Consider the following 50,135-nt stretch of genomic DNA (forward strand, 5'->3'; position numbering starts at 1 on the left):
GAAAAAAAGCTTTTAGAGATCGTAGTTGCATCACTTGTTGTTCTTAATATTCCACGAAATAAACCAAAAGGCTGGGATGCTGCTGATTGTGTGTTAGAAGGAATAAGAGCTTCTGAGTTTATTGAAAGGAGGTTAAAGAAAAATGATAAACTCAATATTTTAGATTGGAATCTCAGCCGTTATTTAGGTGAAGTACCAACACAAAAGTTCCTAGTTGAAGGGTTATTTCCTTTAGGCGTTACTTCAATAGTAGCTGCTATGGGAGATACAGGCAAAGGAATGCTACTACTTGATTTAGCTCTCAAAGTTGCAAGTGATACAGATCAGATCTGTGGTTTTGGTTCGCTTGTAAAAGAGCACGGATCAGTGGTAATTTTTTCAGCAGAAGATGATGCAGATGAGATACATCGTCGCTTAGAACGTCTTGATCCTGAAGGTAATAGAGCAAAGTACCAGGATCGTGTATTTATTGTACCTATGCCAAACACAGGAGGACCATTTTCTATAATAAAAACCAATACGCGTGGTAAATGTCCTGAAACTTCAGAAAAATTTGAAGGTATTAGTGAACAATTAAATGCGATTGAAAATTTAAAATTGATTATTTTTGATCCATTAGTATCGTTTGTTCATGCTGATATAAATTCAGATCCAGAACTTGGGTGGTATTCAACAGGATTGCTTGCAAGTTTAGCAACTGAAACAGGAGCTACTGTAATTGCTGCACATCATATGAGAAAACCTAAATGTGGATCAATTACAACCGTAGAACAAGCAAGAGATGCAATAAGAGGTACAACTGCACTTGTTGATGGAGTTAGATGCTCTTTTGCATTATGGCCTGCACCAGTAGAACATCAAAATTCAGTGTGTAATACACTAAAGCTTGAAAGAACTCATAGTAAAATTTATCAGGGAGCAGTGGTTAAGTCCAATGGGGCAGCAGACAGAAGTGTAAGAACTTATTTGCGTTCATCAACAGGCTTGCTAGAAGATATATCTGAACAAATTAATGCTATTAAGTCCTCTGATGAAGAGTTAAAAAATATACTTATTCACTACATTAAACTTTCAGCCCACGAAGGCCATCCATTTACGCATACAGGTGGTCCTGGAGTTTTCAAGCAACGGCATAAATTACCACCCATGTTTCATAATGCTAGCAGACATAAACTTGAACGTTTAGTACAGAGTTTGCTAAATGAAAATAAGATAGTAAAAGGTATGGCTGCAGATTCAAAAGAAGATAAGTGGCTTGATGTTCCAACTGGTCCTTTTGCAAGAGGTGAAGGTAAATTTAAGCTGGGTGCAGGGAAATTCAAAGTTGCTAATAGTCTTTAAAAACAGTTTACAGCCATCAGCATAAATCTGCTATAATAAAAGGTTAATTACAAACTTGAAAAAACTTTTATTAAAAAAATGGGTCATACAAAAAGCATTTAAGCCAAACTGGGAATACAAATTTCGCAACTATAGGCAAGCTTGATGTATTTCATTACTTTGGCTAGGCCGATCTGAGTTTTATAGTTTCCGTGATTTCCGGCAAAATTTCAAAATAAGGAAACAGAAATATAATACACCTAAACCATTGAAATTCAGTATTTTTATCCATTTAATATCTATAAGACTTTATCTTTCCATTTCCAAAAGACTTAATGAATCAGATCGCCCTAAAACCCGCTACAGTAGCTAGCTTTCCACTTTCCGAAAATCTTATATATTATTATAATATGTAAATAACACTATACATATATATATACTAATAACAAATAATAATAAACAATATGAAAATATAATGAGGTTAACTAGAATTAAAGTAATGCTTAGGGAGTGAAGAAAAAAGAAGTTAGGGGAACTGGAAAGGTCTTAAAATATTCATAAATACAAGAAATAGCTTTTAATGCGGATTTAAAACGATTCTATGACTTTGGGGTAAATTATACCACCAAGACCTAAGTTGCTTACGTAGAATAGCTTAAAACTCAATTACAAGGGACTTCTAAATTATTTTCTACTTTAAATTTTTACTTGTTATAAAAAAACTTCATTTTAGTTTATCACGTCTTTTATTCGTTGTAAAATATTTTTTCAAACAGGCAAAGTAGTCGTCAACTGATGTTTGAATTACGTATGCTATTCCATCAAAATATAAATCAATAACTGCTGGCATATCAGAGGCTTATAAATATGGTCATAAGTTAGATGCAGAACGTTCTCGTAGACATTTTTACACTTGTGTTGAAGGTATGGAAGAGAAAGTTACAAACCAACTAAATAAGGATATTACAGTGTATGAAAAGATTTTACCAACCGATTACAAATCGCCAGAATATGGAAGTATTGTGCCAGTTGAAGATTCAAACATTTGGCTTTACTATAATTAGATCTCAGCTACAATACCAGACTCCAGAGTCTTGGCAGAATCTGGTGCAGTTTATGAGATCTGGTACTTTCTGCTAGCAAAAAAATGATGTATTTTCAATAGTTTAAGGGTTGACAGATTTCTGAGCTGCAATCTGGTTTAGGTGGCAAAAAACTTAGGAATATTGAGGGGTTTTGACCAGTTTTCAGTCTCTAAAGTTTTCTATTATTATATAATAATAAGTAGTATGAATTAACATATACTACTTTCATCTTACTACTCAGAAAACTTAACTTCTGCAAAAAGGTAAAAGCCACTACAATTAAGTTTCAAAGCGATTATACAACCCACCAACAAGATAGCTTAAAACTCAATTAAAAGGCATTTCTAAATTGTTTTTTACTTTTATGAAATTTAGCTCTAAGTTTTTACACTTTTTTGATCAAGACTTTTCTTTTCTTCCACCAATTTATCAAAGTCTGACTTATATGACTTATCCTGTGTTTTTCTAAATACCTCATATTCTTTTGTAGCTAGGGCAATTGCTACTTCATGAGAGGTTTTGCCATAATTCTGTAATATATCTTGCTCATTAAATCTTAAAAATGCATCGAGTTTCTCTTTCCAATCCTTCATATACATTACTTTACCCCTGGCAGCTTGAAACTCTGCGTAATCTATATACATATTTACTATTCTGTTTAGCTGAGCAATTTCATTTTTATCTAAATAGTTTTTTGCTACTTGCGTGTCAGAAAGAAAGATTTTTCCCTTAGGCCCCTTACGCCAATTTGTTAATCCCATATTAGGTTTACTTCTATCCACTCTGTTAGCAATAATTTCTGCTGCTGTATTTCCAGTAATAGCAAAATGCAATTTATTCTGCACTATAGCAAAGAAATTTTTTGTTTCAGTTGAACAGCTTGCATAGTCTACTGAAGTTGCATAAATGTCTGTGATTTTCTGATAAGCCATACGCTCACTTGCACGAATTTCTCTAATTTCTTCAAGCAACTCATCAAAAAACCGAGTGTCAAATCTAGAGCCATTTTTAAATCTATTGCTATCAATCACGAAACCTTTGAAAATATACTTCTTTAGCTTATCAGTTGCCCATGTACGAAAAGCAGCACCACGCTCTGAATTGACACGATAACCAACTGATATCACAGCCTCTAAATTGTAGAAAACCACATCACGTTTTACTTCTCTTTCTCCCTCTTTTTGAACTATCGAGGATTCCTCGGTAGTTGAGTTTTTATCTAGTTCTTTACATAGATAAATGTTCTTCAGGTGCAATGAAATATTATCAGTTGAACAGCCAAATAACTCAGCCATATGTTTCTGAGTAAGCCATAGATTTTCATTTTCAAATCTAACTTCAATACATACCTTTCCATCATCTGTTTCATAGAATAAAATTTCATTATGATTCCTGTTCATACACTTCCTTTAACACCCTTTGAAAAGCAAATAAAAAGTACTACTAATGATTAGATTGATATAAGTAAACTTACATGTAAGTTTAACATTTTTTTTATTCATTGTAAAGAAAAAATTTATATGAAGGAGAAAACTCACTTTGCAACAGCTTTCATAAGTTCCTTGTATCTCTCATCTTTTTTTATTGAGTGTTCCCAGAAAACCTTTAAATTAGCTGATAGCAAGAGAAACAAAGTGTTTGCTAAGTTGCGTAATTGAGAAGAAATAACTTAACTCAAACAAAAAAAATTTAGTGCAAATCAAATTTCCAACCTCATTTCTAGTATATATCTGTTAAGAGGTAGTTGAAAGAGCTACTATAACGTAGACAACCTTAATCCATATACTTCTTAGGAGTAGCACATGATTCTCGAATTTCCGTTGTTGGCCAACAAAAAAACTATAAACCGCTTTTTGATAGTACGTTCGAGGAACCAGACGATATTTTGGAATCAGTGCTACTTATAGTTTTAAATAATGTCAATCCTAACACTGGACCTCGGTAAACAGACAGGCTGGGCAATTCTAACAGATGGAGTAATTGAAAGTGGGAGCAAAAGTTTTCATGGTAGCCGTTTTAGCGGAGGTGGCATGTGCTTCTTGAATTTTCGTAATTGGCTCAATTCTTTGAAAGACATTTCTGCAGTGTATTTTGAGGAAGTGAGAAGACATCTAGGAACTGATGCAGCGCATTGCTATGGCGGTTTTCTCGCAGTTCTGTCTGCTTGGTGTGAAGAGAACAATATTCCCTACCAAGGTGTTAATGTTAAAACTATCAAACGCTTTATAGCAGGCAAAGGCAATGCAAGTAAGAGTGAAGTTATTGAAGCGATACGTGAAAAAAGTTTTTCACCTAGAGATGATAATGAGGCCGATGCTTTGGCATTAATGTTCTATATTAGTAAAGATATTAATAAGACGAAAAATCCATAAAAAGTGGGTCCTTTCGGCCATACTGGCTGGTTTGGTGGGTCAGACCCCAGGCCTTCTTTAGCGTCAGAGATATTTTGAATATTAACTTTTTAATTATTAAGATATGAATTTAGCAATCCACTACTATCCTGTTGAAAACCTCGTCGAATATAAGCGTAATCCTCGTAAAAATGATGACGTAGTAAATAGAATGTGTGCTTCAATCAGGGAATTCGGCTTTCGTATACCAATAGTTGCAAAAAGCGATGGAACTGTGGTTGATGGTCATTTAAGACTTAAAGCAGCAAGAAAACTTGGTATGGAGAGTATTCCAGTGGTCTTAAGTGATAATTTAAATGAACCACAAACTAAAGCTTTTCGGTTACTGGCAAATCAATCAGCTAATTGGGCAAAGTGGGATGATGAGCTTTTAAAAGTGGAAATTCAAGAGCTAGAAGATTTGCAGTTTGACCTTAAAATGACAGGATTTGAATTGGAAAAAGTTCAACGGTTTCTCGATGATTTTGATGGTGAAAAAGAAGACCTTTCTGACTTAGTTGTTGATGACAAAAAGGTAGAAATAACAAAACCAGGTGATCTATGGATTTTAGGTGATCATCGAATCTATTGTGGTGATAGCTCTGTAGTTGAATCATATAAAGCGCTGTTAGATGATAAAATGGCAGACATTACTGTTTGTGATCCTCCATATAACGTTGATTATGGTAATAGCCAAGACAAAAAGATATTAAATGATAATCAAGGTGAAAAGTACGAACTTTTTCTCTATGACATCTGTTCCCATATTTTAGCATATACGAAAGGTGCAATTTACATCTGCATATCATCATCAGAGTTTTCAACGTTGCAAAAAGCATTTGAGGAGGCAGGAGGAAAATGGTCAACATTTATCATTTGGGCAAAGAATCACTTTACGCTAGGAAGATCAGATTATCAAAGACAATACGAAGCAATGCTCTATGGATGGAAAAGCGGCAATAAACGTGAGTGGCATGGAGGTAGAAATCAAAGTGATCTGTGGTTTTATGATAAGCCAACACATAATACACTACATCCAACGATGAAGCCAGTAGAGCTAATGGAGAAAGCAATAGTTAATAGCAGCAGACCTGGGGATACTGTACTTGATCCATTTAGTGGTTCTGGCAGCACACTGATTGCATGTGAGAGAACAGGAAGAATTTGCAGAACAATAGAGCTAGATTCAAAATTTGTAGATGTAACGATAAAACGTTGGCAAGTATACACAGGTAGGGAGGCAATTTTAGCCAGTACTGGTAAAACTTTTGCGGAAATTCAAGAAGAAAATTCGTAAAAAGGAGCGAAAAGAGAGGAGGAAAAGAGTGGAAAAAATCACACAAACAGAATGGGCAAGAGAGATAGGAGTATCAAAGCAATATGTCTGTTATTTAGTAAAAAAAGGAATAGTTGAGCTGGAGGATGGACTCATTGACCGAGAACAAGCAAACAGGGCTATAGAAACAATAAGAGATCCAAGTCAACCACTGAGAAGAAAAAACTATTCAGAAAGCGGAGAAAAACTTTCCACGATGTTGCTAAAAACTAGAATAAAAAATGAAATGGAACGTGGTAAACTGCTTGAGGCGAAAGCTAAGGCTGAGATAGGAGAACTTATAGCAGTAGAGGAAGTAAGAAATGAAGCATTTAACGTAGCAAGAGTTGTACGTAATAATTTGCTTAATATTCCAAATAGAGTTTCAGCACTGCTTGCATCACTGAGTGACACTGAAAAGATTCATAAGACGCTCACTGAAGAGATTACAAACTCACTCCAAGAATTATCTAACGCTAAATTTTAAATATAAAAAGATTTTGAATATAAAATGGCTGATAACTTAAGTTTAGAGTTAATAAAGTGCCTCATTAATCAACCTGGATTAGATGTTAATGTTAGAGGGTTAAACGGAAAAACTCCACTGCATTGCGCTATAGAGTTTGATGAATTAAGCATGGTAGATTTGTTACTCACGAAGAAGAACATTAATCCTTTTGTGGAAGATAATGAAGGTAAAACATCTCTTGATTACGCCAAAGAAGGGAAAAAAGCAGAAATATTACAAGCGCTAATTAATAACAAGTACGGGTCAGAACAAGATAGCTTACTTCATTTAGCTGCAATGATAGGTGAAGTTAATGCAGTTAGATATTTGATCAGAAAAGGTATTGACGTTAATGTACGAAATGCTTTGCATCATACTCCATTACATCTAGCAGCAGGAATAGGACATGCAGAAGTTGTAAAGATTTTGATAAGAGAAGGAAAAGCTGAAATCGAGGTTTTTGATGCACGAAATCAGACACCGATGCACTATGCAGTTAACAACAAAAAATTGGAGATAGTAAAGTTATTACTGGAGCTAGGAGCAGATGTAAATAGCGCACGTGTAGGACAAAACTCGATGAAATTATCACCTGTTCATATAGCTGTAAGTAATACTAATTACGATGAAAGAGACTTATGTCTTGATATCCTCAAATGCTTAATAAAGGAGCCTAATGCTCAAGTAAATTTGCAGGACTACGAAAATAAAACACCACTACATTATGCTGAAAGACTGAAAACAATAGAAGTTTTACTAACGCGAGAAGATATAGACCCTCTGGTAAAAGACGATAGCGGCAAGACACCATTTGATTACGCTAAACCTGAGATAAAGAAGGCTTTGATGAGTAATAAATACGGTTCTGAAAAGAATAGTCTACTCCATTTAGCTGCACAAAGAGGAGAAATTGAGCTTGTAGAGTCTATCTTAAAAGAAGAAATCGATATTGATATTGTAAATAATAAAGGTTTATCACCGGTTTACCTTGCTGCGGAAAAAGGGCATTTACATGTAGTAAAGTTATTGCTGAAAAAAGGAGCAAATTATAAACCTGTTTTGCATTTAGCAATCAAGTCAAATAATTTAGAATTGCTAAAAACTTTATTTAAAGAAAAGAGCATCAAATTACCAGATGAGATAGGCAGATCTGTACCAATTTATTATAGGTGTATAGAGCATAGAGATGCAAAAGTAAGAAAATACAATAGTGTGATCTGTGTTTTTACCTCAGTAAGTGCAGTAGCAATGGCAGCATATATAGGTTTAACAGCAACAACAATAAGCAATGCAATCATTTTTGCAACAATAACAGGAATACTTGCGCTTATTATAGCAATAATGATAAGTGAGATGAGCAAAAGATATATAGAAAATGAATTTCAGAAAAAGATATTTATGGAATTGGAGGAGTGTGGAGGAATAAACTCTACTGTTAACAATATTGAGATAGAACCAATTATGAGTAGATGCAGACAATGATATACGCTAGAGCTTTTTCTGAAGGTTTAAGACCAGATCCCCAGCTTAAAGTATCAGAGTGGGCGAATGAGTATCGAGTTTTAGCTCCAACTGCAGCATCAGAGCCAGGTAAATGGAGAACAGAAAGAACTCCTTATTTAAAAGAAATCATGGATTCACTTTCTCCGTCCTCACCAGTAGAAAAAGTGGTATTCATGAAAGGAGCACAAATTGGAGGAACAGAAGCAGGTAACAATTGGATAGGCTATATCATCGATCAAACACCAGGTCCAATGCTAGTTGTGCAGCCTACAGTTGAAATGGGAAAACGCTGGTCAAAAGGAAGATTTGCGCCGCTTATCGAAAGTACACCATGTTTAAAAAATAAAGTAAAAGATCCAAGGTCAAGAGATTCAGGTAACACTGTACAAAGTAAGGAATTTCCAGGTGGAATAGTAGTAATAACCGGAGCAAATAGCAGTGTAGGTCTCAGGTCCATGCCAGTAAAATATCTCTTTCTTGATGAAATAGATGCCTATCCAGGAGATTCAGGTGGTGAAGGAGATCCAGTGCTGCTCAGTATTGCTCGAACTAATACATTTGCACGGCGAAAGATTTTTTTAGTATCAACGCCAACGATTCATGGAATAAGCAGAATTGAGAAAGAATTTGAAGCAACAGATAAGAGATATTTTTTTGTACCATGTCCGCATTGTAATTATTACCAAATATTAAAATGGTCACAAATAAAATGGGAAGATAAAAATCCAAATACAGCACACTATATATGTATAGAATGTGGTGAAAAGATAGAAAATCATCAAAAGACAGAGATGCTTGAGCGTGGAGAATGGAGGCCTACTAATAGAGTAAAAGGTGAGAAAAAAGGATTTCATCTTTCAAGTCTTTATAGTCCAGTAGGCTGGTATAGCTGGACTCAAGCAGTAGAAGATTTTCTTCATGCAAAAGAAAGTGAACAATTACTGAAAGTTTGGATAAATACAACACTTGGAGAAACCTGGGTAGATAAGGGAGAAGTACCAGACTGGAAGCAATTATTCAACAGAAGAGAATTTTTTCCCGTAGGCACAGTACCTAAGAGAGAAGTGGTACTTACTGCAGGTGTTGATGTTCAAAAAGATCGTTTAGAAGTAGAAGTTGTAGCCTGGGGAAAAAGCCGTGAAAGTTGGTCAATAGACTACCAAGTATTTGAAGGTGATACTGGAGGAGGAGAAGTATGGGGAAAACTTTCGGAGCTCCTCAATCATCATTTTATCGGTGAAAATGGTCTTGAATACATGATAAGTATGATGGCGGTTGATGCTGGGTATGCGACACAAGAAGTATACAATTGGGTAAGAGGTCATCAAGGCTCTGGAAGAGTAATGGCAGTAAAAGGTGTAAATAAAGCATTAGTACCACTTAGCAGCCCAAGTAGAGTTGATATAACAGTTGGTGGTCAAAAGCTAAAAAGAGGAATAAAGCTCTGGCCAGTAGGAGTATCGATATTAAAGTCAGAGCTTTTTCAATTACTTAATATTTTGAAAGAAGAAGAGAAAGTGCCAGCAGGATATTGTCATTTTCCGGAGTATGCACCTGAATATTTTAAGCAGCTAACGGCAGAGCAATTAGTCAGCAAAGTAGTAAAAGGTTATACCAAACAAGAGTGGCAAAAGGTAAGAGAAAGAAATGAAGTACTAGATTGCCGAATTTACGCAAGAGCAGCATCAATAGCACTTGGGATTGATCGTTGGCCAGAGAGTAAATGGAATAGTTTAAGTGGAAAAATAGAAAGTAAAAAACCTAAGAAAGTAAGACAGAGTAAGTGGCTGGAAAATGTATAACGAAGAGTATTTAGTTCAAGTCGAAGAAGCGATAAAGAAGCTGCAAAACGGAGAGCGAGTAGTATCAATTGCATATGGTGACCATGTAGTGAGATATGCTGAAGTTCAGATAAATGATTTACTAAACTTAAGACAACGTATTAAAGCTGAGCTAAAGATTGTTGGAATGAAACCGAAGAGAAAGATTGTTTTTTCAACGAGTAAAGGGATCATATAATGATAAAAATCGTTAAAAGGAACCGTATGACAAAAATTATAGCAAAAGAATATACAGAATTTTTAGAGCAGCTCAAAGAACAGATTGCTACTAGTCGTTATAAAGCAGCACTAGCAGTAAATAGCAAACTCATTGTGCTTTATCACTATATTGGTACAGAGATCTTAAGGCGCCAAAAAGAACATGGTTGGGGTGCTAAAATCATAGATCAGCTAAGTAAGGATTTGAGAAGCGCATTTCCAGAAATGAAGGGATTTAGTGCTAGGAATCTTACTTATATGCGTCAATTTGCTGCAGAATATCAAGATACTGAATTTACGCAGCAGGTTGCTGCACAATTGCCTTGGTTTCATATTGTAGTTATTTTAGATAAAGTAAAAGATCCAAAAGAAAGACTATTTTATTTTCAAAAAGCTATAGAGCACGGTTGGTCACGTAGTATAATGGTGATGCAAATCGAACGTGAATTGCACAAACGTCAAGGAAAAGCTGTTACTAACTTCAAAGATAAGTTACCTTCTCCCCAGTCAGATTTAGCACATTATACATTAAAAGATCCATATATTTTTGATTTTTTGAGTATAGGAGATGACGCTCATGAAAGAGAAGTGGAAAAAGGTCTTGTAGGCCATGTAGAGAAGTTTTTGCTTGAGCTAGGGGAAGGATTTGCATTTGTAGGTAGGCAATTTCACTTAGATGTTGGAAATAAAGACTTCTATATTGATTTATTGTTTTACCATTTAAAGTTACGTTGCTTTGTAGTAATTGAGCTAAAAGACAAAGATTTCAAGCCAGAATATGCAGGTAAAATGAATTTTTATCTTTCAGCCGTTGATGATTTACTAAAGCACGAGACAGATCAACCATCTATAGGATTAATTTTATGCAAGTCAAAGGATAACGTGCTAGCTAAGTATACACTGAAAGACATAAATAAACCGATAGGGTTGGCAGAATATAAAATTACTGAAAATCTACCAGAGAATGTAAAGACAGCCTTGCCAACAATAGAAGAGCTAGAGGCTGAGTTATCCAAAGTTTCAGATAAGGAAAAGTAATGCTGTTAAAATCGTTCAAGCAATTATTTAGCAAACCAAAGATAAAAAGTTTAGCATGGGATGCAGCGGGCTCAGGAAGAAGGGTAATGTATTGGCAAGGAGAAGCGGGAAGCATAAATAATTTGCTTTCTCAAAGCCTTGAGCACCTGCGTAGTAGATCACGTGATATGGTGAGAAAAAATCCATATGCAGCAAATATAATTGATACGATAGTAAGTAACTCTATTGGAACAGGAATAAAACCACAATCAAAAGCAAGAGATGGAGAATTTCGCAAAAAAGTACAAGAATTATGGCTAAAATGGACAGATGAAGCAGATAGCTGTGGAATAAGTGATTTTTATGGATTACAAGCTCTAGTATGCAGAAGTATGATAGAGGGAGGAGAATGTTTTGTACGTCTGCGGATCCGAAAACCTGAAGATGGTCTGTGTGTACCTCTGCAATTACAAGTACTTGAATCTGAACATTTAGATAATAAAACAAATCAAACTTTAGCAAATGGTAACATAATCCGTAATGGCATTGAGTTTAACAGGCTTGGGCAAAGAGAGGCATATTACTTATTTAGAGAACATCCAGGAGAAAGCTCGTTTGGAGAATCAGTTAGAGTACCAGCAAATGATGTTTTACATATCTATAAACCTTTAAGACCTGGACAAATTAGAGGGGAACCTTGGCTTTCTAATATACTGCTGAAGCTTTATGAGCTTGATCAATACGATGATGCAGAGCTGGTAAGAAAGAAAACTGCAGCAATGTTTGCGGGATTTATTACGAGACTCGATCCTGAAGCAAATATTATGGGAGAAGGTGAAAGCAATGAGCAAGGAGTAGCACTATCTGGCCTAGAACCTGGAACAATGCAGCTTTTAGACCCAGGTGAGGACATAAAATTTTCAGAGCCGTCAGATGTTGGAGGAAGTTATGAAGCGTTTATGAGACAGCAGCTAAGGGCAATAGCAATAGGTACAGGGATAACATATGAACAGCTAACAGGAGATTTAACCGGTGTTAATTATTCATCAATCAGAGCAGGATTAATAGAGTTTCGTCGTAGATGCGCTATGCTGCAACATAACATTATGGTATTTCAATTTTGCAGACCAGTATGGAGTAGATGGCTAGAACTTGCCACTTTATCTGGAGAGCTTTCTACAACAAATAATCAAATATTTAAAGATGTAAAATGGATACCACAGGGGTTTGATTGGGTGGATCCTTTAAAAGATCAACAAGCACAGCAAATGGCAGTAAGAAATGGATTTAAGAGTCGAGCAGAGGTAGTATCAGAAATGGGTTACGATGTAGAAGAAATTGATCAAGAAATAGCAGAAGATAAAAAGCGTGCTGATTCTTTTGGACTTTGTTTCGATTCTGACGTTAATCATCAAAGGGAAGGAAGGTGATGTGGATAAATAAACCAGTAATGGTAGAGAGAAGAAGCTTTGAACTATTATCATTATATAATAGCAAACAACCTATCTTTAAGAACTTAAAGCATTTTCATATAAACCCAAAAGGAATAGCAATAATACGTATTTATGGAGTGTTGACAAAAAAAACAGAAGCTTTTGATCATATTTTAGATATGACTTCGTATGAAAATATTCATGAAGAGATAGAGAGCGCTTTAGAAGATAAAAGCATAGAAACGATTCTACTTGACATAGACAGTCCAGGAGGAGAAGTAAACGGTGTCTTTGACCTAGCTGATTTTATCTATAGTGCAAGAGGAAAAAAGAGGATAATAGCAATAGCAAATGATGATGCATATTCTGCTGCGTACGCTATAGCCTCTAGCGCTGAAAAGGTATTTGTGAGTAGAACTTCAGGGGTAGGAAGTATAGGAGTAATAGCAAGTCACATAGATCAAAGTAGGTTTGATGAAAGGCAAGGTATTAAGTACACCACAATCTTTGCTGGTAGTCGAAAGAATGATTTAAATCCACATGAGCCAATGACGTCAGAAAGTCTGGAAAGCTTACAAAAAGAAGTAGGCCGACTATATGAAATGTTTTTGCAGCTAATAGCAAGAAACAGAGGTCTTTCAATTGAAAAGATTCGATCGACAGAAGCAGGGCTGTATTTTGGCGAGAAAGCAGTAGAAATAGGTCTTGCAGATGGAGTTACAACATTTTTTGAATTTATCAACAATCATAAAAGTAGGAGTGTTAGTATGACAACTATTGAGGAGAACTGTCGTAGAGAAATTTTAGAGATAATAAGATTATGTAATATATCAAAGATGCCAGAAAAGATAGGAGAATTTATAGAGCAAGGCTCAAGTGTTGAGCAAGCCAGGGAAGTTTTAATGGAGTTACTTGCAGAGCGAACGAAAAAAACAGAGATACTGAGTGCAATACCACAGAATGCAGGAGAAGAATTGATGATGCAGGTAGCGAAAAGTCGGTGCATTTGATGGTCTTAACCGTGGTATATAATCGCCGCGGTAAATAAGTGTTCAAAACGCGCCACAATTATAACCGCTGCATATAACAACTACAAATATGGCGATAAAAAAATAAAAAAAGGAGAAAAGGAGAAAAGGAAATATGACATGTATAACCGAACAAAATAATCTAGGTGACTTATTAAAGTATGAGGCATCAAGTCTATATTCAAGAGATCAGATAACAGTAGCCAAGGGGCAAAATCTGAAGCTAGGAACAGTAGTTGGTTATGATACTAAAGATAATTTAATTAAAGCTTTAAATCCAACTGCCACAGATGGGACACAAACGGCGATAGGAGTGATAACAAGCGATGTAAACGCAAAGGAAAATAGTAAAGGAGTAATTATTGCTCGCGGTGCAATGCTAGCAGATTATGCAGTTGTGTGGCCAGTAAATATCACTGAAGAGCAAAAAACAGCAGCAATAAAACAACTAGAAACACGTGGAATTATCATTCGCAAAACAGTCTAATTTAAGGAGAAATTCAATGCAAAATCCATTTACAAATACAGCATTTAGTATGACGGCACTAACAAATGCGATGAATATATTGCCGATAAATTATGGACGAGTTGAAAATTTAAATTTGTTTCCAAGTAGGTCAGTAAGATTTAGACATATTACGATAGAAGAACACAACGGAGTGTTAAGTTTACTACCAACGCAAGTACCCGGAGCACCAGCAACAGTAGGAAAAAGAGGAAAAAGAAAGATAAGAACATTTACGATTCCGCACATTCCGCATGATGATGTAGTGCTGCCAGAAGAAGTACAAGGAATAAGGGCATTTGGATCAGAGAGTGAACTTAAAGCGCTGGCAGATGTAATAACCGATCATTTGCAATTGATGAGAAACAAACATGCAATAACATTAGAGCATTTGCGAATGGGAGCGCTGAAAGGAATAATTTTAGATGCTGACGGGTCAGAATTATTAAATCTGTACAACGAATTTGAAATAACACCAAAAGTAGTAAATTTTGCCCTTGGAACAGCAACAACTGATGTAAAACGTAAGTGTCTGGAAGTATTGCGGCATATAGAAGATAACCTAAGTGGTGAATATATGACCGGAATTCATGCTTTAGTAAGCCCTGAGTTTTTTGATGCACTTACTTCTCATACTAAAGTAAAAGAAGCATACGAGAGATGGCAAGAAGGAGCAGCATTAAGGAACGATATGAGATCAGGATTTACGTTCTGTGGAATAACGTTTGAGGAATATAGAGGGCAAGCAACTGATCCTGAAGGAACCGTAAGAAGATTTATAGAAAGAGATACAGGACACTGTTTTCCACTAGGAACAGCAAGTACGTTTACGACATATTTTGCACCAGCAGACTTTAATGAGACGGTGAATACGCTTGGTCAGCCATTATATGCAAAACAAGAGCCAAGAAGATTTGATAGAGGAACAGATTTACATACGCAGTCAAATCCATTGCCAATGTGCCATCGTCCGGCAGTTTTGGTAAAAATTAGTTCTAGTTGATGAATATAGGAAAATTATTGGAAGATTGTTTTGAGCATCTAGGAGTGGAAGCCATATATTGTAATAAAAATAAGGAGAGTATTCGTAAAATGAAAGTGCTAATTAAACGTCCCGATACTACGTATTCTTTAGGTGCAGATGGAGCATTAACTCAGCAAATTGCTTCTATAGAAATACGTGATCAGGACGTTACTTCCTTTAGCATAGGTAATTATATCAAGATTGAAAAAAGGTTCTACAAGATTTTTGAACCACCATTGAAAGATTCTTCAGGTAAAATATGGAAAATTGAGGCAATAGAAAGTGTTTAATATTAAAACTAGTAACAATATTAATGAAATAATCTCCAATATTGACGGAAAAGAGCAGAAAGTAAAACTGGCAGCTATAAAAGCACTAAATAGAACAGCACTATGGTTAAAAGCAAAAGCAGCTAAGGAAATCAGTGAGGAAAAGAAGATAAAATTAAGTTTAATAAGAAAGAGATTAAGAATTTTTAAGGCTAAGACAAGTAGGTTAGACGTATTAATGAGAGCAAATTTATATGATATTAGAGCATCAGAAGTTGGCAAAATGAAACAAACAAGAAAAGGAGCGAAAGTAGGAAAACATGAGTTTATAGGAGCGTTTACAGCAAAAATGCCAAGAGGAAATAGTGGTGTTTTTAGGCGTGAAGGAAGAAAAGCTTTGCCGATACAAGAGGTAAAATTAGGACTGGAGCCAGAAGCATCAAAAATAATAAAGGAGCTAGTTAATTATGAAACAGAAGGGATATTTGAGAAATATTTTGAGCGTGAATTGAACTATATTACAAGAAATGTATGAATTTTAAAGATTTGCATAATGCAATCTGCACTACGCTGAAGAGAGAAATATCGTCTATACAGACATGTGAAATTTATCCAGCAATAAGGAAAGAATTAGTAGCGCCAGCGTTATTTGTAGAGCTTGTGAGTTTAGAATCGGGAAAAGATCCTGGAACAGAGGAATTAGCGCTGAAAGCAAGATTTGAAGCGAGAATTGTAGTTGATGGAACAGTCGAGGATTCCTCGTTAGTTGTAAGGTCATTAGCAGCAGAAGTAGCAAGAGTAGTGAACAAGAATACCTGGGAAAAGAATGTATCTCCGGCTGAATTTCTTTCTGCAGAGCCTGATGGATTTAGACCCGAATTAGATGCATATTTGGTGTGGATGGTTGATTGGAGTCATCAGCTTCATTTAGGTAAATCAGTATGGGAAGAGGGGAAAATTAAACCACATACAATAAACGTAGGAAATATAAATGTTGGATCATAGTTTTGCGATTTCAGAGCTGAATAGGAAGCTAGCAAACGTTATTCGTATAGGAATTGTAAAATAAATAGATTATGAAAAAGCAAAAGTAAGAGTGAAAATAGGCGAATTTTTAACAGATTATTTACCGTGGATAACAAGTAAAGCAGGAAAAGATAGAGATTGGTCTCCACCAGATATCGGTGAACAGGTTATGATATTTTCTCCTCTTGGCGAATTATCGTTAGGAGTGGTGTTAGGAGGGATATACCAGGAAAAATACCCTGCATCAGAGAATAAAAAAGAGGTGAGTAGCTTAACATTTCAAGATGGAACAAAGTTGTCATACGATAAAGATAAACATCATTTAGAGATTGAAGTAGTAGATAAAATAACACTGAAAGCTGGAGAATCGAGTATAGAAATGACAAAAGAAAGAATAAAACTTAAGGGAAGGAGAATAGATCTAAACTAGCATATGGGTAAAGCAATCGTTTGTGTAGGGGATAATTGTACAGGAATACCGGTTCATGTTTGTATGAGTGGAAGTGAAGACGTATTTGTAAATAGTAGATCTGTGTGTCGTAGGGGTGATATCTTGACTATAGGGGAGACACTAACGCAAGGGTCAAACAGCGTATTTGTGAACGGTATGGGAGTAACAAGAACAGGAGACTTGGTATCGTGTAGTTTTAAAGTGATAGGTGTTAGCAAAAATGTATTTGCAGAATGAGAGGCATGAATGCTAGCACGGGAAAGGAATTGGAAGGAATAGAACATTTAAAACAATCAATTACTAATATTTTAACCACTCCTATTGGATCACGTATTATGAGAAGAGAGTATGGTTCTCGATTATTTGAATTAGTAGATAAGCCAATAAATAGAGATTTAACTTTGGAAATCTATGCAGCAACAGCAGAAGCACTGGGGAAATTTGAGAAGAGATTTAAGTTAGAAAAAGTAAAGATTGCTGAAGCTAAAGAAGGAAAAATGACTCTTGTACTTGAAGGTATGTATCTTTCAGAAGGCAAATTCATAGGTATTAGTGGAATAGTTGTTTAGAAATGCAGACATCTAATATTATTGAAAAACTAAGCTATGAGGAAATCTTTTCCAGAATGAAGGAGGAGTTAGTGTGTAGAGATGAAACCTTTTCAGCGTTAGTAGAATCCGATCCAGCGATAAAGATTCTGGAGGTAGCAGCCTGGCGAGAACTTTTGCTCAGACAAAGGATGAACGAAGCAGTAAAGAGTAATTTACTGAAATTTGCAAGGGGAGAAGATCTTGATAATTTGGCTGAATTTTATGGAGTAGAGAGGCAGAAAGAAGAAGATGATGAACGATTTAGAAAAAGAATTAAAGCAAAAATAGTGGGCTCAAGCACGTGTGGAAGCAAAGAACACTATCGATATCATGCACTGTCAGCAGATAGTAGAGTAAAAGATGCACTAGTGGAATCAACTATACCAGGGAAAGTACAAATTTCAATCTTATCAACACAATTATCCACAACTGGCATAGTGTCAGAAGAGCTACTAGAAATTGTAAAAAAGCAGGTTACTAGAGATGATATAAGGGTTTTAACCGATACAGTAACAGTGATAGGTTGCAATATTACGGAAATAGATATTCACAGCAGAATGAGCATAAGTCCTATAATATCAGAGGAAGAAATCAAGAAGCAATTTATTAAGAAGTTTGAAGAAAGTAGAAGGCTGGGATGGAGTGTAACAAGATCGTGGATAATAGCGAATCTATTTGTAGAGGGTGTAGAAAACGTAGAATTAATAGAACCAAAAGAGGATGTTGTGGTATTGGGGAATGAGTGTGCAGTGCTTGGCCACGTCAAGTTAGATAGGATTTAAAACGTATTTTTTTTGTTTTGTGCCAGTGAGGGGATTGCGTGCAATAAGTGGTTTAAGGTTTACTGGATCCAATGTTAGGGAGACGAAAGTATTGATTCTCTTCCAGGAGTTGTAACTTGTTTTTTAAAGTATGGATAATATGGTCAAATATTATGGAAAGTGTTTTCGATATTAAGCACATCTTTATTTTTCTGCAATGATCTCTTGGTTACTCATAAGCTACCTAAATAAAGGAAATTAAAGCAACTTGAAAGAAAAGACAAATGAAAAATTTATTACCACCAAACGCAACAAAGCAAGAGCGAGCACTGGTTGATGCAACAGATTATAGGGTTGATCCAAACTGTATAAGAGGGTTTAAATTTAGATTAGAAGAAAGAATATTACCTTGGCTAATTGAGGAATATGAATTGGGGGAAATACTACGCTGGGTCAAAGATAGAAGAAAAGCCATAGTAGAAGGAGTAAAATTTCAGCGTTTAAGAGGAACCCCAGCATCACTCAAAATAGCACTAAAGTGGGCGAATATAGAAGATATTACAATTATCGAAGAACCACCTGGTAAACATTTTTTTGAACTGCAGATAGGGATAAGGGATGTTCCAAATAACTTTTTTGTAGATGTGGTTGTAGAGCTTGCAAAACTATCATTACCAGCAAGATCAAGACTAATGAGGATGTTTAATGATTACTACAACGTTGATAGGTTTATTTTAGATGAAAGTTTTTTTGGAAATTTGTTATCGGATTACTCAGGTATAAAGGTTGAAAAAGATGGACCAGTACTGTCATTTGGTAGAAAGAACACATTTGAGCTAAAAGTCTTGAATTCAAGTTTCAAGTTTAGTACTTTTCGTGTTCATTATGAGCAAGCATTTAGTAATGACATATATCGCTTAGATGTAGCAGTACTTGGAGAAACAGAGCCTCACACAAAGGATTACAAAGGCATCTATGGAAGGAGTCATCAGTGGTACAACTTAAAAGCACTATATCCATTACCACAAAGTTTATTACCAGCAATTAAGTTTGTCAAAGCACAGATTGTACTGTCAGATAGCTGGAAATTAGGAGAAATAAATAGCTGTTTTCCAGTTGGTAGAATAGAAGAAGAAGGAAATGAATTTGTATTGGGAAGCGATAAACTTTCAGGGCAATATTGGAATTTAAAACACAAGCCAATTTTAGAAAGATTTAGCGTTACTCACAACTATAAAGTAGAAAATTATACAGATCAGAAGGTCAGAAAATATGTTTTAGCAGAACACAACGTTTACTATAAAAATGATTCAGAGCAAAAAGACTCAATACACGAATTAGAAAAGCACATTTTAGTATTTTACCCGGGAGTACTGAAGTGGCACGAACATCGACACTTGCACAGAAGTTGGAAAAATAGTCAAGTAGTATGTGTAATAAGTTAAATACTTATATTTAGATACTCATATATTATATTAATAATAGGTAAAAGTGTATGAAATAAAAAGAAAAAGACTTGCTTTCTTATGCTAAAACGGACATGACTTGAATAGCAGCAGGTAAATATAAGAAATTTGTCTGGCGCTAGAAAAGCTAATTTTGTGAGGTAAGTATGAAGTTTAGCAAGAGTAAGTTTTTTAAAGAAGTATCAAGTAACGATATTAATAAAAGAAATGAAGAAGGAGAGACGATATTACACCAAGCAGTAGAAATCTCTGATTACAAAACAGTGAAGTTATTAATAAAAAAAGGGGCAGAGGTAAATGCAAGAGATAAAAATGGTTATACACCACTACACTGTGCAGTATTTGCGAAAAGCTTAGAAAATGTAAAAGTGCTGCTAAGGTCGGGAGCAGAAGTAAATGCCACTCAATATGTCAGTGGATGTACGCCACTCCACTCTGCATGCAAAATAGGAGGAGTTGAAATAATAAAAGAGCTAGTAAAAGCGGGAGCTGAAGTTAATCAACTGAATAAATATGGTGCAACACCAATGTATTACATTTGGGAAAGTGAAAAGTATTGTTTATGTGATAGCGAAGAAAGTGAAAAGGCAAGTAAATTTTTGAGAGAAAAAGGAGGAATAACAAAAAGTAGAGAACTGACGTGTTATGGAATAGAGGGGCTAGTGGGAGAAATAGCAGACATGTTGAATGGAAGCTACATGCCGGAGCTAAAAATAATAGAGATAGGAGAAATAAGGAAGAGAGACAAATCGCTAATAAAGAAAGAATGTCAAAATTTAGCAAGCAAGATAATCAGCCAAGTGAATGAAATGATAGATGAGGTAGAAAATGTAGTAGGAAGAAAGGCTTAAAAAGGGGACTTGATTTTAAAGAAAAGGTGAGGTGGATTATGTTAAAGCTTGGCAAATTTAATAAATCAGCAAAAGAATTATCAGAGAACTCATATAAAAATATTTATGCAAGAGACGAGAATGGAAGAACAGCTCTGCATTATGCAATAGACGCAAAAACAGTGAGTTTATTAGTTGAAAAAGGAGTGAATGTGAATGCAGCAGATGTGAAAGGATACACAGCACTGCACCTAGCGGTAACGGAGAAACGTCTAGAAATCGTGAGAGAATTGATAAAATCAGGAGCAGACGTAAATGCTGAGGAATATGGAAATAAATGCATACCTCTACACCTTGCGTGCATGGTAGGAGAAAAAGAAATAGTGGAGGAGCTAGTAAAAGCAGGAGCAGAAATAGAGCAAGCAGATAAATTTGGAATGACAGGGATGGATTATGCGAAAACCAGTAAAGAAGTAACTGAAGTATTGAAGAAAGAAATAGACAGAATTGAAAAGCTATTTATGAAGGGCTAAAAATATGGAGAAAGAAGTAGAAAAGAAAGTAATGAATTTAGAGAGAAAACCTTTGGATGAACTGAGAAAAATATGGAAGAAGGTATATGGGGAAGAGGCGCCTAGATACTCAAAGAAATATCTGATACCGAGACTAGCATATAGAATACAGGAGGAAGCGTATGGAGAAATGTCAAGAAAAGGAACAAAAAGACTAGAGTATCTAGCAGATCGGCTAGAGAAGGGAAAAAGAATAAGTAGTGACAAACTGCCAGTAGCAGGAACAGAGCTAATATTAGAGAGAGGGGAAGAAACGCATGCGGTAATGGTAACAGACAAGGGTTTAATCTACAAAGAAGAGTTTTATACATCATTGTCAGCAGTGGCAGGAAAAATAATGGGAATGAGTTACAACGGACCTTTATTATTTGGAATGCGTGATAAAAGTGGAAATTGAGGAGAGAGAATGCTAAAAGAGGTAAGGTGTGCGATATATACAAGAAAATCAAATGAAGATGGTCTAGAGCAAAAGTTTAATAGCCTTGATGCGCAGCGAGTAGCATGTGAAAAGTACATAAAGAGCAAAGAAGGCTGGGTAGCATTGGCCAAAAGGTACGATGATGGAGGTTTCTCAGGAAAGAATTTAGAAAGACCAGCAATAAAGGAATTGTTTAAAGATGTAAAAAAAGGAGAGGTAGATTGTGTAGTAGTGTACACACTAGACAGACTATCAAGAGAAACAAAAGACAGCATTGAAGTAACATCATTTTTTAGAAGGCACCGAGTAAATTTTGTAGCAGTAACGCAGATATTTGACAATAATACGCCAATGGGAAAGTTTGTACAAACAGTGTTATCAGGAGCAGCACAACTAGAAAGAGAGATGATTGTAGAGAGAGTAAAAAATAAAATAGCAACATCAAAAGAGCAAGGATTATGGATGGGAGGAACTTTGCCATTTGGGTATGATGTAAAAGATAAAGAGTTAATAATAAATGAGAAAGAAGCAAAAACAGTAAAGCATATATTTGAAAGATATTTGGAGCTGAAGTCAATGGCAGAGTTGGCAAGAGAGTTAAACAGAGAAGGATACCGAACAAAATCAGATATCTTTAAAAAGGCAACGGTGAGGAGAATAATAACAAATCCAATATATGTGGGAAAGATAAGACATTATGAGAAAGAGTATGAAGGAAAGCATGAAGCAATAATAGAGGAAGAAAAATGGCAAAAAGCACAAGAATTAATAAGGAATCAGCCATATAGAAAAGCAAAATATGAGGAAGCGCTGCTTAGAGGAATAATTAAGTGCAAGAACTGCGGTGTAAATATGACGCTGACATACTCAAAAAAGGAGAATAAAAGGTACCGATATTATGTGTGCAATAACCATTTAAGGGGGAAGGATTGTGGATCAGTGAACCGAACAATAGTAGCAGGAGAAGTAGAAAAAGAAGTAATGAAGAGAGCGGAGCAGCTATATGAAAATTGGAAAGAAAAGACCGAAGAAAAATGGAAAAATTTAAGTTTTAGAAGACAGAAAGAAGTAGTGAAAAAGTTAATAAAGGGAGTGATGGTAAAAGAAGATGAAATAGAAGTGTGTTTAGAGGATAAGGTGGAATTTATACCAATGTGGTTAAAAAAGAAAGGAAAGAAATGCACAGTAATAGAACCAGAAGGCAAAACAAACAATGCGCTACTGAAAGGAGTGGTAAGAGCCCACCTATGGAAACGGCAACTAGAAGAAGGGAAATATGCAAGTGTAGGAGAACTGAGTGCCAAAATTAATATAGGTACAAGACGTATACAGCAAATTTTAAGGTTAAATTATTTAGCACCAAAGATTAAGGAAGACATAGTGAATGGGAGACAGCCAAGAGATTTGAAGTTGGTTGACTTGAGAGAAATACCAATGCTATGGAGTGAGCAGATGGATAAGTTTTACAAATTGGTGCCTTAATTAAGCAATTAATAAGTTATTAATGTAATTAATTTATAAAATTAAATGTTGTAGAGAAAGAAATATGATGCCAAAGTTCAAAAAGACCAAGAACGAAAAAAATATAACCTATAAGCTGGCAGGTGATCAGGATAATTTTACAAATGAAGATAAAAAAAAGCTTTTCAAGCTATTAAAGAAGATAGAAAACGGTGAAAATATTAGTGAAAAATTTAATAAATCTAATTACAACACACAGAAACTTCTTACAAAAAAAATAATTTACAAGGATGAGGAAAAGGAAGGGACTCTGACGCTACTGTGCCAATCTATGTTCTATAAAAATAATCAAGCTTTTGAGGAGCTTTTACAAGAAGCAATAAATCAAGGAATTTTACAGGATGTTCTTAGTGAGGAATTGACCCAAAAATTGCCAAATGGTCTAACAATAACTTACACGGCACTGGTATCCTGCATGGAAAATAGTAAAGCTATTAGAACAGTTCTAGAAGCTTCTAAAAAGAATGGTATTTTAGAAGAAATTCTCAACCAGAAAGTGAAAGTGGAGAAAGCAGAAAACCAAGAAATAAGCTATACACTACTTGACTATGCTAATAAACACAATTGCAAAGAAAGTGCAAAGATCCTCAAGGAATTTGAAGAAATTCTAAATATAGAAGTTAAAAATGATATGCCTGTAAGTGATAATGCTGAAACTAGATGTGAAGATGTCAATAAAGACTATGAAATACATGAATCTAGGATTGTAAGCAGTGAAGAAGCTCGAAATATTTTAATAGAAAGTGAAAATCCTCTCATGTGTGAAAGCAACAAAGAAGCTGAGAACTCTTTCGATGAGCAAGAGCTAAACGCTTCTGACAACCTATTTCCCAAACTATGTTGTGACATCGATGCTGCAGGCAAAGAGAAAGAACCATTAACGATTGCAAAACAGCAAAAAGAGGCAATTACAATTGATTTAGAATCAAAAGAGAAACTTATGCGTGACTTAGTATATGAGGAAGAATGTAAAGATAATCTGAATACATCGACTATAGAGCATAAAAGTGCTGTTGACTTTGTACCTTTAATAGGAGATTATGAAGATGACAATCAATTAATATACGAAAAAAGTACCACTGCTTCAACAGAAACTGTTGCACAAGGTCTAAATGCCTCTGATAGCCTTTCTTCTTCCAAACCATATTTTTATAGTGAATTTGGCAAAGGAAATACTGCAGATGAAAAAGAAAAACTGCTAATACAACAAAGACAGGCAATCGTGGTCGGTAGTGCTGGTGTAGTGTTACTGGTAAGCAGCATTGCATTGTATATCATGAAAATGCCTGTAGTAGTAGCAGTTGTGGGAATAGCTGGATTGGCGTGTATAGGTTTCGCGCTGTATAATGCCATAAAGCCCGGCACAAAGCTAGAAAAAGTGGAAGATATAGAACAACCAATTGTTAAGTTTTCTTTAAACCAGATATAAATTCAAAAGAGTGGTAGAATATTCATGATCACCAAGCAAAAACTTTAAAAAACGAAATAAGATAATCTATTTAGAAGAATCTCTGAATTATTATGGAATCACTGAATATTTAAGTAACATCTCTCGCTATTTTTTCTTGAACATTGCTATTTTCAAGGGAACTTGAAGGCCTGCTATGGCAATATACAATTGCAGCGGCAACCAGACAACAAGCTCCAACTGCTATTCCCACTGCTAACATTTCTAAATAAACTGCAATAGCTATTCCTGTAGCAACTCCGGTTATTGCTAACATAGAAGCAGCTATCACAGGCAACTTACTTTTTGCATCTTGTGGAGCAGGGTTGTTTTTGTTTGGATAACTAGGTTGTTTGCTGTTGCCTTGAGCATTTTTTGACACAGGTTCAGTAGGCTGAACAAGAGCTTGTTTTTTCTCATCACCCTCAACACCTGTATTGCTAGGCTTGCTGTCAACAACTAAAGTTTTTGGTTGCGTGTTTTGCATAGCAGCATCATCTTGGTGCTCTTCAGGCATGACTTTATCATGTTCACCATCATTTTGGCTGCCTTGTGTAATTACTACAGACTCTTTTCCATCACTTCTAGATGTCGAAACATCCTCACTTACAGAACTTGATACTGTAGGTACTGTTAAATTTTGCTGATCATCTTGCTCGTCATTTAGGTTATCAGGCTCGGATTTAGATTCTTCAGTGGCCATTGAAGGCATTTTTGACGCTATTGCAGTAGCTACAGACCCTATTGTTTCAATTACAGATATTCCTACTTCATTAATTTCTTCAAATGGATAATTAATACTAGAACCTGAAGAATCCCCAGCAGACTTATCACTTTCAAGCTTAGAATAACCATCATCCTCAGAATTCGGTGAATCTGATTCACTTTCTTTAAGCTCTACCACAGGGACTTCTTGGCTACCTGCAGCAGCACCAATACTTTTACTTTCTACTGTAAGAAATTCTCTGATTTCTTTAATCTTATTTTTAGACTCTTGATCTTTCTTCCCAACTTGTGTCTCATCAGCTTTCTCCAAAGCCCAATTAATGATTCGTTCTGCATTATTGCCCTCTTGCTTTATCCGTTCTACTAAACATTTTACTGCTTGAGAATCAAGACTGAAGATAGCATCAGACAACTCTTTTCTTGTATTTTGGTCACTACTATGCATTCTATCCTCCTTAAAATTATCACTTATAAGCCCCATTATTGAAACCACCATGCCATCTAGTATATCACTTTCTCCCTTTTGTGCAAGAACATCTTTTGTTATAACTGGAATTTCTAATTCATCTGCAACGTTATTACTTCTTTTTCGTATTATAAAAGTTCCAGGAGTTTGGTACATTTCATCCCACAAATCTTGACGTTCATGACAGGAACATTCTTGCACATCAATGGAAAATTGTAGAATATTTCTAATTTGCATTAAACTGAATATTAGATTAATATTCTTTTGACGTTTATTGTTTTTTGGATCTTTAGTGTATTCATCATATGCTATGTAAGCAGTCTGAGCTAATCCATTTACAATACCTGGCAAATAGCTGTAATTATATTCACGTAAAGCTTCAGATTGTAATAATTTTTTTTCCTTTTCCAGGTCTTCTATGCGCTTTTCTATGCTAGATTTAAAAATCCCACACTCCTCTTGAAAAATTACGTTAATTGCACCCTCTTCTGTGTATAAGTAACATGCTTTCTTGATTAAGGAGTAATCTTCTTGGCCTGTTGAGTAGTGTGTTGCACTTCTCAGTATATTCCGTATGGCTTGCCTGACTACTTGCTTATGTGATACGTTTTGATAGATTTTTTTAGTGTAAGAAAGTACATTGACTATAACGTTTATGTTTTCAATATTAGACAATGCAACTAGAACCGATTCATATGTTTCATCAAATTCGTTATTTTTAAGTTTATGATCAAGATAATTAATAACATCATTGACGCTTTCAGCACATTCTTTGCATATGTACTCAATAAATGTAACATTGCCAGCATCCAATGCGGTTTTCAGAATTAAATCATAAATTTCTTTTCTGCCACGAGTTCCTATGTTTTTCAGGATCTGTTGCCTTAGTATTGTAATAACTTTATCATCTGTAAATGCTTGTTTATATACATTATAAATGGCACGATCTGCACTATTAGTGTATCGTTTACACAAGTATTCAACGACAGATATGTGTTCTTGGCTTATCGCAGTTTCTAACAAAGTAACAAAACTGTTTTTTAACAGATCTTTTTTATCCGGATTATTAATATATCCTTCAAACGCACCTAGCACTATCACGATAAATTCTTCATTTTCGATCAGAGATGCTGTTTCAAGCACACCATACAAAGGATCAGGATTACTTGTTTTTAATACTTGTTCAAGATCTTTTAAGATGAATTCAACAAAAACTGTGTCTAATAAATTTCGTTCTTTTCTTAATGCTATAGCTGAGAAGAAGCCAATCTTATTAGGTTCAATAAATTGTATGGCTTGATCTTTTAATCCTCTATAAATCCAATCGGTACCATGGAATTTTCCTATAAAAGCTTCAATATATTTTTGACCACCAACAAGTAAAGGTAAAAGACTCAAATTTCCTTCAGCAAAAAGTATGCCCTGATATTGTTCTATCAGCTTATTATTAGCTGCAATTGCCATTAATACCAATTCTTTTACTAAATAATCACACTTGAAATTCTCCTGATCAAAATTATACTGTGATAGTATATTTGAGTATATATGCTGGTGATCGCTTCTACCTCGTAAATCTAAGTTAAGTTGTTGCTCACAAAAACTCTTTAAATTTACATTATCCAGAATAATAGACCTGCCTTCATAATTTTCAATATTTTGTACAACCCTGTCTAATTCTTCACAATCATCTTCCCTTATAGCTTGATTTAAGATATTTATTATTTTAGTTAAAGTTAAATTTTTAGGAATAATGTCATATGAATCTTCATCTTTCGACTCTACAGTAAATGATCTATCACAACCATCAGGAAAGTTTGTAAGTATTGCATTCTCTAGACTCAGATCTTCAGGGAGTGTATCACATAGATTAGCTTGTATCTCTTGATTTTCGCCATCTAAAACTTCAAACTCTTCCTTTTCTTCGATGCCTGAATCTCCAGAATAGCGACGATCTTTGGTTATTTCTTGATTTTCTTCTGTGCCCAAATTAACACAACTTAAATCTAGAGAGTCAGTTTGATTAACCATATCTTATCTCCTACTAATAACCAATTAAGTATAGCGCCAAACAATAATCTTGCCAAGCAAATCATTAATTCCTTGACAAATAGGCTATCATTATCATCCATCTCTCCGCCTTCCACGATACAAGCAATATTTTTTGAATGAGCATTTTTTAGGTAAAATATTGCAATAACTAGTAGCAACAACAATTTAATTATTTACTTGTCCAAAAATCTAAAAAAGTACGTATATTTGTGAGAATAAGTTGCACAAAAACAGGGTTATGAAAATAAGAGCCTGGAATTTTTGCAACAAAGTTAGGCAAGCCAGTTCGTACGCAGATTTAGAGAAAGTGAGCCAATATAGCTAATTTTAGCGTATAATAAAATCACCATATAAAAAAGTTCGCACGAATCAAGCGGTAGACCATGTCATCCCAAAACAAACTCTTCTCTCACTAGCTGGTTTTTAGTGATGGAGATGGTTATATTATTTAATTCATTAGCGATATATAATATTAAATTAATAGTAATTCATTTAACAATAAGTATTAAGATAAACTTATAAAAAACAGAATTAAAAAGTGAACAAAAGACTGTATATTAAGCCTATTAAGAGCCTTTTACTGAAAATCACTTTAGGTTAGAAAATTTTTCTAAAATAGTAATTGACAAAGTTTTAAAGGTAGAGCAACATGCCTAAAATATATTAAATCTTGTTAGGGAGGGTAAGTATGGATTACAAGAATGTACAAAGGGTATTACTAACATCTATCAAAGAAGATGATCCTCATAAAGGATTCAAGGAATTAGAAATTAAGAGATATTGTATTGCATATCAGACGTTATTGCGTGAATGGGACAGGACAATAATAACACCATTTATTAAGGAAATTTTAGAAAGTGGGACCTGTTGGAAAATCGATGACACCTTAGGTCATGTTGAGCTTGATAGGTATGCACTAGGGAAAAAGTTGTTAGACTTGAAAACTGAAGATGGACAAAAATCTCTTCTTGATTCCTTTGATCGTTACAGAATTGCCTGCTGGTGTTGTTTTGAAGACGAGATAAGAGCTGTTTTTGAGGAATTTAAATTAACATTAGGTAATAAGCCAGTAGAGAGTTTAGTTAAGGGATGTGATAAAGGGGCTTTAATGATCTACTGGTCACATGCCATAAATAATCAGGAACATCAGTTAGAATTAAATAATGAGCATCCATACGTTTACGCTTTTAAATGTGCGATGCTAGAAAAGCATGTTGAAGCCTTAGAGTTTTTTTGGAATAAGTTACAGTCAATTGATTCTGTATCTCAACAGAGGAAAGAAGATTTGTTAATGGAAGTAGCATACAATAAGGGGCGTTTTTCTACTGATGATGTTGGTATGGTTGATTTTTGCCTACGTTACCTTAGTGAGGACAAGTATCATGAGTTATTGAAAAGGGATTTTAAACAAAATAGGTATTACCATACCTTAAATACATTAAAAGGAAATTATTTTTTTGAAAGCGCTAAAAAGCTGTTTGAGCATTTAAATGCAGAATATTTATCTCCTGATACGTACTCTACGTTAATGTTTGCAGCGTTAGACTCAATTGTTTCTGCACCAAATGATAATTTTGTTAAATCTGGCAGTGATATGCTTGCCTCTATGTGGAATAGTCCTGGCTTTGAAGCTCATAGACAACACTATTTACATAAGCTAAGCATAAGATTGTCATCCAGAGATTTAATTGTCCATCTTATTAAGGAGAACAAAGCTGTCAAAGTATTATCAGAAATTGTCAATTCTCTTATTCCGGAGCAAATGCAATCTATTAGGAAACTCAATAAGTCAGAATATGAGGTATTTACTGAAGTTAGAAACAAGCAATTAGATGGTGGTGCAGGTGATTCAACAGTACCAAGTTCATTATTAGATGTAGAAGTTGTACAGCAGGAGGTTACTGACGTTAGAAGTAAAGTGTAGTGTTTCTATTTTAGAAAACAAAGTCATTCAGTTACTTAGACTTAAACGAAAGCGTGCAAAGAATTTTAGTGAGAGTAAAATTGTAAAAGGTTAAAATCAGGAGGCAGTTATGGTTATTAGCAATCAACAACAAGAAAAACTGCAAGATTTTAAAGATTTTGAATTAATAAAGTTGCTTTTTCAGAAAGTGGCTTCTGCTGGCTCTGATCCAGTAGATCTACTAGATAAATCTTTTGAAGCAAGATTTCAGTCGCTGGTTGATCAAATACAATCTTATTTGCATTCCAGTGAAAAGGTTGGTTTTTTTCCTCACCGATTCTTAGGTTGGTTTTCTAGTATATTAGATACTAAGCTCAATGATAAGCTAGGTATAAAGAAATTACACTTTCGTTTTGAGGGAGCAAGAACTTTAAAGGTTGTAGCAGAAACAGAATCTAAAGCACATGTTTTTATTTTCACTGAAGATATAGAAGCTCAATATTCCAATCCTCAACGTCAACAAATGCGCACCAGGAATTTTGAATTTACTAAGGGTGAGTGGAAGGATGTGATGGGTAGAGATTATACTCGATCAGATGCCCGCAAGTTTCAAATTGATGTAGTAAAAATTTTGAAAGATAAATATGAGTTAGTAAAAGGCAGACCGAAATCAAAAACTAATCCTACACCAAAAAAATTATATTTATATCTTAGGAGTGATGGTATATTAGAGTATGTAGCTAAGGACATACGTGGAAATACTCAAATAATACAAATTAGTCGTAATGAATTAAAAGGTAATTATGCATTCAAAGCTAGATTTTTTGATGAAATTAAGCAGTTTCTAGGTAAGTCAGGTAAAGATCTTAGTGATGATGTTAGGAAGGAGTTATCAAGAATTACATCAGCAAAGGGATATACTTTAAAGGGTGGTAAAGAAGATGAAAAAATAAATATTGAAATAGAAAGGAACAAGAAAATCAAAGATGAACCTATCGCTCCTCCAGCAGAGTTTCCATTTAAAGAAGTGACAAAAAAGCTAGGTAAATCTGTCTATCTAGAGGATTATATGGAAAAGCTTGCTAGTCCAGATGGAAAGCAAGTTCAGGATAATCTCAAAGAAATTCTAACTTATATTAAAGAAGTTCATACTAATTTAAATTTACAAGGCAATGTTTACGGTAATAAGGCTCGTGAAGCTGGTCAACATGGTTTTGTAGCAGGAATATTTGATAACTTTCGATATCGTGATAATACCAAGATCTACCTGGAGCAATTTGCTGGTGGAGGTTATGCTGATATTGTTTTGCTTGTTCGTGGGCCTAATCGTGCTATTGATTCAGTTCCAATTCTTATTGAACTCAAGGCTGGAACTGAAGGACAGGTTAATCCAAGTGATGCGCTGAGACAAGCTGAAGATTATATAGAAGGTTTTAGACCAAATAAGATGAGAATTTTAACCAATGCAGATGATGCCATCGCTGTTGGGTTGAATTTGGATTCCACAGAACCATTTAAAACTAACGTAGAACCTATTAAACAACCTTCTTCTTTGATGGAGGATTTTATAAAGTTAGCTCGTAGGTGGAATAATCAACAACTTTCTGAAAAAGATTTCAAGCAAGAAATAGCAGATTTGTTATCAAGCGAATATCATACTTTTCCAGCAAATAAGGAAACAAAAGATCATTACTATTTCAGTCGAGACATATTAGGTCAATCAATTTTAATCAACAAGATTGGTCAAGATCAAAGTAACATTAAAAAATATATATACTCATATGATGAGTACCCGCTGAACTGGCCTCAGGGAACAGAATACACTTTATCTAAAAGCCCAGTTATGACATTAATACTTGTTCAAGGTAATGAAGGGCAAGAAAAAACAGCATTCATTTTTCATATACGAGAGTCCAATACAAAGGAATTCTATGCTGATAAAAAAATTCCAGTACTGAACATACCTGAAATAGGAAAAGTAGGAAATGCCGTAGAAATTAAAATGAGTCTAAAAAAATATGAAACAGGATTATCTTTTGAAGACCTTTTTAAAATAGAACAGATAAGTAAATATAAACCAAGTGGTGCCGATCAACAATTTACAGGTAGTTTTCTTAAGATACCTAATTCTGATGAATTAAAGGTAAAATTTGATCAGGCAATCACTTCTCAGCATGCTACTTCTTCTGATGGTAAAGATTTATTACCAGATTATAAAAGGCTACTTACTGAGATAGCAGATGCAATTTATCCTATTAAAGATTTGATTACTAATGAAGCAAGATTACAAGCTGTGCTTAATGGCTTGCTTAGTGGTTATAGTGATTTGAAGCTAAAAGAGACTTCTGCGAAAATTGTAATCATACCTGAATTTCAAGTAGGAGCAGGTGGTCGTGTTGATATGGTAATTCAAGGTATTGGTCCTTCGCCTCAGGGTACTAAAGAATATACTCCTATAGCGCTGGAATTTAAGCTTATAGATAAAAACTTAAATCAAGATCAGCTAAAACAGGAAGTTGATAAATTAACAAAAGAACAAAATGTTAGATATGCTAAAGGGGCAGCACTGAAAACAATAACAGATAGTGACAAAATGTTTTTCATGGGCGTAGTTGTTAATGTGAAAGCTAAAGATAAAAATTCTTTAATATTAACGAGTGATGAGTTTGTTCCTGCTATAGTAGTTCATAGTTCTATTGACATAGCTAAGAGAAAACATTTAGAAGGAATACAAGAGATAACTCAGAGACTTAAAAATATTGGTATACAAGAAGAGAATTTACGTACATTAGAATCTGCAACAGCAGAAAAAGATTATCATTATTGGCTGCAACAACATGATATAGCTGATATTGCAAGAATAGAATACGGTTATGGAGCTGATACATTATTTGAAATAGTGGGATCACCAGAACACATAGTTAATCAATTACAACAGTTTCAAGATAGCGTAACAACAAGAGGTGAAAGAAGGCCATTAACTTTAATTGTTAATTTAGATAATAATCACTGGGTTACGTTGGTCGTTGCTTATCAAAATGGGCAGTATAATGGATACTATGTAGACTCGTTGGGTAATAGTGTTCCAGATAATATTCGTCAAGTTTTACAACAGGCTCAAATTACCGTTAATGGTGTTTCTGTTACTCAACAAAGAGATGGTTATAATTGTGGCTTATGGGCGTTAGAAAACGCTAGAGGTATTAATGCTGTGTTGCAAGGAAGTAGAAGTAATATTCCTGATGAAATACGTAACCGTTTGCAAGTTCAAGGAAGAGATGAAGCTTATTTTATACGCACGAGAGAAGATGTTTCAGACAGATTAAGTATAGATCCACAACGTATAGCTAATCTAGAGACTGTACTTGCTGAAACACAAGCACCTAGAAAGAAATTTGACCTGAATAATTGTGTAAAACAAGGTAGTAGAAAAAGAAGAAGTATTAATCCTTGTTTATTTTCATTGGATGATGTAAAAAAGTTTATTAAGGGAAGGGTAGATGAAAATAATATAGATAAGATTATAATTGATAGTGAAAAGTTCCTAACTTATGTCAAAAGTAGTCAAGGTGAAAAGAAAAATGCTCAGCTAGTAGAGTTTGTTGGAGACAAAAATATCGAAGGTAATCATAAGTACTTATTTGATAAGGTAGTTGAAGATCAAGGGTACGGACGTTATATTGAAAATGAACGTATTAAGAATTTGCACGGTGACATTTCACAGCAAAATAGTGGTTTAATAAAAAGCCCGAAATTAAAAAGCAGATTAATGAATGCTGCAGGTGGGATACAATTAATAAGAGGAATCCATGGTGCCATTGTGTCTTGTAAGGATGGAACAGCAACAGATTGTGGATTAAATTTAGGTGGGATAGGATGGTCTTTTGCGTCTCAACCAATTGAGAATGTAATGGTTAAAATTACTCCAAAAGTTGTAGCATCAGCTGAAAAGGTTGCAGGAAAAATTGTATCAGGCACTCTGGGTAAACAGACAAAATTTGCTATTCGGATTGCAGGTGTAAAGTTTGGAAGTACAATAGCAAAAGGTACGGCAGGAGCTATAGCTGGTGTTTTTGATATTGTTGATATAGGTATGTCAGCAAGTAATCTTGTTGATTGTAAAAAAAGAGAGGATAGTGATAATCCATGTGGAGAAAAGGAGATAAGAGATAATATAGCATCTATATCCTTTTCTAGTGTATCGTTTGTTTCTGGTGTTGCTCTTACAGCAGCAAGTATGCCGGTGGTTGGTATTGCAGTTGGATTTGGGCTCATGGTAGGTTATGGAATTTATAGTGGTGTCAGCAATATCGTGGAGTACGAGAAAAAGTACGATACAACCCATGATGAAAATTGGAGTATATTTTGGCGCACAATTTTCTTTCAACCCATGGCAGATGATGTACAACATCTTGCAGCAAGGAAAGACGTAGTGAATAGCCTAACTAAAGGAGTTTGGCAAGCTTTGAGAAATAGTCCTAACAGCGTTGTTGCTTATGGTATTGGTTTTGGAGAGGTGAGCGGTAATACCCTTCGTTCAGATTATGCAAAAATTCTGATGGATAAGGAAGACACTAATACCGAAGATCTTTCACGTGTTATACCTGATCGTATACCGGGTGCTAGCAGGATTTGTTTGCCAAAGATTACTGGGCAAGATTATGAAAAAGGTATTACAAATTCAGTTCAACCGCCTTTATACTACTGTGATAATGCAATGGTTATTAGTCACGATGGTAGAGTAGGTGTAAAGCAAAATGGCAAAACAATTGTCTATGATCTACAGAATGTAGATAATGGTGTCATTATTGGAAGCAACGAATGGAACAATAATTTTCTAATTTATCCAGGTGCAACAAGAATAACTGGTGGTAATAATGTAGTAAATAGGTTTATTGTAAATAACATTGGCTTTTCAGGTAAAATTATTGGTGGAGGTAACTCTGTTAATATAATTGATTTAAGTCAATTGAAAAATACAGTTGTAGGGGTGAATGTTAACTATCGTTTTGAACCTAGTGCTTCTGGACAATTAAAAGTAAAAATGAATGATCATTTATTGATTGATGATTATATCAATAATAGTAGTTTTAATTATCACTATGTTGGAAGGAAAAACAAAGTAGATAGGGTGTTATGTATGGGTTATTCCGAACACTTTGCAGAAATTGATGATCGTGAGGTTATCATAGATAGTGGTGGTGGTTCTAGTAATAATGCAAAAGACATAGTTGAAAATTGTAAAAAAGTAATTATTTCACCATATACTACAGTTGAAGGTAGAGAAAGCAATTATACTTTTTACGTAAAAACCGCAGGTTATAAAGGTAGAAGTTTACGCTCAGAAATTAATATAAAGGGGACGGGAACTATAGTTTTTTCGGAATTTGATTTATTAAGTGGTTGTGAACAAATTACTTATTCCACAGACAGTAATACTTTATCTTTAAAAATAAATTTTGGTCAAAACAATCAATTTACTCTTGATGTAAAAAATTATGTTGAGCAAAGCAGTAATAAACCTCGCTTTGCACTAATAGATAAAAATGGTAGTAATATTGTTCCTAAGATTGAAAGATCAGACTCATCAACTATAAAATTTACTTCATTTGAATTACATTCAGAACATTCCCTAGATAATTTTGACAATGTTGAAAGTCATTACAAGAAAATTCTAAACAATAACAAGGATTACAAAGTCTTTAGTGTTATCAGAGATAGAGTACAGAATCATGGTAATAGTGCAGTTCCAAATATGGTTTTTGGTTCTCAGGAAGATGATGTAATGAACTTCGATCAAGGTACTATATTTGCGAGAGGAGGAAAAGGAAGTGACGTGTATATTATTGCTGATGGTATAGGTAACAAAGAAATTCAGATTGATAATTATTCAGATGATGAAAAAGCGGATACGCTATTTATGCCAGAGGTTGAAAAAGATTTTTTAGTCCAACAATGTAACTTACATTTAAACTATAATAATACTAGCATTCAAGTAAAAAACTATCTTCAAGATCGTAATTATAGACATCTCGTAATTATGAATAAAAAAGGAGAAACATTTATTCCTTATGTACAGTCAATGTCGTGTTCTTCCTCAGAAAAAGGTAAATTAGTTCCTTTTTTACAGGCTACACAAACTCAGAATATGTTTTTGTTACCTAAGGACTTTCAAGGTGATAATGTAGTGATAGATTCTCATCTTGAAGGTATTAAAAAGTATAAAGATAAAGATGATCTCCTATTGATAAGAGAAAGCGAAGTCCCTTTTGTCATTAAAATAGAAGGGTTCTATACTGATCGAAGTAAATGGGAAAATATTTCTTATTCTCTATGGAATAATGATCATTTTTCTCCATCTCCTGGGTTATTAGAGAACGTTGATAATGTAACTGAGTATAAGGATAAACTTAGAAGTGACTATGAAAGAGTTGTAAAAGAATATATTGAAGACTTTAGTAACTCTACTAGTATCATTCAACACAATCAAAAATTAGAAAAAAATATTTCTACTTCTGTAGGACAAGATGAGGAACGCATAGGAGTAGTGGTACTAAAGAATATTACTCCGGATCAGGTTGAGGTTTCCAGTAATGGTACAGATTTAGTGTTTCGCGATAAGAGGTCTAATCGTACGATCAACGTAAAAAATTGGGATAATTCTGAGTCTTATAGAATTGCTACATTGGAATTTGATTTAGGTTTAGAACTGATAAAGATCCTGAGATTAAATAGGTTTAGTTTATCTGAGGTAAAAGAAATACAAAGTTTAATTGATAAAGCTTCAGAGAATTACCAGAGTAGAAATGAGTATACATCTAAAGTAGAAACTGACTTTAAATGTTTGGTATCAACTGCTGGTTTTGCAAATAAAAATTCAACATATCAATGTTTAGGCTTTTCTTCACTCCAAGATCAAGTTAACTTTGTAGAGGGTTTTTGTAGCTTAGAACAGTTATCTGAGTTTAGAGGTAATTTAAATAGTACGCAGATCTCAGCATTGTCAAGGACTTTACAAAATAATCTTTTATTAAGTGGCTATGATCGAGATGTAATAAACCAGTGCTCTGAATTAATGATGAATGAGGAGAATAATCAGCAAAGTAAAGTCTCTTCTATGGTTAAAAGTATAATAAAGATGGATCTAGAGAATAGCATGTTAAATAATTCTCCTTTGACCAGTAGCCTTACAAATGGGATTTGTAATCTTGACAAAAAGTTGTGTGGTGAAGCAATGAAAGAAGCTGTAAATGATGTGTATGAAAAAGTAGATACGAAAAAGATGTTAAGGTTTATACATGATTGTAGTAGTATCACACAGAGTGTTCAAGGTTATGTAGCTGTGTTTGATGCAATGCAAAAGAAAAGTGATCTTAATAACAATGCAGTGTTTAAGTTGGCCTATTATGTGAAGGAAATTATGGAGAAAGACAATTGCCGCAGTCTTCGTCCAGAAGAAAGATCTCATCTTGAAGAGCTAAAAAGCAAATTACCAGAATCAGTAAAGAATGTGGTGTTTTCGTCAAAAGTATGTATTAAAAATGTTAAGTTTAATGAATATCTATATGCTGTTGATTTTGAAAGCAATAGAGAACTTAAACTTAGTGCTGATGATACGAACAGAAGACAAGTGTTTACTTGGGGTCCAGGAACAAAGCCAACGGAACATGGTATCCAACAAGGTTTGTGGGAGATTGAGCCTGATGGTTACAATCTTTATATTAAAAATGTTGGATATCATAGCGAATATTTATACGCTGCTCTTGATTCTCTTAATTATGACGAAGCAAGAAGGAGAGTGTTTGCTTGGACTCCAAAAACGAAGGATTCACAATCTGTATGGAAGGTAGAACCTTATGGTGATAATGTTTATATAATGAATATTAAGCAAAATGAATATTTATATGCTACTGATTTTAAGCGTAGTGATGCTGATGGAAAGAGAAGATATGTGTTTACTTGGATTCCGCAAACGAAGGATTCACAATTTGTATGGAAGGTTGAAGATTGTGGATCTACTCGCAATGGGTGTGATATACAAGAAATAGATAGTAAAGCGAGTCTAGGCTCTGATCCCTTTAAAGCTATAGGGGTTAAGGACAAATTGAATAGTACTCAGATTTTGGAATTATCAAGAGGACTGCAAAACATTTCCTCACTAAGTGAGTATGATCAAAATGCAGTGGATCAGTACCTTAGGTTAAAGTTGGACAGTGGTCAGGAAGTAGTAAGTAAAATATCCTCTGTGGTTGAAAATATTAAAGAGCTTGTTTCTCCCTCAGAGAGTAAGTTAGACTTAGGTAGTTGTGCAAGAAATAGCGAAAAAGGCAATACTGATTCCTGTTCTGCCTTCATGAGAGATATACATAATGAACTTAATATAAATGAGAGAAAAAATATTAGTGTGGATGAAAAAGACGTAATTACTTCAGGCCATGCAAGACTTGATACTGAAAATTTCCCTATTCAAGAAAAAGTAATAAATGATGATACCAATGGAAAGAAAAGTTTGAAGAGAACATTAGATTTTCGTCAGTTAGTGAAGCAAGTAGATAAGGATTTGAGTATAAAACCAGTACCAATGGTTATTAAAGACAAAAATGATTTGTTAATTAAACTTTCTATATCAGCCACTGGTTTTCAGCAAGATGTAATAACAATCAGGCTGAAAGATGCACTTATAAATAAGTGGTATAAAAAATTACAAATTATTTTTGATAATGCACCGGTGAAAATAGATGATAATTTAGATTTAAAGTCTTCATTCTTTATTTCTGATGAGAAAATTATTGTAGTAAGACCTGAAGACATAGAAGAAAATAGTAAATTAATTATATCTAAAAAAGCAGGGCAGTATACCTACCTTCATGATAAATATGACTTGATAGTTACCAATGCCTTTAATGCTGGCATAGAAGCAAATGAGTTGTGTATTATGTATTTTAGAGATTTCTATAAAGAACCTAAAATGAAAACATTATCTATAAGATTTACTGACAAAGAAATATTATTAAGTAACGAAATAGATAAAATATATAATTCAGGTAGTATTGATAAATTAAATAATGTGAGTTCTATTATTAACTCACAAGAGGGTTCTATAACTTTAGAAGTCCCAGACAGTGGAGACATAAATGCTCGAGGTGAACTTGACAGAACATTGTTGCATCTTGCTTCCGAGGCGGGTGAATTTGATAAGGTTAAACTTCTTCTTGATAGAGGTGCTAATATTGAAGTTCAAGATAAATTTAGGTACACACCAATATTTCTTGCTACTCAATCAGGTAAATGGAGCGTGGTAGAACTTCTTCTTGATAGAGGAGCTAATATTGATGCTCAAGATGAGAAAGGTCAAACACTTTTACACTTTGCTGCGTCAGGGAATAATTTAGATATGGTTCAATTTCTTCTTAATAGAGGTGCTAATATTGAAGTTCAAGACAAGTTTGCTTGGACACCAATACTTTCTGCTGCTCAGTCAGGTAAATGGGATGTGGTAAAACTTCTTATTAGTAACGGTGCTAAATTTAATAATGAAATAACATATCAGGGAACACCTTTACATTTTGCTGTTCAAGAGGGTAATTTAGATATGGTCAGATTTCTTCTTGATGAAGGTGCTGATATTGAATCTCAAGACAAAGATAATAAAAAGCCTTTGCATCTTGCTGTTGATACGAACAGGTTGAGTGTAGTTAAACTCCTTCTTGATAGAGGCGCTAGTGTAAATGCTAAAGATGAGAATAATAAAACACCTTTAGACTTAGCTACTGAAGAAGATATGATAGAAATTTTGAAGAAAGCACAGTTGGATCAAGGATTGTTAATTAATGCAAGGAATGGTAATCTTGATAAAGTAAAAGATCTTATCGCTCAAGATGCTAATTTAGAGACTAAAGATAATAATGATAATACCCCTCTACATAATGCTTGTAATAATGATCACTTAAAAGTAGTAGAATATCTCATCGAAAAGGGAGCTAGTTTAAAGGCTAAAAATAAAGATGGTAAAACACCTTTAGACTTGGCTATCCAAAAAGGTCACACAGATATAGTACAAATGATAAAACAAATACAGTCAGACTTAAATGAAAAACTGTTATCTGCAGTAAAAAGTAGTGACCTTAATAAAGTTGAGGATCTTATTAGCCAAGGTGCTATCTTAGAGGTGAAAGATAGCAATGGCAACACTCTTTTACATTATGCTTCTCAGAATAATCATTTGGAAGTAGTAGAATATCTTATCAAAAAGGGAGCTAGCTTAAAAGCTAAAAATAAAGATGGTGAAACACCTTTAGAGTTGGCTGTTCAAAAGAATTACATAGGCATAATAGAATTTTTGAAAAAAACACAGTTAGATTTAGATGAAGAATTGTTAGCTACAGTAAAAGGTAACGATCTTAACAAGGTTAAGGCTCTTGTTAGCCAAGGTGCTAGTTTAGAAGCGAAAGATAATAGTGATAATACCCCTTTACATAACGCTTGTAATAATGGCCATGTAAAAGTAGTAGAATATCTGATCAAAGAGGGAGCTAGCTTAAAGGCTAAAAACAGAGATGGTGAAGCACCTTTACACGTAGCTGTTCAACATGATGGTACACTTGAAGTGATTGAGTTTATTTTGAACAGAGATCTTAGTGGTATTAATGATATAACTAATGACGGTAGAACGCCTTTACATTTAGCTATACAAGGAAATAAACCAAATACGGTTGAACTCCTCCTCAGGAAAGGTGCGAGTATTGCAGTTAAAGATAAAAATGGTAAAACACCTTTAGATTTGGCCAAACAAGAAGATTACACAAATACAATAGAAATGATAGAAGAAGTACAATCAGCTTTAGATGAGAAGCTATTGACTGCAGTACAGAATGACAATCTTGATAAAGTTAAGGATCTGACTAATCAGAATGCTAATGTTAATACTAGAGATAAGTACAGTTGGACACCACTACATTGGGCTACATTCAAAGGTTATTTAGAAGTTGCAGAGTTTTTGGTGAAGAAAGGTGCTGATGTTAATGCTGCAAGTGAAAATCTTTATGGTAGCAGGCCTATACATATCGCTGTTGAGAATAATAATGAAAACATTGTAGAGTTTCTTCTTAGCAAAGGAGTGGATGCTAATGATACTGACAAGCAAGGTTATACACCACTGCACTATGCTGCATGGAGAGGTCGTTCAGAGGTTGCTAGTCTTCTTTTTGATAAGGGAGCTAATGTCAATGCTGCAGACACCTCTACTGCTGGTAAAAAACCTATACATGTTGCTGCTGAAAATAATAGTAAAAGTGTTATAGAGTTTCTTCTCAGCAAGGGGGTAAACGTTGATGAAGCTGATAAAAATGGTTGGACACCTTTACACTATGCTGCTAAGTTTGATCAATTAGAGGTTGCAAAATTCTTGATAGAAAAAGGAGCTAATATCAATGCTGCAGATACTTCTACTATTGGTGAAAAACCTATACATGTTGCCGCTGAGAATAATAGTAAAAACATTATAGAGTTTCTTATTAGTAAGGGAGTGAGTGTTAATGATACTGACAAAGATGGCAGGACACCGCTGTACTGGGCTTCTTGGAATGGTCGTCTGGATGTAGTAGAGTATCTTATAGGTAAAGGAGCTGATATCAGTGCTAAAGATAAGGATGGTAGAAACCCGCTAGATGTGGCTAAAGGTCACCAATATGATAATGTTGTAGAGTATTTACAACAAGCAGAATTACGGCTAAATAAACAATTGTTGACTGCAGTACAAGATGGTGATTTTGAAAAAGTTAAAGATCTCGTCAGTCGAGGTACTAGTTTAGACACTAAATATAATGGTGGATGGACTCTTATGCATTATGCTGCTTATGAGGGTAAGTTAGATATAGTAAAATATCTTGTAGATAAATTGGTTATTTTGGAAATAAAATATAATGATGGTGAAACTCTTTCGTGCAACGCTTCTTTAGATAATCACTCAGATATTGTGGATAATTACTTAGATACAATGAAATGTCTTGTAGGCAAAGAAAGTAGTTTAGAAATCAAAGATGATAGTGGTAAAACTCCTCTACACTGTGCTGCTTTCAATGGTAAGCTGGATGTAGTAAAATATTTTGTAGATGAGGAGAAAATTGATGCTAGCATTACGGATAATAGTGGTTGGACACCTCTACATTGGGCTTCTGGGAATGGTCACTTAGATCTGGTAAAGTATCTTATAGGTAAAGGTGCTAATCTTGTTAATATTAAAGACAAAGATGGAAAAACACCTCTAGATATTGCTGATCAAAGAGGTTACACAGATATAGCAAAAATTTTAAAGCAAGCACAATCAGGCTTATATAAAAAATATAATGAGTTGTTGACTGCTGTACTGGAAAATAATCTTAATAAAGTTAAAGATCTTATAGGACAAGGTACTAGCTTAGAGACTAAAGATAGTTATGGTTGGACGTTATTACATTTTGCTTCTATTCATAATTACTCAGATATGGCAGAATACCTTATAAGTAAAGGTGTTGACGTTAATGCTAAAGATAAGTATGGTAAAACTTCTCTACACCTTACTTCATGGTTCAATCGCTTGGATGCAATGAAGTGCCTTATAAACAATGATGCTAACATTAATGCTAAAGATAACAATGGTAAAACACCTCTAGATGATGTTGGTTTTAATTCAGATGCAAGAAGAATTTTAATGCAGGCACACTTAGATAAAGAATTATTAACTACTGTAGAAGGTAGTTATCTTGGGAAAATTAAAGGTCTTATTGCTGAAGATGTTAGTGGAGGCAAAGGTAGTCATGGTACGTATTATTATGCTTGGAATGGTAATCTAGGCATGGTAAAATTTCTTGTTGAGAGAGATGTTGATGTAAACGCTACTGATAAATATGGGTGTACATTACTACATTGGGCTACATTGAAAGGTCATTTAGATGTTGCTAAGTTTCTTGCTAGTAAGGGAGCTAATGTTAATGCTGAGGATATTCTTGGCAGAAAGCCTATACATTTTGCTGTTATAAACGATCACAGGAATATTATAGAGTTTCTTCTCGATAAAGGGATAATAGTTAATAGTGCTGATAAACAAGGTCATACGCCACTGCACTGGGCTTCTTGGAGCGGTCATTTGGATATGGTGAAGTACCTGATAGATAAAGGGGCCAATATTAATGCTAAGTGCAAAGATAGTAAAACACCGCTAGATATTGCTAGAGATAAAGGACATAGCGATGTTGTGAAATATTTAGAGAAAATCAAGGAAGAAAGAAACAAAACTATTCAACGTAGACGTCGTCATCACCACGGAGATTACAATCGTCATCATAATCACTTGTCAAGTAAGCTTATAGATTCAAGTAATCAACCTGGAATAGCAGCAAGTAGTAGCACAAGACCATCTTCGTGGATAAATGATTTGTTTAGTTGGGTGAAAAGTTCTGTAGGTGGGTTTAGAGCTGTTTTACCTGAGGAAACATCAAGTACTACAAGTTCAATTTTACAAGTTGATGCGCCAATAGATGTAAATGGTACGATAATATTACTTGATGTGCTTGTTAGAAAGGTTACGGGTCAAAAATACATTTTTACATCAGATCAGAACGTATCATTACTGGAAGCGCAGGGCTATGCATTGAATATTACAGAGAAATTTGAGAAAGTAGTAGAACAAGCTGCATTAAAAAGTGGCATATCAATGCACCGGTTAAATATTGATTTTGTGGAAATACAGAAAGAAGTTACAGGAAAAATCATGAGTGGTAAATTTAATGAGATTTCAGGGGTTTTAAGCTCATATGTAGAGAAAGCATGTACTGGTAGAGAAGCTGGATATCCTGGTAAATTAAGTTCGAAAAAGTTTGACAAGTTTATGCTAGAATTTAATAGCAGGCTAAATGTTGTACTAGATCAATCAATACAACAGATATTACACAACGTAGATGGTACATTAGAAGTTGATGGTGCAAAAAAACGGCAAATGAGCTTAGAACCTCAAAGTTATTTAAGTAATGCTTCTATTCAAAGCCATTCAAAGGACAAAGTATCAACTTGTCTTTCTGAGATAGGAGTAACCAAGCTTGGAGGTAATCTCAATAGGTAGGTTATAGGTGGAGCTATAATATGCCAAGTAGTGGAAAATTTAAAGTGAGGGTAGCCAAAATAATTAGGGAAACCAGTAGCAAGTTTGATAGTCTTAATACTAAAATGGATGAAGTAGACATTAAATGCTAAGTGGTTAATGTGTTTTCCATATTGAACTTACAGTACGTAGCTTTGATATAGAAGTTTGGGTAACGTTATGATAGTAATTTATATAATTCTATGTGCAATCTTTATAGCCATTTTAGACAGCTCACTAGATTCTTGATTAGGGGATATTTCTAACTTAGAAAAGGTTTTTATAAATGTTAAAGTGAATAATTATGTTTTTTCCTTGAGTTGCAAAATTTCAGAATGAGAGAGACCGGTAATTTGAGCTATAATATCAATAGAGACACCGGCCTTGAGTGAGTTTTTTGCTACTTCAATTTTACCTTCAATTTTACCTTTTTGATGGCCGATTTGGATGCCTTCATGAAGTTTTTCTTCAAGACTAGATAAATAATCATCGGTACGTTTCTTAGCTTGATCGTAAGCAAGGCGTTCTTCTTTACTCCAATTATATTGGTTCAGCTCATCATAAGCCCTGCCAATAATTAAATCACTTCCTATTATTTTTTTTAGATCCTCTTCACTTGTTTCACCGGCGTGTTTAAAAAAATAACACCATTTCTCTACTATATTTTCTAATTGATCTTCTCTTTTTTTAAATTTAGGTAACTCTATAAAAGTAAAACTAAAGTCTCTGAGATCATGTTCAAAGGTCATCTTATCAAAAGTAACGTGATCAGACTTATAAGCCAGCTTATTAGGAAATAAGATGAAATCAGCAATAGCAATAAAGATAACGCCTTTAAGATCATGATACTGGTCACCTACATCAGCTTGACTTGAATAGGCCTTAGCGGCATAATATTGGGCACGTTTTTCAAAGCCAGTAGTTTTAGCGACTTGCATCTCAATTATTGTTTTTATTCCTGTAGAATCAACACAGAGAACATCAACAATGCTTTGCTTTTGAGAGGCGATGACAGGGTCTTGAATGGGACTGAGAAAGGAGACATCTTTAATCTTATTGTCATCGGTAAGACCTAGTATATCATTGAGAAAGTGAATAAGAATATCTTTATTTTTTTCGGTACCAAAGATACGGCGAAAAGCTATATCATTGCGAGCATCAAGAAACTTGGAAAGAGCCATGATAAGTTAACCTAGAAAGCATTAATAATTATACACAATTGTGAAGAAATATTCAACTAAAATTGAAACATAGAAGTTTTTGTATATCTTTATTTGGTAGTATTAACCTGTATAATATCTATTTCTGTATGTCAAACATCTCCATAAGGTACAAAATAGCACAAAAAGTAAGGAGCTGGAGGCTAAAGCGAGGATATACTCAAAAAGATTTAGCGGGAAAAATCGGTGTAACATATCAAATAGTACTACAATATGAAAAAGGAATACGTAAAATTTCGATTGAAAAGTTATATGCTATAGCAAAGGTGTTATCGGTTGATATTATAGACCTAATTCCTGTATCAAATGAGAAAGCCTGCTTTAAAAATGAGGAACTAAATCTAATAAGAAAATATAAAACGATTAATAATCAGGAGTTACGTAGAATGTTTTGTTTACTAACCAAATTTGTTCAAGTTAGTGAGAAAAATAGTAAAAAAACGGAGAGAATAAAAATTGCAAAAGGTCTGGTTAAAGCAGGAGTTTCTGTTGATACTGTTTCAAAAACAATTGGTCTGTCTGCTGATGAATGTGTTGAAGAAAAAACGGGTTCTATCTACTACCAAATAGGAAAAAAGATAAAGGAGTGGAGGGCAGTACGGAAGTATACTCAAAAGGATTTGGCTGAGAAAATGGTTACAACACGTGATGAAATAAGCAACTATGAGCAAGGACGTGTGGCCATTCCACTGGAAAAATTATATGCAATAGCAGAAACATTATCGATTAGTATTACAGATCTACTAATAGAGGAAGATGAAGGTAGTAGAGTGGAAAATGAGCTACCTGATTTGATTAAAGAATACAAAGAAATTGAGAGCCAAGAACTACGTAATGTACTAATAAAATCTATGTTTAAAAGCATACAAATTTGTGAGGAGAAAATTAGAGAAGAAGAAAGAATCAAAATTGCAAAGAACTTAGTTAAAAAAGGAATTTCTACCGATATTATTTTGCAAATAACAGGCCTCTCTTTAGGCGAAATTCAACAAGTTTAAAATAAAAAAATCACTATATATTAATATCTTCACCTATTCATGAAAAAATAAGTAAAAAAGATTGAAAAATTGATTTGACTTCACTCGGAAGCTATGGCTCTATGCCAATGCTGATAAAGCAGTAAATATTTAAAAAAAGTTTGTTGTTAGTGAAGGGTAAATTATATGAATAAAAGTAAAGAGGAAATAGAGTTCAGAATATTAGAAAGCAAAGGCAAAGCACTACTTGATCGTGAAATAATGGAAACATTTCTAAGTGCAGTACATGAAAGGCCACAAGCTCAAGAAATTGCTAAAAATCTGGTGAATACTTATACAGGAGTAGGAAGGATTTTAGGCCGAGAAATGGATGACCTGAAAGTTATAGAAGGAGTAACTGATTCTGCAGTAGCAATGATTATGTGTGTTAAGGAAACACTAGAAAGGGTGCTCAGAGAAAAGCTCAAGAGTGAGCCAGTAATGGACTTACAAGGTCTAGTAGAGTACTTGAACGTAAGTATAGGCCACTCAGAAAGGGAATGTGTAAAAATACTGTACTTGAATAACAGGCGCCAATTAATCGGAGAAGAACTCTATATTGGTGAAATGGAAAAAGCACCGGTGTACATAAAGGAAATTATAAGAAAAGCATTAATAAAGAATGCAACATTAGTAATAATGTCACACAACCATCCTGGGGGACGCTTAGAACCATCAGAAGAAGATCAAGAAGTAACGAAGAGCTTAGCAGCAGCATGTAGTACTGTAAGCGTTAGATTATTTGACCATATTATCATCACAAGTGGAGGCTATTTCAGCTTTCGAGAGAACGGATTGTTATAGTAGAAAGTATTTGCAAATCTACTCATTATAATTTATACTGAGTAATAGAATGTATAAACTAAGATTTATATACTTAAAAAGTATTTTTAATATGGGGGTTATATGACTAGTAAAGACAAGTTATTGAAGAAAATATTTGGTGCTCTTGAAGGCGTTGATATAAAGCAGTCTAAGTTTGTGAGCAAAATTAATAATCAGAAGGAGATAAAACCGGAAGATACAATGCCTTTCCCTAGCAGAAACGTTCACGAAAACAAAATCAACTATGGAAAAGGACTTGACTACATATATGGCACAAAACCTTTGAGTAATCAAGCAGATTATCCAGAAGGGTTGAATCCATTTGCTTCAGCTTTGCAAAAAATAAAGCCAAGTGCAGAAAAGTTGAGCTGGCTTAAAAGTGCTGTGGTAAGAGCAAAAAGTCCAAATGAACTGCACAAGGTTGTAGACGAAGCACTAGCTGCTGGAGCAAGGCTAAATGCATGTAATGATGGGGAATGGAGTTTCGCAGAGTATGTAGTATTAGGTACACATTTTCATAAATTTGATAAGGTTGATCGTAAAAAGGTAATACGTAAATTAATGTTAAGCGGTGCAGAGTTTCATGATACTCTACTACAGAATAAACTGATAGGTGAAATCTATAATGAGCTACAACCAGAAGTTCAGCCACAGATAGATGAGAGACTAGAAGAACTAGAGAAAGCTGGCGAAAGTGCTGTGCAAGAAGGAGAATTAATAGATATCGAGATAGACAATACAACATCATATATAGAATTTTCTGAAGATAGCAAGGTAGAGGTAGCCAAAATACTGGAAGCAAACAGAAAGTTAGGAAGTAATATCTTAAAAATTGGTAATGATGCAGTTGAAGTTAAAAGTGAGAAGGGAGGTATAAGAAACTATACCGATATTTCAGATGGCAGCTCTATCATGTTAGAATTTCCTACAAGCATTGGTAAGCTAAATATTATATTGTACCACGATGTAAAAAAATATGATCAAGTACAAGTCAGAGTAGAAAACAAGGAAATGTGGGCTGAACTACAACAAAGAGGAGAAGAAATAGGAAAAAATTGTCTTTTTGCTGGAGTAAAACTTAAAGAAGCAGTAGAAAAGGGAAGTTTTATGAGGTGTGGCATATGGAATAGCAAGCAGCTTATGAAGGAGGTTGATAGCCCAAGTGAAAAATTGTTTTCATGGGCAGACAAAGTACGTGAAAATAGTAAAGAAACTTGTAGGGCACTTTAATTCATCAATTTAAAGGTTCCAGAGTCTGGCTATTATATCTGGAGCCTTTGAGTTATAATAGAAAATATTATATGCAAGGTTCTTTTTGTGGAAAAAAGTCTAGATTATAAAGTGGGAGAAAAATTAAAAAGCTGGAGGTTAGAGCGAGGGTACACTCAGAAAGATTTAGCAGAGAAAATTGGTGTAAAATACTGGGTGATATTGCAATATGAGAAAGGGAATCGTAGAGTTCCAATTGAAAGGTTATATGCTATAACTGAGGCACTATCAATCAGTATTACTGATCTTATTCCTGTATCAAAAAGCTGTCTTGAAGATGAGGGAGAGGAAATATTAAATCTAGTAAGAGAATATAAAAAGATTAACGATCATGAGTTACGTAGGATGTTTTGTTTATTAACCAAATTTGTTCAAGTTAGTGAGAAAAGTAGTAAAAAAGCAGAGAAAATAAAGATTGCAAAAGGTTTGGTCAAAGCAGGAATTTCTGTTGACGTTGTTTCGAAAACAATTGGTCTCTCTGCTGATGAATGTGTTGAAGAAAAAACAGGTTCTATCTACTACCAAATAGGCAAAAAGATAAAGGAATGGAGACTAGTGAGAGAGTATACTCAAAAGGACTTAGCAGAGAGAATGAGCACAACACGTGACGAAATAAGCAACTATGAACAAGGACGCGTAGCTACTCCACTGGGAAAATTATATGAGATAGCAGAAACATTATCGATTAGTATTACAGATCTACTAACAGAGGAAGATGAAGGTAGTAGAGTAGAAAATGAGCTACCTGATTTGATTAAAGAATACAAAGAAATTGAGAGCCAAGAACTACGTAATGCACTAATAAAATCTTTGTTTGAAGGTTGTGAAGAAAAAGTGAGGAAAGCGGAAAGAATCAAAGTTGCAAGAGATCTAGTAAAAGGGGGAATTTCTATTGATATTATTTTGCAAGCGGTAGGTTTACCTGTTGATATAGTTTTAGATGGGTAGCTCATGAAAAAATTATAGCAATAAAGTTTTTTTCTTAAATGGAGGTATATGTGTTTGTTTCTGCAAGCAATGTTAGTTATGGAATAGGGCAAAAAATAGAAAATAGTAGGTTAATGCGAGGTCATACTCAAATAGGATTAGCAAGTGAAATAGGTTTAACATACCAAAAAGTAAACAGTTATGAAAATGGATATAGCCCTATTCCAATTGAAGTACTATATGTAATAGCAAGAGTATTATCAGTTGATGTTGTAGATTTATTACCTGAATCAGTAATAGTAAGGGAAGACAGCTATGAAGACGAGGAAATACTCTATCTAACAAAAATATACGAGAATCAAAAGTTAGGCAAAATAGTACCTTCATTAGTCAGGTTTGTTCATATTAGCGAAAAAATTAATCAAGAAGAGGCAAGATTAGAGGTAGCAAAAAATCTAGTTAAAGAAGGAGTTTCTACTGATGTTATTTCCCAGGCAACGGGTTTATCTATTTACGAGTATGATAATACAGAGAGAGAAGTCTGCACTGATTCTATATACTACAGAGTAGGGCAAAGAATAAGAGAATGGAGATTGATAAAAAGGTATACTCAGAAAGATTTAGCAAACAAAGTTGGTTTAACACTCAAGGAAATACACGAGTATGAAATAGGATACACTGCCATATCATTTGATAAATTATATCAAATAGCAGAAGGATTATCAGTGAATATTAAAGTTCTGCTACCTAAAATAAATGAAGATAGTGAACTACTTAATTTACTAAGAAAAACTGAAGAGCAAGAATTAGTGAAGAAATTTTTATCTAGGGATATGAAGAATAGCAAAGAGAAAGTAAAAAAAACAGAAAAGATCAAGGTTGCGAAAAATCTAGCAAAGGCAGGTGTTGCTATTGATATTATTGTGCGAGCAAGTGGCTTAACTGCTGATGAGTGTGAAAATTGAATTGTGTTTAAGATATAAGTAAAAATAGTTAACATATTATCCACTCTAAACCTTTGTTTAGCTCTGCAGAACTTGACGTATCAAGATATAACATCACAGAATTTTTCTATCACTTTCTGATTGTCCTCTATCATTGCC

37 protein-coding genes and 1 pseudogene are annotated in these 50,135 nt (G+C 34.4%); 33 read left to right on the forward strand and 5 right to left on the reverse strand.

Translation table 11 applies throughout. The features are described from left to right. Positions 1-1,341 (forward strand): AAA family ATPase (locus LEM02_RS06205; RefSeq protein WP_226080671.1); only part of this gene is annotated, 1,341 nt, incomplete at its 5' end. Positions 1,342-2,044: 703 nt separating this feature from the next. On the opposite strand, the gene LEM02_RS06735 is transcribed toward LEM02_RS06205, so the two are convergent. After that, positions 2,045-2,170, reverse strand: coding sequence for a hypothetical protein (locus tag LEM02_RS06735; RefSeq protein WP_019236432.1), 126 nt, complete (start codon positions 2,168-2,170; stop codon positions 2,045-2,047). Positions 2,171-2,246: 76 nt separating this feature from the next. Between LEM02_RS06735 and LEM02_RS06210 the strand changes: the two genes are divergently transcribed. Continuing rightward, the gene (locus tag LEM02_RS06210) at positions 2,247-2,384 is read left to right on the forward strand and encodes a hypothetical protein (RefSeq protein WP_019236431.1); all 138 of its coding nucleotides are present in this window, start codon (positions 2,247-2,249) and stop codon (positions 2,382-2,384) included. 398 nt (positions 2,385-2,782) lie between these two features. On the opposite strand, the gene LEM02_RS06215 is transcribed toward LEM02_RS06210, so the two are convergent. Then, entirely contained in the window at positions 2,783-3,805 is a 1,023-nt protein-coding gene (locus LEM02_RS06215) for a virulence RhuM family protein (RefSeq protein ID WP_172758862.1), read from the reverse strand. Between the two features lie 516 nt (positions 3,806-4,321). Here LEM02_RS06215 and LEM02_RS06220 point away from each other — a divergent pair. The 24 genes and pseudogenes from LEM02_RS06220 to LEM02_RS06335 all read left to right on the forward strand — a co-directional run bounded on the left by LEM02_RS06220 (position 4,322) and on the right by LEM02_RS06335 (position 24,500). Continuing rightward, positions 4,322-4,777, forward strand: a complete 456-nt coding sequence (locus LEM02_RS06220) for a crossover junction endodeoxyribonuclease RuvC (RefSeq protein ID WP_226080673.1) — start codon at positions 4,322-4,324, stop codon at positions 4,775-4,777. Between the two features lie 103 nt (positions 4,778-4,880). Next, positions 4,881-6,092, forward strand: coding sequence for a DNA modification methylase (locus LEM02_RS06225; RefSeq protein ID WP_226080675.1), 1,212 nt, complete (start codon positions 4,881-4,883; stop codon positions 6,090-6,092). A 28-nt stretch (positions 6,093-6,120) separates the two neighbouring features. Then, positions 6,121-6,597, forward strand: a complete 477-nt coding sequence (locus tag LEM02_RS06230) for a hypothetical protein (protein WP_226080677.1) — start codon at positions 6,121-6,123, stop codon at positions 6,595-6,597. 24 nt (positions 6,598-6,621) lie between these two features. Further along, positions 6,622-8,100, forward strand: coding sequence for an ankyrin repeat domain-containing protein (locus LEM02_RS06235; RefSeq protein ID WP_226080679.1), 1,479 nt, complete (start codon positions 6,622-6,624; stop codon positions 8,098-8,100). Further along, entirely contained in the window at positions 8,097-9,923 is a 1,827-nt protein-coding gene (locus tag LEM02_RS06240) for a phage terminase large subunit family protein (RefSeq protein ID WP_226080681.1), read from the forward strand. Before LEM02_RS06235 ends, LEM02_RS06240 begins: the two co-directional genes overlap by 4 nt. Then, positions 9,916-10,140 (forward strand): gpW family head-tail joining protein, encoded by a 225-nt coding sequence (locus tag LEM02_RS06245; RefSeq protein ID WP_007302777.1) that lies wholly within the window; start codon positions 9,916-9,918, stop codon positions 10,138-10,140. Before LEM02_RS06240 ends, LEM02_RS06245 begins: the two co-directional genes overlap by 8 nt. A gap of 26 nt (positions 10,141-10,166) precedes the next feature. After that, entirely contained in the window at positions 10,167-11,198 is a 1,032-nt protein-coding gene (locus tag LEM02_RS06250) for a PDDEXK nuclease domain-containing protein (RefSeq protein WP_096097252.1), read from the forward strand. Further along, positions 11,198-12,607 carry a phage portal protein gene (locus LEM02_RS06255; RefSeq protein WP_226080683.1) on the forward strand — a complete coding sequence of 470 codons (1,410 nt, stop codon included), beginning with the start codon at positions 11,198-11,200 and terminating at the stop codon, positions 12,605-12,607. The genes LEM02_RS06250 and LEM02_RS06255 overlap by 1 nt, the downstream gene beginning before the upstream one ends. Beyond that, a complete protein-coding gene (locus tag LEM02_RS06260; RefSeq protein ID WP_226080685.1) occupies positions 12,607-13,620 on the forward strand; it encodes a S49 family peptidase in 1,014 nt (337 codons plus the stop codon). The genes LEM02_RS06255 and LEM02_RS06260 overlap by 1 nt, the downstream gene beginning before the upstream one ends. A 133-nt stretch (positions 13,621-13,753) precedes the next feature. Next, positions 13,754-14,125, forward strand: a complete 372-nt coding sequence (locus LEM02_RS06265) for a head decoration protein (protein WP_226080686.1) — start codon at positions 13,754-13,756, stop codon at positions 14,123-14,125. Between the two features lie 16 nt (positions 14,126-14,141). Beyond that, positions 14,142-15,146 carry a major capsid protein gene (locus tag LEM02_RS06270; RefSeq protein WP_226080687.1) on the forward strand — a complete coding sequence of 335 codons (1,005 nt, stop codon included), beginning with the start codon at positions 14,142-14,144 and terminating at the stop codon, positions 15,144-15,146. Then, entirely contained in the window at positions 15,146-15,457 is a 312-nt protein-coding gene (locus tag LEM02_RS06275) for a head-tail joining protein (RefSeq protein ID WP_226080688.1), read from the forward strand. The genes LEM02_RS06270 and LEM02_RS06275 overlap by 1 nt, the downstream gene beginning before the upstream one ends. Beyond that, positions 15,450-15,971: a phage tail protein gene (locus LEM02_RS06280; protein ID WP_226080689.1), complete on the forward strand. Its 522-nt coding sequence runs from the start codon at positions 15,450-15,452 to the stop codon at positions 15,969-15,971. The genes LEM02_RS06275 and LEM02_RS06280 overlap by 8 nt, the downstream gene beginning before the upstream one ends. Beyond that, the gene (locus LEM02_RS06285) at positions 15,968-16,441 is read left to right on the forward strand and encodes a hypothetical protein (protein ID WP_226080692.1); all 474 of its coding nucleotides are present in this window, start codon (positions 15,968-15,970) and stop codon (positions 16,439-16,441) included. Before LEM02_RS06280 ends, LEM02_RS06285 begins: the two co-directional genes overlap by 4 nt. Then, positions 16,428-16,892, forward strand: a pseudogene (locus LEM02_RS06290) (phage baseplate assembly protein V). The gene LEM02_RS06285 and the pseudogene LEM02_RS06290 overlap by 14 nt, the downstream one beginning before the upstream one ends. 3 nt (positions 16,893-16,895) lie before the next feature. Beyond that, positions 16,896-17,150, forward strand: coding sequence for a PAAR domain-containing protein (locus LEM02_RS06295; protein WP_015587734.1), 255 nt, complete (start codon positions 16,896-16,898; stop codon positions 17,148-17,150). Further along, positions 17,147-17,482, forward strand: a complete 336-nt coding sequence (locus LEM02_RS06300) for a GPW/gp25 family protein (protein ID WP_226080697.1) — start codon at positions 17,147-17,149, stop codon at positions 17,480-17,482. Before LEM02_RS06295 ends, LEM02_RS06300 begins: the two co-directional genes overlap by 4 nt. Before the next feature lie 2 nt (positions 17,483-17,484). Next, positions 17,485-18,285, forward strand: coding sequence for a baseplate assembly protein (locus LEM02_RS06305; RefSeq protein WP_226080699.1), 801 nt, complete (start codon positions 17,485-17,487; stop codon positions 18,283-18,285). A 263-nt stretch (positions 18,286-18,548) separates the two neighbouring features. Next, positions 18,549-19,709, forward strand: coding sequence for a phage tail protein (locus tag LEM02_RS06310; protein WP_226080701.1), 1,161 nt, complete (start codon positions 18,549-18,551; stop codon positions 19,707-19,709). A 167-nt stretch (positions 19,710-19,876) separates the two neighbouring features. Further along, on the forward strand, positions 19,877-20,581 hold the full coding sequence (locus LEM02_RS06315; protein WP_226080703.1) for an ankyrin repeat domain-containing protein: 705 nt from the start codon (positions 19,877-19,879) through the stop codon (positions 20,579-20,581). Positions 20,582-20,619: 38 nt separating this feature from the next. Then, complete coding sequence (locus LEM02_RS06320; protein ID WP_226080705.1) at positions 20,620-21,093, forward strand: ankyrin repeat domain-containing protein; 474 nt, start codon at positions 20,620-20,622, stop codon at positions 21,091-21,093. 4 nt (positions 21,094-21,097) lie between these two features. After that, positions 21,098-21,529: a DUF2924 domain-containing protein gene (locus tag LEM02_RS06325; RefSeq protein ID WP_226080706.1), complete on the forward strand. Its 432-nt coding sequence runs from the start codon at positions 21,098-21,100 to the stop codon at positions 21,527-21,529. 9 nt (positions 21,530-21,538) lie between these two features. Further along, entirely contained in the window at positions 21,539-23,032 is a 1,494-nt protein-coding gene (locus tag LEM02_RS06330) for a recombinase family protein (RefSeq protein ID WP_226080707.1), read from the forward strand. Between the two features lie 64 nt (positions 23,033-23,096). Beyond that, positions 23,097-24,500: a WD_0033/WD_0034 family tandem repeat-containing protein gene (locus LEM02_RS06335; RefSeq protein WP_226080708.1), complete on the forward strand. Its 1,404-nt coding sequence runs from the start codon at positions 23,097-23,099 to the stop codon at positions 24,498-24,500. A gap of 109 nt (positions 24,501-24,609) precedes the next feature. Here LEM02_RS06335 and LEM02_RS06340 read toward each other — a convergent pair whose 3' ends face one another. Continuing rightward, a complete protein-coding gene (locus LEM02_RS06340) occupies positions 24,610-27,738 on the reverse strand; it encodes a host RNA manipulator TomO (protein ID WP_226080713.1) in 3,129 nt (1,042 codons plus the stop codon). Next, positions 27,714-27,923, reverse strand: coding sequence for a hypothetical protein (locus LEM02_RS06345; protein ID WP_209473065.1), 210 nt, complete (start codon positions 27,921-27,923; stop codon positions 27,714-27,716). Before LEM02_RS06345 ends, LEM02_RS06340 begins: the two co-directional genes overlap by 25 nt. 524 nt (positions 27,924-28,447) lie before the next feature. Here LEM02_RS06345 and LEM02_RS06350 point away from each other — a divergent pair. Together LEM02_RS06350 and LEM02_RS06355 are read left to right on the forward strand one after the other, a co-directional pair. Next, positions 28,448-29,683: a hypothetical protein gene (locus LEM02_RS06350; protein ID WP_226080714.1), complete on the forward strand. Its 1,236-nt coding sequence runs from the start codon at positions 28,448-28,450 to the stop codon at positions 29,681-29,683. A 109-nt stretch (positions 29,684-29,792) separates the two neighbouring features. Continuing rightward, positions 29,793-43,757 carry an ankyrin repeat domain-containing protein gene (locus LEM02_RS06355; RefSeq protein ID WP_226080720.1) on the forward strand — a complete coding sequence of 4,655 codons (13,965 nt, stop codon included), beginning with the start codon at positions 29,793-29,795 and terminating at the stop codon, positions 43,755-43,757. Positions 43,758-44,077: 320 nt separating this feature from the next. Here LEM02_RS06355 and LEM02_RS06360 read toward each other — a convergent pair whose 3' ends face one another. Then, a complete protein-coding gene (locus LEM02_RS06360) occupies positions 44,078-44,956 on the reverse strand; it encodes an Rpn family recombination-promoting nuclease/putative transposase (protein WP_226080722.1) in 879 nt (292 codons plus the stop codon). A 128-nt stretch (positions 44,957-45,084) separates the two neighbouring features. Between LEM02_RS06360 and wmk (LEM02_RS06365) the strand changes: the two genes are divergently transcribed. The 5 genes from wmk (LEM02_RS06365) to wmk (LEM02_RS06385) all read left to right on the forward strand — a co-directional run bounded on the left by wmk (LEM02_RS06365) (position 45,085) and on the right by wmk (LEM02_RS06385) (position 49,997). Then, positions 45,085-45,993, forward strand: a complete 909-nt coding sequence (gene wmk / locus LEM02_RS06365; RefSeq protein ID WP_226080725.1) for a WO male-killing family protein Wmk — start codon at positions 45,085-45,087, stop codon at positions 45,991-45,993. A gap of 165 nt (positions 45,994-46,158) precedes the next feature. Next, positions 46,159-46,815, forward strand: coding sequence for a JAB domain-containing protein (locus LEM02_RS06370; protein WP_226080734.1), 657 nt, complete (start codon positions 46,159-46,161; stop codon positions 46,813-46,815). Positions 46,816-46,917: 102 nt separating this feature from the next. Then, on the forward strand, positions 46,918-48,066 hold the full coding sequence (locus LEM02_RS06375; RefSeq protein ID WP_226080735.1) for a hypothetical protein: 1,149 nt from the start codon (positions 46,918-46,920) through the stop codon (positions 48,064-48,066). A gap of 87 nt (positions 48,067-48,153) precedes the next feature. Continuing rightward, positions 48,154-49,053: a WO male-killing family protein Wmk gene (gene wmk, locus LEM02_RS06380; protein WP_226080736.1), complete on the forward strand. Its 900-nt coding sequence runs from the start codon at positions 48,154-48,156 to the stop codon at positions 49,051-49,053. Between the two features lie 50 nt (positions 49,054-49,103). Further along, the gene (gene wmk, locus LEM02_RS06385; protein WP_226080737.1) at positions 49,104-49,997 is read left to right on the forward strand and encodes a WO male-killing family protein Wmk; all 894 of its coding nucleotides are present in this window, start codon (positions 49,104-49,106) and stop codon (positions 49,995-49,997) included. The last annotated feature ends 138 nt before the right edge of the window (positions 49,998-50,135 follow it).

It is taken from the genome of Wolbachia endosymbiont of Tribolium confusum, from assembly GCF_020405475.1.
In the GTDB taxonomy this organism is placed as follows: domain Bacteria; phylum Pseudomonadota; class Alphaproteobacteria; order Rickettsiales; family Anaplasmataceae; genus Wolbachia.

Excerpts from the sequence above, each read along its gene's own strand:
- LEM02_RS06250 (WP_096097252.1), top strand. The coding sequence starts at position 10,167 with ATGACAAAAATTATAGCAAAAGAATATACAGAATTTTTAGAGCAGCTC.
- LEM02_RS06735 (WP_019236432.1), bottom strand. The coding sequence starts at position 2,170 with ATGCCAGCAGTTATTGATTTATATTTTGATGGAATAGCATACGTAATT.
- LEM02_RS06275 (WP_226080688.1), top strand. The coding sequence starts at position 15,146 with ATGAATATAGGAAAATTATTGGAAGATTGTTTTGAGCATCTAGGAGTG.
- LEM02_RS06330 (WP_226080707.1), top strand. The coding sequence starts at position 21,539 with ATGCTAAAAGAGGTAAGGTGTGCGATATATACAAGAAAATCAAATGAA.
- LEM02_RS06215 (WP_172758862.1), bottom strand. The coding sequence starts at position 3,805 with ATGAACAGGAATCATAATGAAATTTTATTCTATGAAACAGATGATGGA.
- LEM02_RS06305 (WP_226080699.1), top strand. The coding sequence starts at position 17,485 with ATGCAGACATCTAATATTATTGAAAAACTAAGCTATGAGGAAATCTTT.
- LEM02_RS06260 (WP_226080685.1), top strand. The coding sequence starts at position 12,607 with ATGTGGATAAATAAACCAGTAATGGTAGAGAGAAGAAGCTTTGAACTA.
- LEM02_RS06220 (WP_226080673.1), top strand. The coding sequence starts at position 4,322 with ATGTCAATCCTAACACTGGACCTCGGTAAACAGACAGGCTGGGCAATT.
- LEM02_RS06235 (WP_226080679.1), top strand. The coding sequence starts at position 6,622 with ATGGCTGATAACTTAAGTTTAGAGTTAATAAAGTGCCTCATTAATCAA.
- LEM02_RS06270 (WP_226080687.1), top strand. The coding sequence starts at position 14,142 with ATGCAAAATCCATTTACAAATACAGCATTTAGTATGACGGCACTAACA.
- LEM02_RS06265 (WP_226080686.1), top strand. The coding sequence starts at position 13,754 with ATGACATGTATAACCGAACAAAATAATCTAGGTGACTTATTAAAGTAT.
- LEM02_RS06320 (WP_226080705.1), top strand. The coding sequence starts at position 20,620 with ATGTTAAAGCTTGGCAAATTTAATAAATCAGCAAAAGAATTATCAGAG.
- LEM02_RS06225 (WP_226080675.1), top strand. The coding sequence starts at position 4,881 with ATGAATTTAGCAATCCACTACTATCCTGTTGAAAACCTCGTCGAATAT.
- LEM02_RS06310 (WP_226080701.1), top strand. The coding sequence starts at position 18,549 with ATGAAAAATTTATTACCACCAAACGCAACAAAGCAAGAGCGAGCACTG.
- LEM02_RS06340 (WP_226080713.1), bottom strand. The coding sequence starts at position 27,738 with ATGGTTAATCAAACTGACTCTCTAGATTTAAGTTGTGTTAATTTGGGC.
- LEM02_RS06255 (WP_226080683.1), top strand. The coding sequence starts at position 11,198 with ATGCTGTTAAAATCGTTCAAGCAATTATTTAGCAAACCAAAGATAAAA.
- wmk (WP_226080725.1), top strand. The coding sequence starts at position 45,085 with ATGTCAAACATCTCCATAAGGTACAAAATAGCACAAAAAGTAAGGAGC.
- LEM02_RS06375 (WP_226080735.1), top strand. The coding sequence starts at position 46,918 with ATGACTAGTAAAGACAAGTTATTGAAGAAAATATTTGGTGCTCTTGAA.
- LEM02_RS06360 (WP_226080722.1), bottom strand. The coding sequence starts at position 44,956 with ATGGCTCTTTCCAAGTTTCTTGATGCTCGCAATGATATAGCTTTTCGC.
- LEM02_RS06350 (WP_226080714.1), top strand. The coding sequence starts at position 28,448 with ATGGATTACAAGAATGTACAAAGGGTATTACTAACATCTATCAAAGAA.
- LEM02_RS06295 (WP_015587734.1), top strand. The coding sequence starts at position 16,896 with ATGGGTAAAGCAATCGTTTGTGTAGGGGATAATTGTACAGGAATACCG.
- LEM02_RS06315 (WP_226080703.1), top strand. The coding sequence starts at position 19,877 with ATGAAGTTTAGCAAGAGTAAGTTTTTTAAAGAAGTATCAAGTAACGAT.
- LEM02_RS06210 (WP_019236431.1), top strand. The coding sequence starts at position 2,247 with ATGGAAGAGAAAGTTACAAACCAACTAAATAAGGATATTACAGTGTAT.
- LEM02_RS06355 (WP_226080720.1), top strand. The coding sequence starts at position 29,793 with ATGGTTATTAGCAATCAACAACAAGAAAAACTGCAAGATTTTAAAGAT.
- LEM02_RS06370 (WP_226080734.1), top strand. The coding sequence starts at position 46,159 with ATGAATAAAAGTAAAGAGGAAATAGAGTTCAGAATATTAGAAAGCAAA.
- LEM02_RS06300 (WP_226080697.1), top strand. The coding sequence starts at position 17,147 with ATGAGAGGCATGAATGCTAGCACGGGAAAGGAATTGGAAGGAATAGAA.
- LEM02_RS06245 (WP_007302777.1), top strand. The coding sequence starts at position 9,916 with ATGTATAACGAAGAGTATTTAGTTCAAGTCGAAGAAGCGATAAAGAAG.
- LEM02_RS06285 (WP_226080692.1), top strand. The coding sequence starts at position 15,968 with ATGAATTTTAAAGATTTGCATAATGCAATCTGCACTACGCTGAAGAGA.
- LEM02_RS06325 (WP_226080706.1), top strand. The coding sequence starts at position 21,098 with ATGGAGAAAGAAGTAGAAAAGAAAGTAATGAATTTAGAGAGAAAACCT.
- LEM02_RS06335 (WP_226080708.1), top strand. The coding sequence starts at position 23,097 with ATGATGCCAAAGTTCAAAAAGACCAAGAACGAAAAAAATATAACCTAT.
- LEM02_RS06240 (WP_226080681.1), top strand. The coding sequence starts at position 8,097 with ATGATATACGCTAGAGCTTTTTCTGAAGGTTTAAGACCAGATCCCCAG.